The organism is Kitasatospora sp. NPDC004614, from assembly GCF_042873675.1.
Classification (GTDB): Bacteria; Actinomycetota; Actinomycetes; order Streptomycetales; family Streptomycetaceae; genus Kitasatospora.
Genome location: NZ_JBIALR010000021.1, coordinates 56,326 through 101,811, shown reverse-complemented (window position 1 = coordinate 101,811; position 45,486 = coordinate 56,326). Strand labels below are relative to the sequence as shown.

At 72.9% G+C, this 45,486-nt stretch carries 47 protein-coding genes (1 of these 47 only partly in view); 22 read left to right on the top strand and 25 right to left on the bottom strand.

The features are described 5' to 3' along the window. The first annotated feature begins 298 nt into the window (after nucleotides 1–298). Complete coding sequence (locus ACFYST_RS31210; protein WP_387644751.1) at nucleotides 299–1,444, top strand: adenosine deaminase; 1,146 nt, start codon at nucleotides 299–301, stop codon at nucleotides 1,442–1,444. 189 nt (nucleotides 1,445–1,633) lie between these two features. After that, entirely contained in the window at nucleotides 1,634–2,119 is a 486-nt protein-coding gene (locus ACFYST_RS31205) for a hypothetical protein (protein WP_387867189.1), read from the top strand. A 76-nt stretch (nucleotides 2,120–2,195) separates the two neighbouring features. On the opposite strand, the gene ACFYST_RS31200 is transcribed toward ACFYST_RS31205, so the two are convergent. After that, nucleotides 2,196–2,378, bottom strand: a complete 183-nt coding sequence (locus ACFYST_RS31200) for a PspC domain-containing protein (RefSeq protein WP_387644756.1) — start codon at nucleotides 2,376–2,378, stop codon at nucleotides 2,196–2,198. A gap of 282 nt (nucleotides 2,379–2,660) precedes the next feature. Here ACFYST_RS31200 and ACFYST_RS31195 point away from each other — a divergent pair, with 282 nt between their 5' ends. After that, on the top strand, nucleotides 2,661–3,449 hold the full coding sequence (locus ACFYST_RS31195) for a hypothetical protein (RefSeq protein ID WP_387867186.1): 789 nt from the start codon (nucleotides 2,661–2,663) through the stop codon (nucleotides 3,447–3,449). 56 nt (nucleotides 3,450–3,505) lie between these two features. Here the strand turns inward: ACFYST_RS31195 and ACFYST_RS31190 are convergent, their stop codons facing one another. Genes ACFYST_RS31190 through ACFYST_RS31175 form a run of 4 tightly spaced genes read right to left on the bottom strand, consistent with a single transcriptional unit; the run spans nucleotide 3,506 to nucleotide 6,692 of the window. Beyond that, nucleotides 3,506–4,084, bottom strand: coding sequence for a VanZ family protein (locus ACFYST_RS31190; protein WP_387644760.1), 579 nt, complete (start codon nucleotides 4,082–4,084; stop codon nucleotides 3,506–3,508). Between the two features lie 49 nt (nucleotides 4,085–4,133). Further along, nucleotides 4,134–4,466 (bottom strand): hypothetical protein, encoded by a 333-nt coding sequence (locus ACFYST_RS31185; RefSeq protein WP_387867184.1) that lies wholly within the window; start codon nucleotides 4,464–4,466, stop codon nucleotides 4,134–4,136. Beyond that, on the bottom strand, nucleotides 4,463–5,986 hold the full coding sequence (locus ACFYST_RS31180) for an ATP-binding protein (protein WP_387867182.1): 1,524 nt from the start codon (nucleotides 5,984–5,986) through the stop codon (nucleotides 4,463–4,465). The genes ACFYST_RS31185 and ACFYST_RS31180 overlap by 4 nt, the downstream gene beginning before the upstream one ends. A gap of 28 nt (nucleotides 5,987–6,014) precedes the next feature. Next, nucleotides 6,015–6,692, bottom strand: a complete 678-nt coding sequence (locus ACFYST_RS31175) for a response regulator (protein ID WP_380487084.1) — start codon at nucleotides 6,690–6,692, stop codon at nucleotides 6,015–6,017. A gap of 284 nt (nucleotides 6,693–6,976) precedes the next feature. Between ACFYST_RS31175 and ACFYST_RS31170 the strand changes: the two genes are divergently transcribed. Together ACFYST_RS31170 and ACFYST_RS31165 are read left to right on the top strand one after the other, a co-directional pair. Next, entirely contained in the window at nucleotides 6,977–7,783 is an 807-nt protein-coding gene (locus ACFYST_RS31170) for a SigE family RNA polymerase sigma factor (protein WP_387645009.1), read from the top strand. Between the two features lie 184 nt (nucleotides 7,784–7,967). Next, nucleotides 7,968–8,441: a DUF6328 family protein gene (locus ACFYST_RS31165; protein ID WP_387867180.1), complete on the top strand. Its 474-nt coding sequence runs from the start codon at nucleotides 7,968–7,970 to the stop codon at nucleotides 8,439–8,441. 7 nt (nucleotides 8,442–8,448) lie between these two features. Here the strand turns inward: ACFYST_RS31165 and pth are convergent, their stop codons facing one another. From pth to deoC, 5 genes are all read right to left on the bottom strand, one after another. Continuing rightward, entirely contained in the window at nucleotides 8,449–9,024 is a 576-nt protein-coding gene (pth, locus tag ACFYST_RS31160) for an aminoacyl-tRNA hydrolase (protein ID WP_387644772.1), read from the bottom strand. 11 nt (nucleotides 9,025–9,035) lie between these two features. Continuing rightward, nucleotides 9,036–9,671, bottom strand: coding sequence for an ATP-binding protein (locus ACFYST_RS31155; RefSeq protein WP_387644774.1), 636 nt, complete (start codon nucleotides 9,669–9,671; stop codon nucleotides 9,036–9,038). A 192-nt stretch (nucleotides 9,672–9,863) separates the two neighbouring features. Then, nucleotides 9,864–10,766: an aldehyde dehydrogenase family protein gene (locus tag ACFYST_RS31150; RefSeq protein ID WP_387867177.1), complete on the bottom strand. Its 903-nt coding sequence runs from the start codon at nucleotides 10,764–10,766 to the stop codon at nucleotides 9,864–9,866. Beyond that, nucleotides 10,759–12,249, bottom strand: a complete 1,491-nt coding sequence (locus tag ACFYST_RS31145; RefSeq protein ID WP_387867174.1) for an aldehyde dehydrogenase family protein — start codon at nucleotides 12,247–12,249, stop codon at nucleotides 10,759–10,761. The genes ACFYST_RS31150 and ACFYST_RS31145 overlap by 8 nt, the downstream gene beginning before the upstream one ends. Nucleotides 12,250–12,251: 2 nt before the next feature. Further along, nucleotides 12,252–13,238 (bottom strand): deoxyribose-phosphate aldolase, encoded by a 987-nt coding sequence (gene deoC / locus ACFYST_RS31140; protein ID WP_387867212.1) that lies wholly within the window; start codon nucleotides 13,236–13,238, stop codon nucleotides 12,252–12,254. Between the two features lie 255 nt (nucleotides 13,239–13,493). Between deoC and ACFYST_RS31135 the strand changes: the two genes are divergently transcribed. Further along, entirely contained in the window at nucleotides 13,494–14,099 is a 606-nt protein-coding gene (locus ACFYST_RS31135) for a TetR family transcriptional regulator (RefSeq protein ID WP_387867171.1), read from the top strand. 7 nt (nucleotides 14,100–14,106) lie between these two features. Here the strand turns inward: ACFYST_RS31135 and metG are convergent, their stop codons facing one another. The 4 genes from metG to ACFYST_RS31115 form a co-directional block, all read right to left on the bottom strand. Next, nucleotides 14,107–15,816 carry a methionine--tRNA ligase gene (gene metG / locus ACFYST_RS31130; protein ID WP_387867169.1) on the bottom strand — a complete coding sequence of 570 codons (1,710 nt, stop codon included), beginning with the start codon at nucleotides 15,814–15,816 and terminating at the stop codon, nucleotides 14,107–14,109. A gap of 196 nt (nucleotides 15,817–16,012) precedes the next feature. After that, nucleotides 16,013–17,218, bottom strand: a complete 1,206-nt coding sequence (locus ACFYST_RS31125) for a mannosyltransferase family protein (protein ID WP_387867166.1) — start codon at nucleotides 17,216–17,218, stop codon at nucleotides 16,013–16,015. Between the two features lie 23 nt (nucleotides 17,219–17,241). Beyond that, nucleotides 17,242–17,613, bottom strand: a complete 372-nt coding sequence (locus ACFYST_RS31120) for a hypothetical protein (RefSeq protein ID WP_387867163.1) — start codon at nucleotides 17,611–17,613, stop codon at nucleotides 17,242–17,244. Further along, nucleotides 17,610–18,107, bottom strand: coding sequence for a SigE family RNA polymerase sigma factor (locus tag ACFYST_RS31115; protein WP_387644789.1), 498 nt, complete (start codon nucleotides 18,105–18,107; stop codon nucleotides 17,610–17,612). Before ACFYST_RS31115 ends, ACFYST_RS31120 begins: the two co-directional genes overlap by 4 nt. A 141-nt stretch (nucleotides 18,108–18,248) precedes the next feature. Between ACFYST_RS31115 and ACFYST_RS31110 the strand changes: the two genes are divergently transcribed. From ACFYST_RS31110 to ACFYST_RS31100, 3 genes are all read left to right on the top strand, one after another. Then, a complete protein-coding gene (locus tag ACFYST_RS31110) occupies nucleotides 18,249–18,998 on the top strand; it encodes an ABC transporter ATP-binding protein (protein WP_387867160.1) in 750 nt (249 codons plus the stop codon). Then, on the top strand, nucleotides 18,995–19,738 hold the full coding sequence (locus tag ACFYST_RS31105) for an ABC transporter permease (RefSeq protein WP_387867157.1): 744 nt from the start codon (nucleotides 18,995–18,997) through the stop codon (nucleotides 19,736–19,738). Before ACFYST_RS31110 ends, ACFYST_RS31105 begins: the two co-directional genes overlap by 4 nt. 106 nt (nucleotides 19,739–19,844) lie before the next feature. Continuing rightward, the gene (locus tag ACFYST_RS31100; RefSeq protein ID WP_387644796.1) at nucleotides 19,845–20,507 is read left to right on the top strand and encodes a PH domain-containing protein; all 663 of its coding nucleotides are present in this window, start codon (nucleotides 19,845–19,847) and stop codon (nucleotides 20,505–20,507) included. Between the two features lie 73 nt (nucleotides 20,508–20,580). Here the strand turns inward: ACFYST_RS31100 and ACFYST_RS31095 are convergent, their stop codons facing one another. From ACFYST_RS31095 to ACFYST_RS31085, 3 genes are all read right to left on the bottom strand, one after another. After that, on the bottom strand, nucleotides 20,581–22,278 hold the full coding sequence (locus tag ACFYST_RS31095) for a phospho-sugar mutase (RefSeq protein ID WP_387867155.1): 1,698 nt from the start codon (nucleotides 22,276–22,278) through the stop codon (nucleotides 20,581–20,583). Between the two features lie 154 nt (nucleotides 22,279–22,432). Beyond that, nucleotides 22,433–23,263 carry a purine-nucleoside phosphorylase gene (locus tag ACFYST_RS31090; protein WP_387867153.1) on the bottom strand — a complete coding sequence of 277 codons (831 nt, stop codon included), beginning with the start codon at nucleotides 23,261–23,263 and terminating at the stop codon, nucleotides 22,433–22,435. 196 nt (nucleotides 23,264–23,459) lie between these two features. Beyond that, nucleotides 23,460–23,897 carry a gamma-glutamylcyclotransferase gene (locus ACFYST_RS31085; RefSeq protein ID WP_387644804.1) on the bottom strand — a complete coding sequence of 146 codons (438 nt, stop codon included), beginning with the start codon at nucleotides 23,895–23,897 and terminating at the stop codon, nucleotides 23,460–23,462. Nucleotides 23,898–24,018: 121 nt separating this feature from the next. Between ACFYST_RS31085 and ACFYST_RS31080 the strand changes: the two genes are divergently transcribed. The 3 genes from ACFYST_RS31080 (at nucleotide 24,019) to ACFYST_RS31070 (ending at nucleotide 27,986) form a co-directional block, all read left to right on the top strand. After that, nucleotides 24,019–25,473: an NAD(P)H-quinone dehydrogenase gene (locus ACFYST_RS31080; RefSeq protein WP_387867151.1), complete on the top strand. Its 1,455-nt coding sequence runs from the start codon at nucleotides 24,019–24,021 to the stop codon at nucleotides 25,471–25,473. A 198-nt stretch (nucleotides 25,474–25,671) separates the two neighbouring features. Next, on the top strand, nucleotides 25,672–26,586 hold the full coding sequence (locus tag ACFYST_RS31075) for a DeoR/GlpR family DNA-binding transcription regulator (protein WP_387645014.1): 915 nt from the start codon (nucleotides 25,672–25,674) through the stop codon (nucleotides 26,584–26,586). A 47-nt stretch (nucleotides 26,587–26,633) separates the two neighbouring features. Beyond that, a complete protein-coding gene (locus ACFYST_RS31070) occupies nucleotides 26,634–27,986 on the top strand; it encodes a condensation domain-containing protein (protein WP_387867149.1) in 1,353 nt (450 codons plus the stop codon). A 50-nt stretch (nucleotides 27,987–28,036) separates the two neighbouring features. Here ACFYST_RS31070 and ACFYST_RS31065 read toward each other — a convergent pair whose 3' ends face one another. Together ACFYST_RS31065 and ACFYST_RS31060 are read right to left on the bottom strand one after the other, a co-directional pair. Continuing rightward, nucleotides 28,037–29,812, bottom strand: a complete 1,776-nt coding sequence (locus tag ACFYST_RS31065) for an acetyl/propionyl/methylcrotonyl-CoA carboxylase subunit alpha (RefSeq protein WP_387867147.1) — start codon at nucleotides 29,810–29,812, stop codon at nucleotides 28,037–28,039. Between the two features lie 216 nt (nucleotides 29,813–30,028). After that, the gene (locus ACFYST_RS31060) at nucleotides 30,029–30,781 is read right to left on the bottom strand and encodes a hypothetical protein (protein ID WP_387867145.1); all 753 of its coding nucleotides are present in this window, start codon (nucleotides 30,779–30,781) and stop codon (nucleotides 30,029–30,031) included. A 248-nt stretch (nucleotides 30,782–31,029) separates the two neighbouring features. Between ACFYST_RS31060 and ACFYST_RS31055 the strand changes: the two genes are divergently transcribed. Continuing rightward, nucleotides 31,030–31,782 carry an alpha/beta hydrolase family protein gene (locus ACFYST_RS31055; RefSeq protein WP_387867143.1) on the top strand — a complete coding sequence of 251 codons (753 nt, stop codon included), beginning with the start codon at nucleotides 31,030–31,032 and terminating at the stop codon, nucleotides 31,780–31,782. A gap of 10 nt (nucleotides 31,783–31,792) precedes the next feature. Here ACFYST_RS31055 and ACFYST_RS31050 read toward each other — a convergent pair whose 3' ends face one another. Together ACFYST_RS31050 and mmpB are read right to left on the bottom strand one after the other, a co-directional pair. Beyond that, nucleotides 31,793–32,404 carry a Maf family protein gene (locus ACFYST_RS31050; protein WP_387867140.1) on the bottom strand — a complete coding sequence of 204 codons (612 nt, stop codon included), beginning with the start codon at nucleotides 32,402–32,404 and terminating at the stop codon, nucleotides 31,793–31,795. Nucleotides 32,405–32,413: 9 nt separating this feature from the next. Then, a complete protein-coding gene (gene mmpB, locus ACFYST_RS31045; protein ID WP_387644821.1) occupies nucleotides 32,414–32,548 on the bottom strand; it encodes a morphogenic membrane protein MmpB in 135 nt (44 codons plus the stop codon). A 246-nt stretch (nucleotides 32,549–32,794) separates the two neighbouring features. Between mmpB and ACFYST_RS31040 the strand changes: the two genes are divergently transcribed. Continuing rightward, nucleotides 32,795–33,214, top strand: coding sequence for a DoxX family protein (locus ACFYST_RS31040; protein ID WP_387867138.1), 420 nt, complete (start codon nucleotides 32,795–32,797; stop codon nucleotides 33,212–33,214). A gap of 237 nt (nucleotides 33,215–33,451) precedes the next feature. On the opposite strand, the gene ACFYST_RS31035 is transcribed toward ACFYST_RS31040, so the two are convergent. The 3 genes from ACFYST_RS31035 to ACFYST_RS31025 form a co-directional block, all read right to left on the bottom strand. Further along, nucleotides 33,452–35,209 (bottom strand): diguanylate cyclase domain-containing protein, encoded by a 1,758-nt coding sequence (locus tag ACFYST_RS31035; protein ID WP_387867137.1) that lies wholly within the window; start codon nucleotides 35,207–35,209, stop codon nucleotides 33,452–33,454. A 203-nt stretch (nucleotides 35,210–35,412) separates the two neighbouring features. Beyond that, nucleotides 35,413–36,504, bottom strand: coding sequence for an adenylate/guanylate cyclase domain-containing protein (locus ACFYST_RS31030; protein WP_387644829.1), 1,092 nt, complete (start codon nucleotides 36,502–36,504; stop codon nucleotides 35,413–35,415). Nucleotides 36,505–36,699: 195 nt separating this feature from the next. Then, the gene (locus tag ACFYST_RS31025) at nucleotides 36,700–37,596 is read right to left on the bottom strand and encodes a biotin--[acetyl-CoA-carboxylase] ligase (protein WP_387867134.1); all 897 of its coding nucleotides are present in this window, start codon (nucleotides 37,594–37,596) and stop codon (nucleotides 36,700–36,702) included. 202 nt (nucleotides 37,597–37,798) lie between these two features. Here ACFYST_RS31025 and ACFYST_RS31020 point away from each other — a divergent pair, with 202 nt between their 5' ends. Both ACFYST_RS31020 and ACFYST_RS31015 read left to right on the top strand, forming a co-directional pair. Continuing rightward, on the top strand, nucleotides 37,799–39,388 hold the full coding sequence (locus tag ACFYST_RS31020; RefSeq protein ID WP_387644835.1) for an acyl-CoA carboxylase subunit beta: 1,590 nt from the start codon (nucleotides 37,799–37,801) through the stop codon (nucleotides 39,386–39,388). Between the two features lie 21 nt (nucleotides 39,389–39,409). Continuing rightward, nucleotides 39,410–39,610 carry an acyl-CoA carboxylase subunit epsilon gene (locus tag ACFYST_RS31015; RefSeq protein ID WP_387867132.1) on the top strand — a complete coding sequence of 67 codons (201 nt, stop codon included), beginning with the start codon at nucleotides 39,410–39,412 and terminating at the stop codon, nucleotides 39,608–39,610. A 5-nt stretch (nucleotides 39,611–39,615) separates the two neighbouring features. On the opposite strand, the gene fdhD is transcribed toward ACFYST_RS31015, so the two are convergent. Continuing rightward, a complete protein-coding gene (gene fdhD, locus ACFYST_RS31010; RefSeq protein WP_387867130.1) occupies nucleotides 39,616–40,446 on the bottom strand; it encodes a formate dehydrogenase accessory sulfurtransferase FdhD in 831 nt (276 codons plus the stop codon). Nucleotides 40,447–40,542: 96 nt separating this feature from the next. Between fdhD and hutH the strand changes: the two genes are divergently transcribed. From hutH to hutU, 6 genes are all read left to right on the top strand, one after another. Next, a complete protein-coding gene (gene hutH / locus ACFYST_RS31005) occupies nucleotides 40,543–42,105 on the top strand; it encodes a histidine ammonia-lyase (RefSeq protein WP_387645017.1) in 1,563 nt (520 codons plus the stop codon). Between the two features lie 153 nt (nucleotides 42,106–42,258). Further along, nucleotides 42,259–43,131 carry a MurR/RpiR family transcriptional regulator gene (locus tag ACFYST_RS31000; protein ID WP_387867127.1) on the top strand — a complete coding sequence of 291 codons (873 nt, stop codon included), beginning with the start codon at nucleotides 42,259–42,261 and terminating at the stop codon, nucleotides 43,129–43,131. Between the two features lie 136 nt (nucleotides 43,132–43,267). Then, nucleotides 43,268–43,600: a hypothetical protein gene (locus ACFYST_RS30995; protein WP_387644845.1), complete on the top strand. Its 333-nt coding sequence runs from the start codon at nucleotides 43,268–43,270 to the stop codon at nucleotides 43,598–43,600. A 54-nt stretch (nucleotides 43,601–43,654) separates the two neighbouring features. Continuing rightward, nucleotides 43,655–44,236, top strand: a complete 582-nt coding sequence (locus tag ACFYST_RS30990) for a hypothetical protein (protein ID WP_387867126.1) — start codon at nucleotides 43,655–43,657, stop codon at nucleotides 44,234–44,236. 164 nt (nucleotides 44,237–44,400) lie between these two features. Beyond that, nucleotides 44,401–44,745, top strand: a complete 345-nt coding sequence (locus tag ACFYST_RS30985) for an SHOCT domain-containing protein (protein WP_387867123.1) — start codon at nucleotides 44,401–44,403, stop codon at nucleotides 44,743–44,745. Between the two features lie 105 nt (nucleotides 44,746–44,850). Then, on the top strand, nucleotides 44,851–45,486 hold the start of the coding sequence (gene hutU, locus ACFYST_RS30980) for a urocanate hydratase (protein WP_387644854.1). It continues 1,032 nt past the right edge of the window; 636 of the gene's 1,668 nt are visible here — the first part of the coding sequence; its start codon is at nucleotides 44,851–44,853; its stop codon lies off the right edge, out of view.

Here is a 45,486-nt window from a genome sequence, read left to right as displayed (position 1 = left end):
CCTCCGGCGGTGGCGCTCCGGGACTTCGTGGTGCCGTGTCGGGGAGCGTCCTCGCGGCGGGTCCGCTTCGCGGGGGAAGGGCCGGGCGTCGTCGAGCTCGAAGTCGCCGCCCTGTGCACCCGCCGAGCCATCGGCCTCGCCTGGCACGCGACCCGCCCACTCACGCCGTCGGGTTGTGGCGCTCCGGGGCGCCTCGTGCTGTTGCCGCCGGGCCGGGGTGTCCTGCGGCTTGGCGGAGGCCCCGAGTGCGGCGTGGGTCGCGTAGGCGATCTACGCGCGTAGGGGCTATGCTCCGGCAATGGAGAAGCAGACCACTCTCGCGGGCACCACGGTCCCGCGTGTTCCCACGGCGGAGCAGATCGTCCGGGCGCCGAAGGTGCTGTTGCACGACCACCTGGACGGCGGGTTGCGGCCGGAGACGGTTGTCGAGTTGGCGGCCGATTGCGGGTACGAAGGGCTGCCGACCACGGACCCGGAGGCGCTGGGGGTGTGGTTCCGGGAGGCGGCGGATTCGGGGTCGCTGGAGCGGTACCTGGAGACGTTCGCGCACACCTGTGCGGTGATGCAGACCCGGGAGGCGTTGATCCGGGTGGCCGCCGACTGTGCGGAGGACCTGGCGGCGGACGGCGTGGTGTACGCCGAGGTGCGGTACGCGCCGGAGCAGCACCTGGAGGCGGGGCTGACGCTGGACGAGGTGGTGGAGGCCGTCAACGAGGGCTTCCGGTTGGGCGAGGCGAATGCCCGGGCGCGCGGGCACCGGATCCGGGTCGGGACGCTGTTGACCGCGATGCGGCACGCGGCCCGTTCGCTGGAGATCGCCGAGCTGGCGAACCGTCACCGGGACCGTGGCGTGGTCGGGTTCGACATCGCGGGTGCGGAGGCCGGTCACCCGCCGACCCGGCACCAGGCCGCGTTCGACTACCTCAAGGGCGAGAACAACCACTTCACGATCCACGCCGGCGAGGCTTTCGGGCTGCCGTCGATCTGGGAGGCGGTGCAGTGCTGCGGCGCGGACCGGCTCGGTCACGGTGTGCGGATCGTCGACGACATCACGGTCGGCGAGGACGGCCGGGTGGAGCTCGGACGGCTGGCGGCGTACGTGCGTGACCGGCGGGTGCCGCTGGAGATGTGCCCGACGTCGAACCTGCAGACCGGTGCGGCGGAGTCGTACGCCGAGCACCCGATCGGGCTGCTGGCGCGGCTGAAGTTCCGGGTCACCGTCAACACCGACAACCGGCTGATGAGCGGCACCAGCATGAGCCGCGAGTTCGAGCACCTGGTGGACGCGTTCGGTTACACGCTGGGCGACCTGGAGTGGTTCACCGTCAACGCGATGAAGTCGGCGTTCCTGCCGTTCGACGAGCGGCTGGCGATGATCGGTGACGTGATCAAGCCGGGGTACGCGGAGCTGAAGGCCGAGTGGCTGTTCGGTCCGCGGGACTGACGAGCCGGCACGTGGTCAACGTCCATGGAGATGGTCGGACTTATCACTCGGGGGAGTGGTCGGCTTTGAACCGGGCGCGTCGCTCTCACTACGGTGAGCCGGTCACTGCTGACTCGGCGTGACGGTCGCGCCCTGAATCCCCCGGGTCCGCGACCCCGCACCGACCCGACCAGGACTGAGGACGCACACATGAAGCAGGCCACTCTGAAGGCCGCCGGCACCGCCGTGCTCGGCGTTGTCGCCGCCGCCGTTGCCGCGGGCACCGCCTCGGCCGCGCCGGTCGCCCCCGGCGGCCTCGGACTGCCGACCGGCGCGCTCACCAACCCGGCCGTGACCGGCGCCGCCACCGGGGCCGTGAGCAAGCTGCCCGGCGCCGACCAGCTCGGCACCGTCACCGGCGCGCTCAACCCGGCCGCCGGTACCCCGGTCCAGGCCGCCGACCAGGCGACCGAGCAGACCGGGCAGGTCGCCGAGCAGGTCGGCCCGGCCGGCGCCGACGGCCAGCAGGCCGCCGCGCCCGAGGCCGCCCACCGGATCGGCGGCCTGGACTCCGTCCCCGGCGGCCAGGGCCTGGCCAAGACCCCGGTCGGTGGCGTCATCGGCACGCTGACCAGCCTCTCCCCGACCGGTGGCGGCGCCCCCGGCCTGCCGGCCCTGCCCGGCGTGGGTGGCTGACACACCGCCGGATCCGGACACGGCCGAGGGGCCGCCCCGCGGGGCGGCCCCTTCGTCATGGGCGGTGGCGGGCGGGTCACGGCTCCTGGGGGAGCAGCAGCCACAGCGCCAGGTAGATCAGGAACTGCGGGCCCGGCAGCAGGCAGGACGCCAGGAAGATGACCCGGACCGTCCACGCGGTGAGCCCGAAGCGCTGGGCGATGCCGGCGCAGACGCCGCCGAGGATGCGGTGCTGACGGGGACGGGCGAGGACGCTCATCTTCTCCTCCGGGGGAGTGCTCCCGGGTCGGGCGGTCCGACCGGGCTGACTCCATCGTCCCGCCGCGACCTGCGGTTTTCCGTCCGCCGAGATGCGGATTCGGACCCGGAGACGCTCCCCGTCCGGGGTGATCCCGGCCTCGGGGTCGACTCCGGGACGGACCCCGAGATCAAGGCGGGCCGCGCCCCGTCCGAACCTCCGGAAACGGTGGTGCCGGGCCCTGGGCGGCTGGAAGACTCGCGGCACCGGGATCACCGGGGAACGAAGCGAGGGGCGAGAGCGATGCGGGCGAAACAGTGGCCGACCACGGCGGTCCTGGTCGGGCTGGTCGTGCTGGGGCTGGCCGGGGTGGTCTCGGTGGCGGCCTGCGAACCGGACCGCGCCGGCGGGGACGACGCGGCGTCCGTGGCGGGGGCGGGCGGCGGCCTGGAGGACCTGACGCCCGAGCAGGTCCTGGAGAAGGCCCGGCAGGCGGGCGCGGAGCTGACCTCGCTGCGCGGGACGATCCGGCAGCAGCGGAAGGCCGGGACGCTCGAGTACTCGCTCTCCGTCACCCGGGACGGCGACTGCACCGGGACGGTGTCCGAGGACGGCGTCGAGGCGGAGGTGCGGCGGCACGGCGGAACGGTGTGGGTGAAACCTTCCGCCTCCATGTTCCAGGCCGCGCTGCCGGACGCCGGGCCCGCACTGGCCGACAAGTGGCTGACCGGCACCGGCGAGCTCGGCAAGTCCTACGCCGGGTACTGCGACCTGGTGTTCCGGCTGGCGACCGGCGACGGACCGCTGAAGGCCGTCGGGGAGTGGACCAAGACCGGCGTCCGGCCGGTGAGCGGCACCCGGGCGGTGTTCCTCGGCTTCCGCTCCGGCGAGGGCGGCCCGCACGGCTCGTCCGGCATGGTGGCGATCGCCGCCGAGGGCCAGCCGTACCTGCTGTCGGCGAACGAGACCGGCGACAGCGCCACCGCGATCCGGTTCGACGCTTTTGGCAAGCCGGTGGAGGTCACCCCGCCGTCCGCCGACGAGACCGCCGACGCGAGCGGCCACCGGATTGTCCTCGACGGAAACCGCTGAGCGGACCGCAGGCGCCGCCGGGCAGTGACACCGGCGCGTCCGGGGGTACGGCGCGCTCAGCGGCGCGGTGCCACCGGGGAGCCGAGGACCGGGAGGGCCGGGGCGGGTCGCGGATGCGGCTGGGTCCGGCCCTTCGGGCTTTCCTGGCGCGGTGCCACGGCGCGGGGCGCGGTCGGGCGGCGCAGGGCGCGGGCGCGGATCGGGGGAATCAGGAGCAGGTGGGCGGCGGCCGCGCCGAGGGTGCCGAGCAGGATGTTGTCGACGTTGAGGACGTGGCCGGGGGCCCAGCCCGCCAGGATCTCCAGGCCGGTGGCGAGGAGCGCGACGGCGCCGGTGGTGCGGAGGAATGAGAGCAGCCAGCCGCGCCGGGGGGTGCCGACGGCGAGCGGGAGGAGGACACCGACGGGGGCCAGCGGGAGGGTGCCGGAGGCGAGGGCGCCGAGGAAGGTGTGGGCGGCGAGCGCCTGGTGCACGGTGGCGAACGGGGTGAGGTTGGACGGGCCGGTCCAGGGTGCGGTGATCGGGCGGACGGCCAGCCAGCCGAGTGCCAGCAGGTGGAGGGTCAGTAGCAGCCGGGCTGCCGTCCGCTGCCGGTACGGCGCCGTCGTGTGATCGGTTCGCGCATTGGTGTGCACATTCCGGGGGACGCGCGCCGTACCGGAGGTGGTTCCGCCGGACGAGTGATCAGGGGCAGTGGCTCGCTGACGGCGCGCCGAACACCCCGGGCGCCGACACCGCCGGTGACGCCGGGGCCGACGCCGTGGCCGACGGCGTCGGCACGGTCTTGGCGGGCGGCTTCCCGGACGCGCCGGGCGCGGTCGGCAGGGCGGCCGGAGGCGTGGCGGTCGGGCTCGCCGCCGGGGCGACCGGCATCAGCACCGGCGTGGGGCAGGCGGTGCGGCTGGCGGGCGCGCCGGCGTCGACCGGCACCGCGGTGGGGCGGATGCCGCAGCCGGTGAGCAGGGCCGTCGAGCCGGCCAGCAGGGCGACGGCGCGGATGCGGCGGCGGGTGGTCATCGGGCCTCTTCCGGGCCGGGGGCGGGCGGTTGGGTGAGCGGCAGGGTGAGGGTGAACACGGCACCGCCCTCCGGGTGGTTGGCGGCGGTGATGGTGCCGCCGTGGATGCGGGCGTTGGCCTCGGCGATGGACAGGCCCAGGCCGCTGCCCTCGGAGCGGGCCCGGCCCTTGTCGGCCTTGTAGAAGCGGTCGAACACGTGCGGCAGCACGTCCTCGGGGATACCGGGGCCGCCGTCGGAGACCGACACCACCACCGTGTGGGTGTCGTCGTCCTGCCGGACCTTCACCTTCACCGGGGAGCCGCCGTGCTTGAGCGCGTTGCCGATCAGGTTGGCGAACACCACGTCCAGACGGCGCGGGTCGACCACCGCCAGGATGCCGCGCGGGGCGTCCAGTTCGACCGCGTCGTACCAGGCCCGGCCGTCGATGCAGGACATGATCAGGTCGGCCATGTCGACCTCGTCGGCGACCAGCTTGGCGGTGCCCGCGTCGAACCGGGTCACCTCCATCAGGTTCTCCACCAGGTCGGACAGCCGCCGGGTCTCGGAGACCACGAGCCGCACCGCGGGCTCGATCATCGGGTCGAGCGAGTCGGCCTCGTCCTCCAGGATGTCGGTGACGGCGGTCATCGCGGTCAGCGGGGTGCGCAGCTCGTGCGACATGTCGGCGACGAACCGCCGGGACTGCGCCTCGCGCGCGCTCAGCTCCGCGACCTGCTCCGACAGCGACTCCGCGGTGCGGTTGAACGTCCGCGCCAGATCGGCGAGTTCGTCGTTGCCGTCGACGTCGAGCCGGGTGTCCAACTTGCCCTCGCCGAGCTGCCGGGCGGCGTCGCCGAGCCGGCGCACCGGCCGCAGCACCGTCGCCGAGGCGCCCTGCGCGAGCAGCGCGGAGCCGACCAGCGCCAGCAGCGTGGCGAACGCCAGCGACCAGCCCAGAGTGTTCAGGTCGGCGCGCTCGTTCTGCAGCGACTTGAACATGTAGGCGGTCGGCCCGCCCGGCGCCACCTTCGTCCCGCCGACCACGTACGGCCCGGCCAGGTTCACCCGCTGCCAGTACAGGTGGTACTCGTACGGGTTGCCCGGGCCGATCTCGCGCGGCTTGTTGACGGCGGTGACCAGCGCCGCCGGCACCTGCTTGACGGTGAAGGCGATCGGGTCGGACGAGGCGGTGCAGTCCGGCTGCGAGTCGTCGACCACCACCACGTCGTACGCCAGGCCGGAACTCGCCACCTGCACCGCCAGCGAGGCCAGGTCCTGGCAGGTCGGGTGCAGCGGCAGGTCGGAGACGTTGCGGGTCAGCGAGCCCCGGAAGTCGTTCAGCGAGGCGTTCTGGGCACGCCGGAGCACCGCGTCGCGGTTCAGCCAGTAGGCGATGCCGGACGCGGACACCGCGGTGATCAGCGCGACCGCGGCGAACACCGCGATCAGCCGGACCCGCAGCGAACTGAGCCGGAGCGAACCGAACCACCGCCAGGACAGCGGACGGGCACGGCGCGGCGCGGACTGATCGTCGGTCAAGAAGAGCTCACCAGGCAGAAGGAAGAGGTCACGCGGGCGGGTCCAGACGGTAGCCGACCCCGCGGACGGTACGGATCAGCGTCGGCGCGGACGGCACGTCCTCGACCTTCGCCCGCAGCCGCTGCACGCACGCGTCCACCAGACGGGAGTCGCCCAGGTAGTCGTGCTCCCACACCAGCCGCAGCAGCTGCTGCCGGGACAGCGCCTGCCCCGGGCGGCGGCTCAGCTCCAGCAGCAGCCGCAGCTCGGTCGGGGTCAGCTGGAGGTCCTGGCCGTCCTTGGTGACGGTCATCGCCGACCGGTCGATCACCAGGCCGCCGTACGCCGCCGAGTCGGAGCTCTCCCGCTCACCGCGCCGCAGTACGGCGCGGATCCGGGCGTCCAGCACCCGCGGCTGCACCGGCTTCACCACGTAGTCGTCGGCGCCGGACTCCAGCCCGACCACCACGTCGATGTCGTCGGAGCGCGCCGTCAACAGGATGATCGGCAGCTGGTCGGTACGGCGGATCCGCCGGCACACCTCGAAACCGTCGATGCCCGGCAGCATCACGTCGAGCACGATCAGATCCGGACGCTGCTCCTTGAACAGGCGCAGACCGTCCTCGCCGGACGCGGCGGTCGCGACCCGGTGACCCTGGCGGGTGAGGGCGAGTTCGAGGCCGGTGCGAATGGCGTCGTCGTCCTCGATCAGAAGCAGGAAAGACACGGAGGTCATTGTGTCCCACCCTGACCCGGGAAACACCCACCCGGGTGATCCTCACGCACCCGGGAACCGGACCGGCCCGCTCCGGCGTCAGCCATCTCGGAGCCGGCGAATGCCTTGAACCGGCCGCCCTTGTGACAGCCCTGTGACAGTCGACAGACACCTCCATGACGAGCGACCGGCAGGATTTTCCTTGTCGCCGCAACAAACGCACCAGGCCCGGCCCGGTGCGGCGGCGAGCAAGGAACCGCTCGTACCGACCATGGGGGTGCCCGATGACCGCAACGCTGACGACCCGAAACGCCGGGCCGCGTGCAGCCGTGCTGGGCACCAACCGGCCGCGTCACGAGGAGGAGAAGTCCGGCGCCGTCCTCGTACGGGGATGCGCACACAGCGCCGGAACCCGCCGCCCGGTTGTGGGGACCAGGAGCGGGGACACCACCCACGGCCGGGCAGGGAACCCGGCCGCGGGACGGACGCTGCGGCTCGCGCCGCAGACCTTCCGTGGGGAGCAGGCCGACCAGGGAGGCGCGCAGGGGGAGCACCCGGCCGCCGCGAAGGACGAGGCACGCGACGTCGCCGAGTTCACCGCGTACGTGCGCGAGCGCCGCGCCTCCCTGTACGCCACCGCCTACCACCTCACCGGCGACCGCTACGAGGCCGAGGACCTGCTGCAGTCCGCGCTGTTCTCGACCTACCGGGCCTGGGGCCGGATCACCGACAAGGCCGCGGTCGGCGGCTACCTCCGCCGCACCATGACCAACCTGCACATCTCCGCCTGGCGCCGCCGCAAGGTCAACGAGTACCCGACCGAGGAACTCCCCGAGCACGCCGGCGACACCGACGCCATGGGCGGCACCGAACTGCGCACCGTGCTCTGGCAGGCGCTCGCCAAGCTGCCCGAGAACCAGCGCACCATGCTGGTGCTGCGCTACTACGAGGGCCGGACCGACCCGGAGATCGCCGACATCCTCAACATCAGCGTCGGCACCGTGAAGAGCTCCATCTGGCGCGCGCTGCGCCGGATGCGCGACGACGAGCAGCTCAACCGCTCGGGCGACACCGTGCACGCCTTCGGCGAGCTGGTCGCCTGACCACAGAAACTCCCGTGGGGGACGGGGTGGTGGGGGAAGGTGCCGGACGACGGCGGACCGCTCGGGGGAGCGGGCCGTCGGGGGCCGTCCGGCACCACAGACGAAGGCGGGCCCCGGTGCGGGGGAGAACGCACCGGGGCCCGCCTCCGTCGTCTCCCGGACCGGCTGCCGCCACAATGAGCGGATGGACGACCCTGTCGCGGAGAACCCGCAGGCCCGCGCCGACCGGCGGCTGGTCGAGATGCTCCAGGAACTGCGGGTGCTGCAGACCGGTGTGCAGATCGTCTTCGCGTTCCTGCTCGGTGTCGCCTTCACCCCGCGGTTCGCCGAACTCGACGACGTCCGGCAGGACCTGTACGTCGTCGTGCTGCTGCTGTCGGTGGTCGCCGCCGCCGTGCTCGCCACGCCCGTCGCCCTGCACCGCGGCCTGGCCCACCATCCCGACCGGCGGCGGATCGTCAAGGTCTCCGCCCGGATCGCCCAGGTCGGCCTGGTCCTGCTGGCGATGGCACTCAGCGGCGCCGTCCTGCTGGTCCTCGCCGTGGTCCTCGGCTTCCCGGCGGCCGTCCCGATCACCGCGGTGATCGCGCTGGTCTTCGCCGGCCTCTGGTTCTTCCTGCCCTGGCTGGTCCGCCGCGGCGTGCCCGACGAGGTCTGAGGCCCGGTCAGCGCGCGTCGGTGGTGTGCAGCACGTCCTGGGCGCGGTTCAGGCCGCGCAGCACGAACGCCGCCACGGCGTCCGCGCAGCGGTCCAGCAGCTCCGGCATGCGTTCCCGCTCGGCGTCGGAGAACCGCTGCACCACCCACTCGTCGACCCGGGTGCCCTTCGGCGGCCGGCCCACGCCCACCCGTAGCCGCGCGTAGTCGGCGGTGCCCAGCGCCCGGTGCACCGAGCGGGCGCCGTTGTGGCCGCCCGGGCCGCCGCCGCGCTTCAGCCGGGCCGTGCCGAACGGGAAGTCCAGGTCGTCCTGCACCACCAACAGCCGCTCCACCGGCACCTGGTGGCGACGCAGCAGCGCCGCGACCGGACGCCCCGACAGGTTGATCGACCACTGCGGCTCGGCCAACAGCACGGTGCGCCCGTCGAGTTCGAACGAGGCGGTGCGGGTGGTCAGCCCGCGCCAGCGGGCACCGTGGCGCCCGGCCAGCCGGTCGGCCACCAGGAAGCCCGCGTTGTGCCGCGTCCCCGCGTACCGGCGGGTCGGATTGCCCAGCCCCGCCACCAGCCAGCGCTCGCCCATGCCCGCGCGCCTCAGACCAGCTCGGCGGGCAACTGCCGCGCCACCGCCGCGATCCGGCGGCCCGCCTCGACGCCCGAGCAGGCGTAGGAGCCCAGTTCGACCTGGCGGGCGACGATGCCGCGCTCGGAGCGCATCAGCCGCAGGCCGCGGCGCAGCAGGTAGGGGATCGACTTGCGGCCCTCCCGGACGTCCCGGCGGAAGCGCCGCCAGGCCGTGGTGGCGGGCTTGTTGCGCAGGCACAGGGCGTCGCCGAGCAGGCCTTCCGCCTCGCAGCGGCGCACCAGTTCGGCCGCGAATATGCCCTCGGCGACGAACGCCGCGGCGCCGTCCAGTTCGAGTACGCGGTGGCCGGAGCGGCCGTTCGCCGGGATCGAGTACGTCGGCACGTCGGCCTGCCCCTCGAACGCCAGCCTGCGGATCGCGTCCAGCGCCTGCTCGCGGTGCCAGGAGTCCGGCGAGTCCCAGTCCGGCCCACCGCCGTCCGGCAGTTGCGGCAGCGTCGGGTCGTCGCCGTCCTTGTAGAAGTCGTCGAGCTGCAGCACCGGCAGCCCGCTGCGCTCCGCCAGGCAGGACTTCCCCGACCCCGAAGGGCCCGACAGCAGGATGACGCGGGATATCGGGCGGCGGTTCAGCGGGGAGTCACTCACGAGATACCAGTCTGGGGCATCCGAGGGGCTGGTCGTAACCCGCCGTTCGGCCCCGATTCGGGTGGGAGGGCATGAGGACGGGCCCGCACCAGGGGGGGGAGAAGTGCGGGCCCGTCGCGGCCGCCCGGGCCCCCGGGGGGGTAGGGGCGCAGAGGGCGGCCGGTCTGTGTGGAGTTGGCCGGTCGGGCCGGGCTAGATGCCCATCGGGTGCCAGACCGTCTTCGTCTCCAGGAAGGAGAGCAGTCGCCCGGTGCCGGGGTTGACCGTCCAGTCCACGGCGGACGGGTCGGCGGCCGGTCGGACCACTCGCTTCAATGTATCGGCCGCCGACGCCTCCAGGGCGGCCGCCGCGCCGGGGCCGTCCTGGTCGATCGCGCCGGCCAGGTCGAGGGCGTTGACGTCCTGGTGGGAGGCCAGCGTCGGGGCGATGTCCGCGGTTCGGCCGGAGATCAGGTTGACCACGCCGCCCGGCACGTCGGAGGTGGCGAGCACCTCGCCCAGCGACAGCGCGGGCAGCGGGGCCTGCTCGGCGGCCGCCACCACCACGGTGTTGCCGGTGGCGATCGCCGGGGCGATCACCGACACCAGGCCGAGCAGCGAGAAGCCGTGACCGGTGCGCGGGGCGACCACGCCGACCACGCCGGTCGGCTCCGGGGTGGACAGGTTGAAGAACGGCCCGGCCACCGGGTTGGCGTTGCCCGCGATCTGCGCGACCTTGTCGGTCCAGCCCGCGTACCAGACCCAGCGGTCGATCGCCGCGTCCACCAGCGCCGCCGCCTTCTTGGTGCCCAGCCCCTCGGCGGCGGCCACCTCGGCGGTGAACTGCTCGCGGCGGCCCTGCAGCATCTCGGCGACCCGGTACAGCACCTGGCCGCGGTTGTACGCGGTGGTGCCCGACCAGCCCTTCACGGCCGCGCGGGCGGCCAGCACGGCGTCCCGGGTGTCCTTGCGGGTGCCCAGCGGGGCGTTGGCCAGCCACTGGTCCTTTGCGTCAGTCACTTCGTACACCCGGCCGCTCTCCGAGCGCGGGAACTTCCCGCCGACGTACAGCTTGTAGGTCTTGAAGACGTCAATTCGCGCTGTGGTCTCAGACATCGAGGTAGGCCTCCAGACCGTGCCGGCCACCCTCGCGGCCGTAACCGGACTCCTTGTACCCGCCGAACGGCGAGGTCGGGTCGAACTTGTTGAAGGTGTTCGCCCACACCACGCCCGCCCGGAGCCGGTTCGCCATCCACAGGATGCGCGAGCCCTTCTCCGTCCAGATGCCTGCGGACAGCCCGTACGGGGTGTTGTTGGCCTTCTCCACCGCCTCGGCGGGAGTGCGGAAGGTCAGCACCGACAGCACCGGGCCGAAGATCTCCTCGCGGGCGATCCGGTGGGCCTGCGAGACGCCGGTGAACAGGGTGGGGCGGAACCAGTAGCCCGCGCCCGGGAGTTCGCACTCCGGTGCCCAGCGCTCGGCGCCCTCCTGCTCGCCGGCGGCGGCCAGCTCGGTGATCCGGGCCAGCTGCGCGGCCGAGTTGATCGCGCCGATGTCGGTGTTCTTGTCCAGCGGGTCGCCGACCCGCAGGGTGCCCATCCGGCGCTTCAGCGCGTCCAGCAGCTCGTCCTGGATCGATTCCTGCACCAGCAGGCGGCTGCCCGCGCAGCACACGTGGCCCTGGTTGAAGAAGATGCCGTTGACGATGCCCTCGACGGCCTGGTCCAGCGGCGCGTCGTCGAACACGATGTTCGCGGCCTTGCCGCCGAGCTCCAGCGAGAGCTTCTTGCGGGTGCCGGCGATCTGCTTGGCGATCGCCCGGCCGACCGGGGTGGAGCCGGTGAAGGCGACCTTGTCGACGTCCGGGTGCGCGGTCAGCGCGGCGCCGGTGCGGCCGTCACCGGTGACGATGTTCACCACACCGTCCGGCAGGCCCGCCTGGCGGCAGATCTCGGCGAACCGCAGAGCGGTCAGCGGGGTGGTCTCGGCGGGCTTCAGCACCACGGTGTTGCCGGTGGCCAGAGCCGGGGCGACCTTCCACGCCAGCATCAGCAGCGGGAAGTTCCACGGGATCACCTGGCCGGCGACACCCAGCGGACGCGGGTTCTGGCCGAAGCCGGCGAAGTCCAGCTTGTCGGCCCAGCCCGCGTAGTAGAAGAAGTGCGCGGCGACCAGCGGGAGGTCGACGTCGCGGGTCTCGCGGATCGGCTTGCCGTTGTCGATCGACTCCAGGACGGCCAGCTCACGGCTGCGCTCCTGGATGATCCGGGCGATCCGGAACAGGTACTTGGCGCGCTCGCTGCCCGGCAGCGACGACCAGTCGGTGAACGCCTTGCGGGCGGCGGCCACCGCGCGGTCCACGTCCTCCTCGGTGCCCTGCGCGAACTCCGCCAGCACCTGCTCGGTCGCCGGGTTGACGGTCTTCAGCGCCTCCGAGCCGGAGGAGTCGACGAACCGGCCGCCGATGAAGTGGCCGTAGGACGTCGCGATCTCGCCCGCGGCGGCGGGGGATTCGGGCGCGGGTGCGTATTCGAACAGGCCGGAGGGCTTCGCGGGCTGTGCGGTCTTCTCCGCGGTCTTCTTGTCGGTCTTCGCCATGGTCAGTCCACCGTCACGTAGTCGGGACCGGAGTACCGGCCGGTGCGCAGCTTCTGGCGCTGCATCAGCAGGTCGTTCAGCAGGCTGGACGCGCCGAACCGGAACCAGTGCGGGCTCAGCCAGTCGTCGCCCAGCGTCTCGTTCACCATCACCAGGTACTTCATCGCGTCCTTGGTGGTGCGGATGCCGCCGGCCGGCTTCACACCGACCTGGGTGCCGGTGGCCGCGCGGAAGTCCCGCACCGCCTCCAGCATCAGCAGCGTCACCGGGGGAGTCGCGTTGACCGCGACCTTGCCGGTGGACGTCTTGATGAAGTCCGCACCCGCGATCATCGCCAGCCAGGACGCGCGGCGGACGTTGTCGTACGTCTGCAGCTCGCCGGTCTCGAAGATCACCTTCAGGTGGGCGGAGCTGCCGTCGGGACGCTTGCACGCCTCCTTGACGGCGCGGATCTCCTCGAAGACCTCCAGGTAACGGCCGGAGAGGAAGGCACCCCGGTCGATCACCATGTCGATCTCGTCGGCGCCCGCGGCGACCGCCTCCGCGGTGTCCGCCAGCTTCACCGGCATCCCCGCCCGGCCGGACGGGAACGCGGTGGCCACCGACGCCACCTGGATGCCGCTGCCGCGCAGCGCGGACTTCGCGGTTTCGACCATGTCCGGATACACGCAGATCGCCGCGACCTGCGGGGTGCTGCGATCGGTCGGGTCCGGGCTCAGGCCCTTCGCGCACAGCGAGCGGACCTTGCCGACCGTGTCCGCGCCCTCCAGCGTGGTCAGGTCGATCATCGAGATGGCGAGATCGATGGCGAAGGCCTTGGCGGTGGTCTTGATCGACCGGGTGCCGAGAGTCGCTGCGCGCGCCTCCAGGCCCACCTGGTCGACCCCGGGCAGGCCGTGCAGGAAACGGCGCAAGGTGGCCTCGGACGCCGCGACGTCCGCGAGGCCGCCGCCCGTGGCGCCGGGGGCGTTGGCTGCAAGAGTGGACATAGTCACCAGAGCAGCATATCTACGCGCGTAGGGCGTTGGTAGGTCGGGGAGGAAATCAGGGGCTCGGGGAACTGCGAGGGCGAGTCTGCGGATGGTCGGGGACAGCGGGGGGTCGTGTTGCTGGCGGTGAAAGACGGGAACCGGAAACGGCGGAACGCCTTGCGCCCTGTTGATCATCCGCAGACATGCCCTCGCCGTTCCCCGAGCCCCTGTCGGGGCTCCCGCCGTTCCCCGAGCCCCTGTCGGGGCCCCCTGGTGGTGCACCATTTGGGGGTGAGCGAAGCGAAGGCAAGGGGCCGACGGCCCGGGGGTGAGGACACTCGGGGGGTCGTGCTGGTGGCGGCGCGGGCCGAATTCGCGGCGCGGGGGTACCAGAAGGCGAGCATGCGGGCGATCGCGCGGGCGGCGGGGGTGGATGCGGCGTTGCTGCACCACTATTTCGGGAGCAAGGACCGGCTGTTCATGGCCGCGCTGGAGTTCCCGTTCGAACCGCAGGTGGTGGTCGCGGAGGTGTTCGGGGGGGACCCGGCGACGGTGGGGGAGCGGGTGGCGGGGTTCGTGCTGGGGTTGTGGGAGCAGCCTGCGGTGCGGGACCGGTTGCTCGCGCTGGTGCGGACGGCGGCGGCCAGTGAGGAGGTGGCGGCGCTGATGCGGTCCTTCATGGTGACCGAGCTGGTCGACCGGGTGGCGGCCCAGTTGGACGTCGAGCAGCCGGAGTTGCGGGTGGAGCTGGTGATGTCGCAGATCGTCGGGCTGGCGGTGGCCCGGTACGTGATCGGGGTGGAGCCGCTGGCCTCGGCACCCCCGGAGGTGCTGGCCCCGTTGCTGGGCCGCACCGTCCAGGGGTACCTGACGGGCTGAGGGGAGGTCAGGCCTCGCCGCCGCCGAAGCGCTCGGTCCAGGTGGCCAGGTCCTCGTCGGTGATCTTGGCGAACAGGACCGGCGGGACGGTGAAGCCGGTGCCGGCCGGGACCAGCGAGAGCGAGCGGGCCTCGTCGGCGCTGATCCAGGTGCGGGTGTCGCCGTCCAGCGCGAAGGACTCGCGGATCGTCTTGGCCGCCGTCGGGATGAACGGCTCGGAGACCACCGAGTAGAGGTGGATCAGGTTGATCGCGGTGCGCAGGGTGCGGGCCGCGGCCTCCGGGTCGGTCTTGATCTGCGTCCAGGGGGCCGTCACGTCGAGGTAGGCGTTGCCGGCCGACCAGAGCGCGCGCAGCGCCTGCGCGGCCTTGCGGAAGTTGAGCGCGTCGAGCTGGGTCTCGTACTCGGCGAGCAGGTCGGCGATCTGCGCGCCGAGGGCCGTCTCGGTCTCGCTGTTCTCCGCGCCGGCCGGGACCTCGTCGCCGAAGCGCTTGCGGCTGAAGGACAGCACGCGGTTGACGAAGTTGCCGAGGGTGTCGGCGAGGTCCTTGTTGACGGTGGCGGCGAACAGGTCCCAGGTGAAGCTGGAGTCGTCGGACTCCGGGGCGTTCGCCATCAGGTAGTAGCGCCAGTAGTCGGCGGGGAGCAGTTCGAGCGCGACGTCGGTGAAGATGCCGAGCTTCTGGCTGGTGGAGAACTTGCCGCCGTAGTAGGTCAGCCAGTTGAAGGCCTTGACGTAGTCGACCTTCTTCCACGGCTGGCGCGAGCCGAGGATGGTGGCGGGGAACATCACCGTGTGGAACGGGACATTGTCCTTGGCCATGAACTCGGTGTAGCGGACGGTGTCGTCGGCCTCGTACCACCAGGAGCGCCAGTCGCCGCCGGTCGCGTCGGCCCACTCCTTGGTGGCGCCGATGTACTCGATCGGGGCGTCGAACCAGACGTAGAAGACCTTGCCCTCGGCGGCCAGCTCCGGCCAGACGTCGGCGGGGACGGGGACGCCCCATTCGAGGTCACGGGTGATGGCGCGGTCCTGCAGGCCCTCGGTGAGCCACTTGCGGGCGATCGAGGAGGCGAGCACCGGCCAGCTGTCGCCGTGCTCGGCGATCCAGGCCTCGACCTCGTCGGTCAGCTTGGACTGGAGCAGGAACAGGTGCTTGGTCTCCCGGACCTCCAGCTCGGCGCTGCCGCTGATCGCCGAACGGGGGTTCAGCAGGTCGGTCGGGTCGAGGACGCGGGTGCAGTTCTCGCACTGGTCGCCGCGGGCCTTGTCGTAGCCGCAGTGCGGGCAGGTGCCGACGATGTAGCGGTCGGGCAGGAAGCGGCCGTCGGCGATCGAGTAGACCTGGCGGATCGCCCGCTCCTCGATGAAACCGTTGGCGTGCAGCTCGCGGGCGATCTCCTGGGTGATCTCCCGGTTCTGCGGCGAGGACGAGCGGCCGAACCAGTCGAAGGACAGCTGGAAGCCGTCGTAGATGGCCTTCTGCTGGTCGTGCGCCCGGGCGCAGAACTCGGCGACCGGCAGCCCGGCCTCCTGGGCGGCCAGTTCGGCCGGGGTGCCGTGCTCGTCGGTGGCGCAGATGTACAGCACCTCGTGGCCGCGCTGGCGCAGGTAGCGGGAGTACACGTCCGCCGGGAGCATCGACCCGACCATGTTGCCCAGGTGCTTGATCCCGTTGATGTAGGGAAGCGCGCTGGTGATCAACTGCCGAGTCATCCTGAGGAACTCCGATGCTCTCCGGCGGGCACGTGGCGGTGCCCGCGAGCGGGTGTCGAGGGCCGGTTCCGCGGCGCGTTCTCAGCAGCCGCCCGGCCGCCGCAATCGTACCGAACCGGCCCGCTGCTGCCGTACCGCTTATCGGCGGGCTGTCAAGCCCCGCGGCGGGATCCGTCTGACGGGGTGTCAGTGGCGGTCAGATGGCGTACGGCCAGGCGGTGACCATGTAGGCGCCGTACCAGCAGCCGAACAGCGCGGCGCCGCCCAGGACGGCCACCCGGGTGGAGCGGCGGGCCCGGGCGAGGGCGCCGGCGACGGGCAGCAGGAAGATCAGCGCGGGGGCCAGCAGGCGCGGCTTGCAGTGGTAGTAGTTGCTCTGCGCCAGCGTCAGCACCACCACCGTCGCGCCGTAGACCAGCAGCGGCGGCCAGGTGGTGCGGCGGACGGTCAGGGCGGTGGCCAGCAGGTGGGCGATCACCAGGACGGCTATCGAGACCGGGACCCAGCCCTCGCCGGTCTGCAGGGTGCGGACCAGGAACTCCCACAGCGAGGAACCCCAGTCCCACTGGGTGTTCCAGCCGGCCCGCTGGACGGTGAACCAGGCGTCGGCGCTGCCCAGCCGGTCGGCGACCCACCACAGGTACAGCGGGGTACTGGTGCAGGCCAGCGCGGTGGCGGCCAGCGGGCGGCCGAGCACCCGGCGCTCGCGGTACATCTCCAGCAGGACGGCGACGCCGAGCGCGGCGATCACGGCGATACCGGCCGGGCGGGTCAGCCCGGCGAGGAAGGCGAACGCGCCGGCGGTGAGCCAGGCCCGGCGGTGCGCGGCGAGCAGCGTGGCGGCGGCGGTGGCCAGCAGCAGCGACTCGCTGTACGACATGAAGAACACCAGGGACATCGGCTGCGCCGCCGCCAGCAGCACCAGCACGACGGTGGCGGTGCGCCGGGTGTACAGCCGGCTGATCAGCTGGTGGATCAGCACCAGGGCGGCGAGCAGCGCCAGCTGGGCGGCGACGATGCCGGAGACGGCCCAGCTCAGGCCGGTCACCGCGTGCACGATGCGGACCAGCATCGGGAACAGCGGGAAGAACGCCAGGTTGTTGCCGGTCAGCTCGCCCTTGGGGGTGTACGTGTAGCTGTCCGGGTAGCCGTCGGTGGCTATCTCCAGGAAGTGCCGCCCGTCCCAGGAGGTCAGCCGGTCGGTCAGCGTGGTGCCGGGCCGGGTGATCATCAGGGCCAGCAGCGTCAGGTGCAGCGTCAGCGCGCCGGCGTACACCGCGACGGCCGGGCCGGCGGTGTGCCACAGCCGGGCCAGCGGGTCCGGGCGGGGCGGGTCGTCCGCCCGGCGCGGGCCCGGCACGGCGGGTATCGGCGGGTGGTCGGTCAGCGGGGTGCTGGGCATCGGGGGTCCTGGTCGGTCGGGGTTCACGGCTGGGCCGGGGTGTTGCTCGGCACGGGCGGCGGGGGCGGCGTGGTCAGGGAGGCGGTCGGCCCCTGCGGGCCGGACGGGCCAAGTGTGGCGGAGGCGCTCGGGCCGGGGACGGCGGACGGGGTCGGCGTGGTGAGCGACGGGGCGTCGGCCGGGCCGACCGTGCGGGACGGGCGGCCGGGGGTGAGCGTGACGCCCACGGCGATCGCCAGGCAGGCGGTGACGGTGACGGTCGCGCCGACCCGGACCCGGCGGCGCCGGCGGCCGAGCGCGGCGATCCGCGGTGCGGGCGGGGCGGCGGTGCGGGCGGAGGCGGCGTCGGCGGCCGTCCGCAGCGCGCCGGCCAGGCGCGCGTCGATGGACGTCATCGGAGGTTCTCCTCGGCCTCGGAGGGGGTGTCGAGGTGCTGGGCGAGGGCGGCCCGGGCCCGGGACAGGTGGGCCTTGACGGTGCCCGGGGCCATGCCGGTCTCGGCGGCGATCTGGTCCAGCGGCAGGTCGCAGACGTAGTAGAGGGCGGCGCACAGGCGCTGGCGTTCGGACAGGCGGCGCAGCGCGGCGGTCAGATCGACGGAGGCCGGGTCCGGGCCGTCCACGTCGGCGGGTCGGCCGTGCCGCCGCCAGGCCCGGGCGGCGGTGCGGGTCCGCCGCCAGCGGCTGATCGCCAGGCGGCCCGCGACGGTGCGCACCCAGGCTTCGGGGGCGTGGTCGCGGTCAAGCGTACGGCGGTGGCCCCAGGCGCGGACGAAGGCCTCCTGGACCACGTCCTGCGCCTCGTGCAGGTCGCCGGTGACGACGTACAGCTGGCCGGTGAGCCGGCGGACCGAGTGGCTGTAGAACTCGGTGAACTCCTCCTCGGTCATCGGTCGGCTCCTCGGCAGATTTCGGTTGCTTACCTGTCGCTACGAACGGCGGGACGCTCCGGTTGACGTGGGTGACGCAGCTCACTGCGGCGGGTGTCCGCGGCCTTGACGGGTCCGGCGCGGCGGCGCAGAATTCATCGCATGATGAATTCTGCGGCGGGGCCGGCCGACGACCCCGCGATCCGGATCACCGGACTCGTCGTCCGGCGCGGCGGCACCACCGTGCTGCCCGGCCTCGACCTCGACGTCCCCCGCGGCACCGTCACCGGCCTGCTCGGACCCAGCGGCTGCGGCAAGACCACCCTGCTGCGCGCCGTCGTCGGCGTACAGCGCACCGACGCCGGCACCGTCACCGTGCTCGGCCGCCCCGCCGGCAGCGCCGCCCTGCGCGACCGGGTCGGCTACGTCACCCAGGCCCCGTCCGTCTACGGCGACCTGACCGTCGGCGAGAACCTCGACTACTTCGCCGCCATTCTGGGCGCCCCGCGCACCGACCCCGACCGGGTCATCGAACTGGTCGGCCTGGACGCCCACCGCCGCACCCCCGTCGCCCGGCTCTCCGGCGGCCAGCGCGCCCGCGTCTCGCTCGCCGCCGCACTGCTCGGCCACCCCGAACTGCTCGTCCTGGACGAACCCACCGTCGGCCTCGACCCCGTCCTGCGCCACGACCTCTGGCAACTGTTCGCCACCCTCGCCCGAGGCGGCGCCACCCTGCTGGTCTCCAGCCACGTGATGGACGAAGCCACCCGCTGCGACCGCCTGCTGCTGATGCGCGACGGCCGACTGCTCGCCCACGACACCCCCGCCGCGCTGCTCGCCGCCACCGGCGCGCCCGACGTGGAGAGCGCCTTCCTCACCCTCGTGCAGCAGCCGCAGGAGACCGTCCGATGAGCGCCGCCACCCGCCGCACCCTGGCCACCGCCCGCCGCGTCCTCGCCCAACTGCGCCACGACCCGCGCACCATCGCCATGCTGCTGGCCGTCCCCTGCCTGCTGCTGGTGCTGCTCAAGTACATGTACGACCGGCAGCCCGGCACCTTCGACCGGATCGGGCCCGAACTGCTCGGCGTCTTCCCGCTGATGGTGATGTTCCTGGTCACCTCGGTGGCCATGCTCCGCGAACGCACCACCGGCACCCTGGAACGCCTGCTCACCATGCCGCTCGGCAAGCTCGACCTGCTGCTCGGCTACGCCCTCGCCTTCGGCCTGGTCGCCCTGGTGCAGGCCGCCGTCGCCTCCGCCCTCACCATCGGCCTGCTCGGCCTGCACGTGGCCGGCCCGACCTGGCTGCTGTTCGCCGTCGCCCTCGCCGACGGACTGCTCGGCATGGCCCTCGGCCTGCTGGTCTCCGCGTTCGCCGCCACCGAGTTCCAGGCCGTCCAGTTCCTGCCCGCCGTCCTGCTGCCCCAACTGCTGCTCTGCGGACTGTTCGTCCCCCGCGACAACATGGCCCCCGCGCTGCGGGCGATCTCCGACGTCCTCCCGCTCTCCTACGCGGTCGACGCGATGGGCCGGATCACCACCCGCGGTGGCCTCGACGGCCCCGTGCTCGCCGACCTCGCGGTCGTGGCCGGCAGCGCACTGCTCGCACTCGCCCTCGGCGCGGCCACCCTGCGCCGCCGCACCGCCTGAACACCCCAGGTCTGAACGCCCCAGGTCACGGGACGGATCATTCGTAACCGTCCCGTGCCCCCGCCACCATTGGGGACGGCCGTGCCACTGGGGCAGAATCGACGCCATGACCGAATCCGACCGGACACCCGACCAGGGGTCCGCCGCCAACGGGCCCAAGTACGCCGACCGCGTCTACCGCTCCGTTCCCGGCGTCATCGCGGGCGTCATGCTGCTCGGAGTCGCCGCCTGGCTGATCGGCGACGCGATCGTCTCCGGCACCGGCGCCACCCCGTGGGTCGCACTCGCCGCCGCGCCCGTCTTCTGCTTCCCGGTGGCCGCCTACACCCTGCGGCCCATCGTGAAGGCGAACGACCAGCGACTGCTGGTCCGCAACCCGCTGCGCACCGTCGTCGCGCCGTGGGCCAGCGTGGAGGGCCTGAAGGCCGGCTACTCGGTCGAACTCTTCGCCGGCGGACGCAAGTTCCAGATCTGGGCGGTCCCCGTCTCGCTGCGCCAGCGCAAGAAGGCCAACCGCCGCGCCGCCAAGGCCGTGGCCGCGGGCGACCCGCACCTGCCCGCCACCGGCAAGAAGTCGCAGCGCCACGACCAGCTCGACCCCACCCGAGCCTGGTCCGACGCCGTCGTCACCTCCCTCCAGGAACAGGCCGACCGCCACGCCACCAACCCCGCCGCCACCGGCGAGGTCCAGGCCACCTGGTGCTGGTGGGTCATCGCCCCCACCCTCGCGGGCCTGGTCGCCCTGATCTCCGTCATCGCGGCGACCTGAGCCGCCCGGCAGACAGCAGCAGGGCCCCGGGGTTCTCCCCGGGGCCCTGCTGCTTTGCGAAGTCGACGGACGGTCAGACGAGGCCGGCCGCGAGCGCCAGGTCCTGCTTGATGGTGGTCAGCAGGGCGTGGGCCTGTTCGCGGGTGGCCGGGAGGACGTCGTGGGTGGCGACCGGGAGGACGACCTCCAGGTAGCACTTGAGCTTGGGCTCGGTGCCGGAGGGGCGGACCACGATGCGGGCCGAGGTGACGGTGGGGCCGCTGAGGTAGTAGCGGAGGCCGTCGGTCGGGGGGAGCTCGGGGGTGCCGGCGGTGAGGTCGTCGGCGTGGGTGACGGTGAGGCCGGCCAGTTCGACGGGGGGCTTGTCGCGGAGGGTGCGCATGGCGTCGGCGATGACGGTGAGGTCGTCGACGCGGACCGAGAGCTGGTCGGTGGCGTGCAGGCCGTGGGCGAGGGCCAGGTCGTCGAGCAGGTCGGTGAGGGTGCGGCCGTCGCGCTTCAGGCCGGCGGCGAGTTCGGCGATCTGGAGGGCGGCGGTGATGCCGTCCTTGTCGCGGACGCCGTCGGGGTCGACGCAGTAGCCGAGGGCCTCCTCGTAGCCGTAGCGGATGCCGTCGGCGCGGGAGATCCACTTGAAGCCGGTGAGGGTCTCCGCGTAGCCGAGGCCGGCCGCGGCGGCGATCTTGCCGAGCAGGGTGGAGGAGACGATGGTGGTGGCGAAGACGCCGCTCGCGCCCTTGGCGGCGAGGGCCGCGCCGAGCAGGGCGCCGACCTCGTCGCCGCGCAGCATCCGCCAGTCGCCGTCGTGGGTGGGGACGGCGACGGCGCAGCGGTCGGCGTCCGGGTCGTTGGCGATGACCAGGTCGGGGCGGGCGGCGCGGGCGGTGGCGAAGGCCAGGTCCATCGCGCCGGGCTCTTCCGGGTTGGGGAAGGCGACGGTGGGGAAGTCCGGGTCGGGCTCGGCCTGTTCGGCGACCACGGTGGGTGCCGGGAAGCCGGCCCGCTCGAACGCGGCGAGCAGCACGTCGCGGCCGACGCCGTGCAGCGGGGTGTAGACGGTGGTGAGCGAGCGGGGTCCGTCGGTGTCCAGGACGGAGACGGCGCGGGTCAGGTAGGCATCCAGAACATCGGAGCCGAGGACCTCCCAGCCTTCGGTGGCGCGCGGCACGGAGGCGAGGGCGCCGAGCGCGTCGATCTCGGCGGCGATGTCGGCGTCGGCGGGCGGGACGATCTGCGAGCCGTCGCCCAGGTAGACCTTGTAGCCGTTGTCCTGCGGCGGGTTGTGGCTGGCGGTGACGACCACGCCGGCCGCCGCGCCCAGGTGCCGGATGGCGTACGCGAGGACGGGGGTGGGCAGCGGCCGGGGCAGCACGGCGGCGCGCAGGCCGGCGCCGACGACGACGGCGGCGGTGTCGAGGGCGAAGTCGTGCGACTTGTGGCGGGCGTCGTAGCCGATCACGATCAGGTCGCCGAGCGCGGGGTTGGCGCGGACGTACGCGGCGAGGCCGGCGGCGGCGCGGATGACCACGGCGCGGTTCATCCGCATCGGGCCGGCGCCGAGTTCGCCGCGCAGGCCGGCGGTGCCGAACTGGAGGCGCCCGTCGAACCGTTCGGCCAGCCGCGACCAGGCGATCCGCTCCCCGGACTCGGCGCCCGGGCCCTCGGCGGCGGCCAGCAGCGCGGCCAGCTCCTCACGGGTCTGCGGGTCGGGGTCCTCGGCCAGCCAGGCCCGGGCCCGGTCGAGGAGGTCGGTGGTGGGTGCCTTCGGCATGCGGCCCGCTCCCTGTACGTGGGTGGAAGGAGTGTCAGTGCTGCGGCGAACGGAGCGACGGCGGCCACCGAACCCGTCGGTGGCCGCCGTCGTCCTGCGCCGATTCTCGGTCAGAGGTGCTGCGCCGCCCGGGAGTCGCCTCCCGGGCGGGGTGTCAGATGCGCTCCAGGACCTTCGCCAGCAGGGCGCCCATCCGCTCGGCGGAGGCCTTGCCGGCCTCCAGCACCTCGGCGTGGTTGAGCGGCTCGCCGGTGATGCCCGCAGCCAGGTTGGTGACCAGCGAGATGCCGAGCACCTCGGCGCCGGCCTCGCGGGCGGCGATGGCCTCCAGGGTGGTGGACATGCCGACCAGTTCGCCGCCGAGCACCCGGGCCATGTTGACCTCGGCCGGGGTCTCGTAGTGCGGGCCGCGGAACTGCACGTACACGGCCTCGTCCAGCGACGGGTCGACCTCGAGGCACAGGGCGCGCAGGCGCTTGGAGTACAGGTCGGTGAGGTCGACGAAGTTGGCGCCGACGATCGGGGAGTCCGCGGTCAGGTTGATGTGGTCGCTGATCAGCACCGGCTGGCCGGGCGTCCAGCCGTGGCGCAGGCCGCCGCAGCCGTTGGTCAGCACGATGGTCTTGCAGCCCGCCGCGGCGGCGGTGCGCACGCCGTGCACCACGGTGGCCACGCCGTGGCCCTCGTAGTAGTGGTTGCGGCCGAGGAAGACCAGCGCGCGGCGGTCGCCCTCGCCGGGCATCCGGACCGAGCGGATGGTGCCCGCGTGGCCGGCCACCGCGGGGGCGGGGAAGCCGGGCAGCTCGGTGACCGGGAATTCGGAGAGCGTCTCACCGAGGGCGTCGGCGGCCGGCACCCAGCCGGAGCCCATCACCAGGGCGACGTCGTGGCGTTCGGCGCCGGTGAGTTCGCGCAGCCGGTCGGCGGCTTCCCGGGCGGCGGCGTAGGGGTCGGCGGAGACGACCGTCTGAGGAGATGCGTTCACAAGGTCGAGGATAGGTCAAATCTGCCTACGCGCGTAGACAGCTGGGCCGAGCCATGCCGGATCGTTACCCGGAATGTACGGAACGCCGCCATTCGTCCCCGCCGGCCCGGCCGGACTACGCCCGAACTCCCGTCCGGCGCAAGCGCGGAGACGGCGTCAGCAGCGCGGAGACGGCGTCAGCAGCGCGGAGACGTCTTCAGCAGGGGCGGCGGCGGAGGTCCAGCACGTAGTCGTCGGGGGCGCCGGCGCTCTCCGCGGCGTCCGCGATCAGGCCGAGGTAGCGGGCCGCGGGCAGGCCGCCCTCGTAGTCGTTCAGCACGTACGTCCACACCGCGACCTCACCGTCCAGGGTCTGCGCGCGCAGCTTCACCTTGCGGTAGATGCCGAGCTGCACGCCCTCCCAGCGGTCCAGGCCTTCTTCGTCCATCGGGGCGATGTCGTAGAGCGTGACGAAGACCTGCTCCTTCTCGTCCTCCACCACGGTGGCCAGCGAGCCCTCCCAGCCCAGCTGCTCGCCGCCGAAGGTCAGCCGCCAGCCGGGCAGCCAGCCGGAGCCGCGCAGCGGGGAGTGCGGCGCGCGCCGGCTCATCTGCCGGGCGTCGAGGTTGGTGGCGTAGGCGGCATAGAGCGACATGACCGCCAGCCTACGGGAGCGGCCCGCCCGCGCAGGTCCGTCCGCAGCCTCGGCCCCATCTTCGGGAGCAAGGGTCAACAGCAACGGCCCCGGCGTGGAATCCGTTCCGGCGTGCGGGACAATGGAGCACGTGACTCGGATCGTGATCATCGGTGGCGGACCAGGCGGATACGAGGCGGCCCTCGTGGCAGCCCAGCTCGGCGCGGAGGTGACCGTCGTCGATCGCGACGGTCTGGGCGGATCGGCGGTGCTGACGGACTGCGTGCCGTCCAAGACGCTGATCGCCACCGCAGAGGTGATGACTACCTTCGACAGCTCGTACGAGGAACTCGGCATCCTGGTCGCGGACGGCACGCCGGACGCCGCCGACCCGGCCCGGGTGGTCGGGGTGGACCTCGGCAAGGTGAACCGACGGGTGAAGCGGCTGGCGATCGCCCAGTCGCACGACATCACCCAGGCCGTCACCCGGGCCGGCGTCACCGTGCTGCGCGGCCGCGGCCGGCTCGGCAGCGGCGGGCAGGCCATCGACGGCTCCCGCGAGGTGCTGGTCGACCACGCCGACGGCAGCGTCGAGTCGCTGCGGGCCGACGCGGTGCTGATCGCCACCGGCGTGCGCCCGCGCGAACTCCCCGACGCCCAGCCGGACGGCGAGCGGATCCTGGCCTGGACGCAGGTGTACGACCTGGAGGAGCTGCCGCGCGAGCTGATCGTGGTCGGCTCCGGCGTCACCGGCGCCGAGTTCGCCGGTGCCTACCAGGCGCTCGGCTCCAACGTCACGCTGGTCTCCTCGCGCGACCGGGTGCTGCCCGGCGAGGACCCGGACGCCGCCGAGGTGCTGGAGGACGTCTTCCGCCGCCGCGGCATGAACGTGATGGGCCGTTCGCGTGCCGAGAGCGTCAAGCGGATCGGCGACCGGGTCGAGGTCACGCTGGCCGACGGCAAGGTGATCACCGGCACGCACTGTCTGATGGCGGTCGGCTCCATCCCCAACACCGCCGACCTGGGCCTGGAGGAGGCCGGCGTCGCGGTCAACGACTGGGGCCAGATCAAGGTGGACCGGGTCTCCCGCACCTCCGCCCCCGGCGTGTACGCGGCCGGCGACTGCACCGGCGTCTTCATGCTGGCCTCGGTGGCCGCCATGCAGGGCCGGATCGCCATGTACCACGCGCTCGGTGACGCGGTGCAGCCGCTGAACCTGAAGACCGTGGCGTCCAACGTGTTCACCGACCCGGAGATCGCCACCGTCGGCTACACCCACGCCGACGTGTCCTGCGGAAAGATGGACGCGGTCGAGATCAAGCTCCCGCTGCGCGGCAACCCGCGGGCCAAGATGCAGGGCATCCGGGACGGCTTCGTGAAGCTGTTCGCCCGCCCCGGCACCGGCATCGTGGTGGGCGGTGTGGTGGTCGCGCCGCGCGCCTCCGAGCTGATCCACTCCATCTCGCTGGCCGTGGACAACAACCTGACGGTCGAGCAGGTGGCCAACACGTTCACCGTCTACCCGTCGCTGTCCGGCTCCACCGCCGAGGCGGCGCGTCAGCTGCACATTCGCAAGCGCGAAGGCGCCGCTTCCTGACGTTCCACCGGCTCGTTCGGGCCGAGCCGGGCGCACGCCGCCCGGCTCACCCGCCCGGCGGAGCGCGCATTGTACGGTCGTGCGCCGCTCTCAGGTGAGCAAATCCAGTTACCAGGTGCAAACGCCTGAAAGCAGACGGTCACTCGGGTTACCGTCGGTTCTGTGTTTGCTGCAGAACGTCGCCAGTTGATCCTCGAGATGGTGCGCGCCAACGGAGCCGTGTCGCTCCGAGAGCTGGCCCGCGTCGTCCAGACCTCCGAAGTCACCGTCCGCCGGGACGTCCGGGCGCTGGAGGCCGAAGGGCTGCTCGACCGCCGCCACGGCGGCGCGGTGCTCCCCGGCGGCTTCAGCCGGGAGCCCGGCTATCCGCAGAAGACCCACCTCGCCGCCGCCGAGAAGAGCGCCATCGCCGATCTCGCCGCGGGCCTGGTCGAGGAGGGCGACGCCATCGTGGTCGGCGCCGGCACCACCACCCAGGAGCTGGCCCGCCGGCTCGCCCGGGTGCCGGGGCTGACGGTGGTCACCAACTCGCTGCTGGTCGCCCAGGCGCTGGCGCACGCCAACCGCGTCGAGGTGGTGATGACGGGCGGCACCCTGCGCGGATCCAACTACGCGCTGGTCGGCAGCGGCGCCGAACAGTCGCTGGCAGGGCTGCGGGTCACCAAGGCCTTCATCTCCGGCAGCGGACTGACCGCCGAACGCGGCCTGTCCACCGCCAACATGCTCTCCGCCAGCGTCGACCGGGCCCTGGTGCAGTCCGCCAACGAGGTGATCGTCCTCGCCGACCACACCAAGCTCGGCGCGGACAGCATGTTCCAGACCGTCGCCACCGATGGGATCACCCGGCTGGTCACCGACGAGCACACCGCCGCCGAGGACCCGACGGCCCGCGAACTCGACGCGCTCGCCGACTGCGGCGTGCAGATCTCGGTCGCCGCGCTCGGTCTGTCCGCCGAGACCTCGACGGTGCACCCGCAGCCGTCCTCGGCGGTGCCGCGCCGCCCCGTCCCGCCGGCCGGCCTGGCCCCCGGCACCCCGCTGCCCGGCCCGCGCCGTCCCGCCCCGCACGGCACGCTGCCGGTCGCCCCGCGGCTCGCCGAGCGGATCCGCTGACCGCACCCCGTTCCGTTCCACCCGCCCCGCTTGTAGCGTCTGGCCTCATGGACGCATCGAGTGAACGGCTCGACCGCACAACGGAGTTGACGGTCCGGGCGGCGCGGGGCGGGCGGGGCCCCGCGACCTGGGGCCAGCGGGCCATCCACACCGCGCTGGTCAAGCTGGGCCCCGACTCGCCGCGCTACAACCTGCGGCTGTCGGCGCCCGTCGAGCCCGGCCTGCCGCTGGAGACGGCGCTGCGCGCCTTCACCGAGCTGCTGCACCTGCACGACGCGCTGCGCACCCGGCTGGTCGAGCGGGACGGCGAGCTGGTGCAGGAGGTGGACGCGGACGGGGCGCTGCCGGTCGCCGTGCTGCACCGCTCCAGCGCCGAGCGGGCCGCCGGGGCGGCGGCGGAGCTGCTCGCCGAGTTCGCCGGCCGGCCGTTCGACCTGCCGCGCGAGTGGCCGGTGCGGCTCGGCCTGGTGCTGGTCGACGGGCTGGTCCGGCAGACCGTGCTGGTGCTGTCGCACACCGCCTCGGACGGCTGGGGGATGCGCCGCGCCGTCCGCGACCTGACGCTGCTGGCCGCCGGGCGGAGCGCCGACGAGCTGCGCGCCGAACGGGACTTCACACAGCCGCTGGAAGAGGCCGCCGAGCAGGACTCGCCGCGCGGCCGCCGCCGGGACGCCGCCGCCCGCCGGTACTGGCGGGACAAGCTGAGCTCCGGCCCGCGCGCCCAACTCCCGCGCCCGGACGGCGAACCGGACCCGGAGCGGCGGTTCCCGCTCGCGGTGCTGCGTTCCCCGGAGCTGGCCGCCGCGCTGCCGCGGGCCGCGGCCCGGCTGCGGACCAGCGACGCCACGGTGCTGCTGGCCGCCGCCGCGACCGAACTGGGGCGGCTGGGCGGGCAGCGCGAGGTGCTGTTCCAGGTGGTGGTCGGCAACCGGTTCACCGCGCAGTCCGCCGAGGCCGTCACCACGCTCGCCCAGGAGGGCCTGTTCCATCTTCCGGAGCTGGCCGGGGAGTTCGACGAGACGGTCCGCCGCTGTCAGGGCCCGGCGCTCAGCGCCTACCGCCACTCCGGGTACCACAAGCCGCAGTTGGACGCCGACCTGGACGAACTGCGGGCCGCCGAACAGGACTTGGCCGACCACTCGGTGATCTGGAACGACACCCGGGACCCACTGGCCGCCCTGATGCTCGACGGGGTCGGCGAAGTCCCGCTGGTGGAGCGGGAGTTGAGCTTCCCGGACACGTTCCCGGCCCGCCCCGGGGTGTCCGTCGCGGTGGACGTGGTCGCCGCGCCCGGCGCGATCGAGCTGCTGATGGTCGCCGACAGCGCGCTGCTGGAGCGCGCGCAGATGGCGCAGTTCCTGTGCGGCGTCGAGCAGTTGGTGCTGGAGGCGGCCGAATAGCCGGAAGGGCGGCGGGAGTTGGTGAACTCCCGCCGCCCTTCCTGGACGGATCAGACGTCCTTGATCTCGCAGAGCGCGGCGCCACTGGAGACCGACTGGCCGACCTCGGCCTTCAGGCCGACCACGGTGCCGGCCTTGTGGGCGTTCAGCGGCTGCTCCATCTTCATCGCCTCCAGGACCACGATCAGCTCGCCCTCGGCGACGACCTGGCCCTCCTCGACGGCGACCTTGACGATGGTGCCCTGCATCGGCGAGGCCAGGGTGTCGCCGGAGACCGCGGAGGCGGCCTTCTTGGCGCCCACCCGGCGCTTCGCCTTGCCTGCCGCGGCACCCGCGGCCGGGGCCGAGGCGACGCCCAGCGAGGACGGCAGCGACACCTCGATGCGCTTGCCGCCGACCTCGACCACCACGGTCTCGCGGCCCTCGGGCTCCTCGCCGTCGCCGCCGGCGCCCGCGAACGCCGGGATGGTGTTGTCGAACTCGGTCTCGATCCAGCGGGTGAAGACCGTGAACGGGCCCTCGGAGCCGTGCACTTCGGGGGCGAAGGCGGGGTCGGTGACCACGGCCTGGTGGAACGGGATGGCGGTGGCCATGCCCTCCACCTTGAACTCCTCCAGGGCGCGCTTGGCGCGCTGCAGGGCCTGCTTGCGGTCGGTGCCGGTGACGATCAGCTTGGCCAGCAGCGAGTCCCAGGCGGGGCCGATGACCGAGCCGGACTCGACGCCGGCGTCCAGCCGCACGCCCGGGCCGGACGGCGGGGCGAACAGCGTGACGGTGCCGGGCGCGGGCAGGAAGCCCCGGCCCGGGTCCTCGCCGTTGATCCGGAACTCGAAGGAGTGACCGCGGACCTCCGGGTCGTCGTAGCCGAGCTCCTCGCCGTCGGCGATCCGGAACATCTCGCGGACCAGGTCCAGGCCGGTGACCTCCTCGGACACCGGGTGCTCGACCTGGAGGCGGGTGTTGACCTCCAGGAAGGAGATCAGACCGTCCTGGGAGACCAGGAACTCGCAGGTACCGGCGCCGACGTAGCCCGCCTCGCGCAGGATCGCCTTGGACGCCCGGTACAGCTCGGCATTCTGCTCCGCCGTCAGGAACGGCGCGGGCGCCTCCTCGACCAGCTTCTGGTGGCGACGCTGCAACGAGCAGTCACGCGTGGAGACCACCACCACGTTGCCGTGCTGATCGGCCAGACACTGGGTCTCGACGTGCCGCGGCTTGTCCAGGTACTGCTCGACGAAGCACTCACCGCGGCCGAACGCGGCCACCGCCTCGCGCACCGCCGACTCGTACAGCTCCGGAATCTCCTCCAGCGTACGGGCGACCTTCAGACCACGACCACCGCCACCGAACGCCGCCTTGATGGCGACCGGCAGACCATGCTCCGACGCGAACGCGACAACCTCGTCCGCACCCGACACCGGGTCGGCAGTACCGGCCACCAACGGGGCACCGGCGCGCTGCGCCACGTGCCGGGCGGTGACCTTGTCGCCGAGGTCGCGGATGGCCTGCGGCGGCGGGCCGATCCAGGTCAGGCCGGCGTCCAGGACGGCCTGGGCGAAGTCGGCGTTCTCCGAGAGGAAGCCGTAGCCGGGGTGGATCGCGTCCGCGCCCGAATCGGCGGCCGCCTTCAGGACCTTCGCGATGTCCAGGTAACTGCTCGCGGGGGTGTCGCCGCCCAGCGCGTACGCCTCGTCGGCCGCCCGCACGTGCAGCGCGTCCCGGTCCGGCTCGGCATACACGGCGACACTCGCGATACCGGCATCCCGGCACGCCCGGGCGACGCGGACAGCGATTTCGCCGCGATTGGCGATGAGCACCTTGCGCACTGTGGCTCCCTTCTCGAACCTCGTCGAGTCTATGGATTGAAGGGCGCTACCGGCGAGTAGTCCCTGGTGGTGAGCGTGCTCACACGCTCGGGTTTCCCGACTTCCTTGCGGACGACGGCGATTGGCGACGCACCGCAGGTCGCGGGGCGCGCAGGGCGCGCGGGTCGCGTGGGAAACACGGTGGACCGGGTGGCCTCAGCCACGCCGGAGCATGGTTCAAGCGGCCGCCGGCTGCGGCGGGGCGGTCGCCTCGGCGGTCACGTCCGCCTCGAACTCGACCACGTCCGGGCCGTACGCCCGGGCGTTGACCACCCGCAGCACCACCGCGAACGCCCCGTCCGGGCCGTGCCGGCGGGCCAGCGAGCGGTGGTGGGCGGCCAGGTAGCGCACCGCCGCGTGGTTGGAGACCGCGGTCTGACCGGCGATCAGGAACACCGGCCGGCTGCCCGGCCGCAGGTGTATCCGGGCCAGCAGCACGTACGCCGTCCCGCCCGGCTGCTCGGCGGGCGTCCGGAAGGCGAACTCCCGCTCCCCGACCAGCAGCGTGCGGACCGGATGCCCGGCACCGTCCGGCGGGGCGACGAACACCGCGCCGGGCAGCCAGGACGCCAGGTGCGCACCGGTCCGCACGTTGCTCTCCGGACCGCCCACGCAGAACTCGGTCTTGTCGCCCAGCCCCTGACGCACCTCGTCGTGCGAGGTCAGCACGGACCGGGCCCCGCACTCGCGGACCAGCGCGGCCACTTCCATCAGCGCGTACACGTCGTCACGGGCCACGCTGTGCGGATTGGACGAGGAGGCCTGCCGATTGGCGACCAGCAGCGCCTCGCCGCCGGACTGCAGCCCGAAGAACGCGCGCTCCCGCTCCAGCCGGCGGCGCCGGCGCACCGTCTGCGCCAGCCAGCCCAGGCCGGCGCTGATCGCCGAAGCGACCAGTCCCAGCACGACGTTGAGCACCCCATCGGTCATGTTCCGCTCCTCAACGCCCCTTTCCGGTCCGGCTCGCCAGCCTAACGGCGGCCCACCGGCCCCGGGGGTGGAACTGTGCAACAGATGTACGCCCCCGGTTCTGTCCGATTCCGCACCTTGCGAACCGGAATCCGGTCACTCTCTTCGCGGGCCGACATAACGGAATGGTTCAGACCATTGACCGGGTTCGGTGGCCGTCCCTAGCGTCGCAGCCACCATCACATATCCGAATAATTCACGGGGGAATCGTGAAGCGCTCCATGCTGCCCGTCGCACTCGCCGCGACCGCCCTGGCGCTCACCGCCTGTTCCAGCAGCGGCAGTTCGACCAAGGCCGCGGCCACCCCGGAACCCACCGCCGCGACCTACGGGTGCCTGACGAAGTCGCAGGCGGCAAAGGGTTCCTTCGCCCTCGACGCGGGCACCGCGGGCGGCACCGAGCTGGACGCCTACTACCAGGACTCGGACGCCGGCGGGGCGAAGACCGCGCTGATCCTCTCCCACCAGCTGAGCGGCTCGCTGTGCGAATGGGCGCCGGTGTTCGGCGAGTTCACCAAGGCCGGGTATGCCGTGATGGCCTTCACCAGCGAGGGCGACGTCACCGAGGGCATCAAGGCCGCCGCCAACCGCCTCAAGGAGAAGGGCGTCACCAGCATCGCCCTGATCGGCGCCTCCAAGGGCGCCGCCGCCTCCCTGGTCGCCGCCAAACTGGACAGCCCGCTGCCGATCAAGGCCGTGGTCTCGCTCAGCTCGCCCGACGTGTACAGCCAGTTCAACGCGGCGCTCGCGGTCAAGTCGGTGAAGATCCCGACCTACTTCGCCGCCGAGGAACTGGACGCCCCCTTCAACGCCAACGCCAAGGCGCTGTACGAGGCCTCGGTGGCCGAGGACAAGCAGCTGAAGCTCTACCCCGGCGGCAACCACGGCGCCCCGCTGCTCAAGGACGGCGCACTGCCCGACGTCCAGGCCTACCTGGCCAAGCACGCGCCCGCGGCTGGCTGAGCGGTTATGTTCAGACCCAGAGGTCGGTGATCCGGACGTCCAGCTCGGCGAGCAGGCGGCGCAGCAGCGGCAGCGACAGGCCGATCACATTGCCGGGGTCGCCGTCGATCCCCTCCACGAACGGTGCGGAGCGGCCGTCCAGGGTGAACGCCCCGGCCACGTGCAGCGGTTCGCCGGAGGCGACGTAGGCGGCGACCTCGGCGTCGTCCGGGGTGCCGAACCGGACGGTGGTGGACGCCGTCGCCTGCGCCTGCCGGCCGGTGGCGGTGTCGATCACGCAGTGGCCGGTGCGCAGCACGCCCGCGCGGCCGCGCATCGAGCGCCAGCGCTCGATCGCCTCGGCGGCGTCGGCGGGCTTGCCGAGCGCCTGGCCGTCCAGCTCCAGCACCGAGTCGCAGCCGATCACGATCGGCGGCTCGCCCGGCTCGGCGGCCAGCTCACCGGCGATCTTCCCGGCCTTCGCCACCGCCAGCACCAGCGCGAGCTCGCCGGGTGTCGGCGCGGACAGCGCGTCCTCGTCCACCCCGCTCACCCGCACGTGCGGATCCAGGCCCGCCTGCCGCAGCAGGCCCAGCCGGGCGGGGGAGGCGGACGCGAGAACGAGCGGGCGGCGAGCGGTCATGCCTTCAGCCTAACCGTGCCGGGCCAGCACCAGCGCCGCCGCGATCACGGCCAGCGCCGCCAGCACCACCGCCGTGCGGCGCAGCCTGCGCTGCACCTCGCGGGCCTCGGGCGACGGCTCGTCGCGGGGGTCTTTCCAGAGCATTCGATCAGCCTGCAACGTGCGTGCGGCGCGGCGCCTGAGTATCCGTACTCAGTCCTGGGACGGGTGATGGTTCGGACGCATGCTTGACGCGGAGCTCCGCGACCCCTGCAATGGAGCAGCTGACTTGTCCGGTTCATGATCGGCGCCGTGCGGGGCGCCGAACTCCCCCCACGAACCGGCAGCAGGTCGGCTCCAGGTCAGGGCACGCACAGCAGACCACCCCACTGGTTCAGGCTGAGGAGTCCCATGTCCGACCTCGTCACCACCGCAAGAGCCGCCACCGACGCGGCCCGCCCGCACTTCGTCGCGCTCTACCGGGTCGTCACCGCCCTGCTGTTCGCCTGCCACGGCGCCGCCTCACTGTTCGGCGTCCTCGGCGGGGCGCACGGCGGCGGCACCATCCCCGCCGGCACCTGGCCCGGCTGGTACGCCGCCGTCATCCAGCTCGCCTGCGGCGCGCTCGTCCTGTTCGGCATCGGCACCCGGGCCGCCGCGCTCATTGCCTCCGGGTCGATGGCGTACGCGTACTTCACCGTGCACCAGGAGAACGCGCTGTTCCCGCTGCAGAACGGCGGCGAGCCGGCTGTGCTGTTCTGCTGGGCGTTCCTGCTCATTGCTGCCGTGGGCCCGGGCAGCTTCGCGTTGGGACGCAGGTTCGCGCGCTAGGGAGAGCACCATCAGGGGCGCTGGGGGTACCCCCAGGCGAAGCCGAGGGGGCGGAACTGCGCGACAAGCGCAAAGCACGTCCGCAAGGTCGCGATCAAGTGCAGGTCATTGTCCTGCGTCGCGATCTTGCGGTTGGGTGCCTTCCGCTTCGCGCAGTTCCCCGCGCCCCCGGTTGTGCTCTCCCTGGTTTCGCACCCGCTCGCGCCCCGGTTGTGCTCTCCCTGGTTCCGCACCCGGTCAGGACGGCGGTGGGGAGCACGGCCCCGAGAGGGCCACCGCCACCAGCGCGCGGAGGGCCGGGGCGACCTGGCCGAGTGGGAGCGTGCTCTCGTCGGCGAACAGTTCGAGCAGCCAGCCGCCCGCAGGGTTCGCGCCGCCCGCGGCGACCATCGCGCGGTAGCCGGAGACCACCATCACGGCCTCCTCGGAGGGGTCGTTGCCCGGTGCGCCGACCCGCAGGGCGAACGATCCGCCGGTGACCGCGCGGCCGGTCAGCGGGTAGTGCCGCAGGTCGAAGACCGCGTCCGGGGCCTCGATCTGGGCCCGCTGGGTGCGGGCCCGGGCCGATGCGGGGCCGCCCGTCATCCGGTACACGGCGTGCCGGGCGGTGCGCATCAGTGGTGAGCCCGGCGGTACGTACGACACCCACCAGCCGACGGCGTTGAGCAGTCGTGACGCCGTTTCCGCGACCACCGACAGACGCCCCAGCGTGTCGGCCGGATGCGTCACCGCGCCCTGTACGCCGCCCTGGTCCAGCGCCGCCAGTGCTGCCGCCAGGAGCTGTCCCGGGTCCGCGCTGTGTGCCGAGCCGCGGAACCGTCGCCGTTCGCCGTTGGGCCGTCCGGTCGGCGCGCGGCGGCTGTCCGCGAGCTGCACCACCGGGTCCGGGGTGAACCCCGGCCCCTGGGACCGGCCGGCCACCACCGGGTGCGCCGCCCGGGCGGCCTTCGCCCGGTACTGGGCGGCGTCGGCCAGCCGGAACAGGCGGTCCGCCGTGGTCACCGGGCCGATCGAGTCCCCGGTCGAGGCGATCCCGCAGGCGACGCCCTCGCCGTCCGTCAACTCCAGTGCGCGGGTGCACAGTTCCTCCGCGACCGCGACCACCTCGTCCGCGGACTGGCCCTCCGTGAGCAGGCAGAACTCGTCCCCGCCGAGTCGCGCCGCGAGGCTGTTCGGCAGTTTCGCCGCCGACAGCGACAGCTGGTGCGCGAACCGCTCCAGCAGCCGGTCGCCCATCTCGTGGCCCAGCTGGTCGTTGACCCGCTTCAGCCCGTTCACGTCGCACACCACCAGCGACACCACCGCGCCGTCCCGGGTGTGCGCCTTCAACGCCTCCTCCAGCCGGGCATCCACCGCGCGACGGTTGGCCAGGCCGGTCAGCGCGTCCGTGAACGCCAGCCGGCGCAGGTCGGCGACCCGTTCGGTCTGCGCGAGGCCCGCCGCGATCTGCGCGGCCAGCAGGGTCGCGTACTCGGCGTCGGCATCGGTGAACACCGGCATCCCGATCCCGCGCGCCAGGTACAGCTCGCCCCACGCCTGGCCGTGCAGCACGATCGGCGCGACCAGGCAGCTGCCCCGGCCCCGCCGTCGCAGGCCTGCGGCGCGCGAGCGGCAGAACGCGCCGGAGGCCGGGAGCGGGTGCCCGGCGTGCGGACCGAGATCCTCCGCCGTCTGCACCCAGGCGCGGGGGAGTCGGCCGGTGGTCCAGTGCTCCTCCAGGTACGTCACGATCTCCGGGAAGTCAGCGACCGGATACGACTCGTCCTCGGGCAGCTCCTCCTCTCCCGGCGCGAGCTCCCCGTGGTTGACCAGCACCCGCAACCGGCCCGACTCGCGGTCCCACACCGAGACCGCCGCCATCGTCGCCCCCAACGCGGACGTCGCCCGGGCCGCCGCCGCGCTCACCGCTTCCAGCGGCGTCATCGCCCCCGCCATCGCCTGCGCGAGCTCCACCACCGCCTGCAACCGCGAGTCCGGCGCAACCTGATCGCTCATCGCCGCCACATTCCCTCCCACGGGCCGTTTCGTCCAGCCTATGGCGGTATGGGTGGATTTCTGGGCAGGTGAGAGCGAAACCGGGGGCGCTGGGGGTACCCCCAGCGAAGCGAGGGGGCGGAACTGCGCGAGGCGGAAGGCGAACGTCGGAAAGATCGCGGGACGGGCAATGACCTGACGTTCGTGGCGACCCGATCAGAACATCAAGATCCGGAGGCGGGCGTGCGGGTCAGCAGCCAGGGCTCGACCAGGCCGAGGCCGCGGACCGGGCGGCGCCACATGGGCTGGAGGTGGAAGCGGTGGCCGGGGGCAGGGGTGCCCTCCGGGAGTGTCGCGGAGCCGTTGTGTTCCAGCGCCGTGGCGAGTTCGCCGTCGACCAGGACGGCGTCCTTGGGGGCGATGGAGGTGAGGCGGGAGGCCAGGTTGACGGTGGTGCCGAAGACGTCGCCCATGCGGGAGGTGACGGTGCCGAAGGCCATGCCGACGCGGAGGGCGGGCATGTTGTCCTCCTTGGCGAGGGTCTCGACCAGGGAGAGGGCGATCTCGGCGACGGTGGCGGGGTCCTCGGAGACGAAGAGGATCTCGTCGCCGAGGGTCTTGACGACGCGTCCGCCCTGGCCGGCGATCAGGTCGGAGCAGGTGTTCTCGAAGCCTTCGACGAGTTCGCCGAGTTCCTCTTCCTCCAGGCGGCGGGAGAGCCGGGTGAAGCCGACCAGGTCGGCGAAGGCGACGGCGAGGCGGCCGGAGGTGGTCTCGGTGTCCTCGGCGGCCTGGACGACGCGGCCGGTGACGGCGGCGAGTTGGCGGCGCCAGACGTACACCAGGAACTGTTCCAGCTCGGGGAGGAGCAGTTCGACCAGGGGGTAGGCGACGTCGGAGCGGGTGAGGCCGGGTTCGACGGGCTGGGTGAGGTTGTCGAGGAAGGTGTCCATCTGCCAGCCGGCGAGTCGCGCGGTGGTCTGGCCGGTGGAGCGGGCGACCTGGATCGCCATCGGTTCGCTGAGCAGCCCGGACTCGATCAGGCCGGCCAGGCGGCGCAGCGCGATCACGTCGTTGTCGTTGAGGGCGCGGGACTGGCCGATGTCGGGGAAGCCCATGGCGCGCCAGAAGCGGGTGGCGAGGTCCATCGGGACTTCGGCGGCGCGCGCGGCCTGGTACGGGGTGTACTTGCGCGGCGCGTCGAGGATCAGCCGCTCGAGGTCGGTCGCGACGGTGGTCTCGTCCGTCCCGTCGTACGCGTCGGCGGGAGTGCCGCCGTTGCCGGAGCCCGTGGTGGCGCCGCCGTTGTCTGTCACCGGTCCGTCCCCGTGCGTTCGCGCACTTGTGTCTTGCCGTCCTCGGGGTTCGGCTACGCGACCACCGCAGGGGGTAGTGGCGAGCCTCACACCGCTGCCAGGTGGAATGTTCGCACGGAATCGCGTAATCCGGGGCATCCGCCCGGCAGCGGACCCGAGGGTCCCGCTGGGTGAGACCGGGCCGGTGGGGGCCGGTCAGTTCTGCGGGCGGACGTGCACCACGTCGCCCGCGGCGACGGCGTGCCGGGTGCCGTCGGCGGTGCGGACCACCAGTCGGCCGTCGCCGTCGACGGCCACCGCGTCGCCCAGCAGCTCGCGCTCGCCGGGGAGTTGGACCTTCACCGGCCGGTTGAGAGTGGTGCAGCGGGCGGTGTACGCGGGCAGCAGTCCGCTGGCGTGCGGGTCGCCGGCGGCGGCCGTCCACTCGCCGTACAGTTCGGCGAACTCGCGCAGCAGGGCGCGCAGCAGGGTCGCCCGGTCGGTGGTCTCGGCGCCCGCGAGGGCGAGCGAGGTGGCGGTGGGGACGGGCAGTTCGGCCTGCCGCAGCGTGACGTTGAGGCCGAGGCCGGCGACGACGGCGCCGCCGGAGAGTTCGGTGAGGATGCCGCCGAGCTTGCGTTCCTGGCCGTCGACCTCGGCCTGCAGGTCGTTGGGCCACTTCAGGCCGGTGCGGACGCCGGCGATCCGGTCGAGGGTGGCGGAGACGGCGGTGCCGATCAGGATCGGCAGCCAGCCGTAGCGTTCCATCGGCACGCCCTGCGGGCGCAGCAGCACCGACAGGAACAGCCCGGAGCGGGGCGGCGCCGTCCAGCGGCGGTCGAGCCGGCCGCGGGCGGCGCTCTGCGATTCGGCGACCAGGACCGCGCCCTCGGGCGCGCCGTCCTTGGCGCGGGCGGCCAGGTCGGAGTTGGTGGAGCCGGTCTCGCTCACCACATCGAGTGAGGTCCACAGCGCGCCGGGGCGCAGCAGGTCGAGCCGCAGCGCCGCCTCGTCGAGCGGGGGACGGTCCAGGTCGGTCCACGGGGACGGGCCGCCGTGGCCGAAGCCGCGCAGTCCGGAACGACGGGGACGGGGGCTCTCGGGAGTGCTCACCCCAGCCACCCTAGAGGTGTCGCCAACAGCCGCACGCCGCATCATCGTCCCGCAAACCGGGCAGTGGCACGATGTGTCGATGGCCATAGCCGCGGACGCCCCCGCGCTGGCTACGCTACGCAACGGTAGACCGCAGCGCCGCCCTGCCCGTAACCCTCCACGCCCCGGGCCGGCGGCCGAGGACGCAGGGAGAGCCACCGCAATGGCCGAGGCACCGCACGACCCGCACACCACCGCCGGAAAGCTCGCCGACCTGCGCCGGCGGATCGACGAGGCGGTGCACTCCGGTTCCGCCGCGGCGGTCGAGAAGCAGCACGCCAAGGGCAAGCTGACGGCCCGCGAGCGGATCCTGGAACTGCTGGACGAGGACTCGTTCGTGGAGTTCGACGAGTTCGCCCGGCACCGCTCGACCAACTTCGGCCAGGAGAAGAACCGGCCGTACGGCGACGGCGTGGTCACCGGCTACGGCACCGTGGACGGCCGCCAGATCGCGGTGTTCGCCCAGGACTTCACGGTGTTCGGGGGCTCGCTGGGCGAGGTGTTCGGCGAGAAGATCGTCAAGGTGATGGACTTCGCGCTGAAGACCGGCTGCCCGATGATCGGCATCAACGACTCCGGCGGCGCCCGGATCCAGGAGGGCGTGGTCTCGCTCGGCCTGTACGGCGAGATCTTCCGCCGCAACGTGCACGCCTCGGGTGTGATCCCGCAGATCTCGCTGATCATGGGCCCGTGCGCGGGCGGCGCGGTGTACTCGCCCGCGGTCACCGACTTCGTGGTGATGGCCGACAAGACCTCGCACATGTTCATCACCGGCCCCGACGTGATCAAGACCGTCACCGGCGAGACCGTGGACATGGAGGAGCTGGGCGGCGCCCGCACCCACAACACCAAGTCCGGCAACGCGCACTACCTGGCCGCCGACGAGAAGGAGGCCATCGAGTACGTCAAGAGCCTCCTGTCGTACCTGCCGTCCAACAACCTGAGCGACCCGCCGGCCTACCCCGAGCAGGCCGACCTCACGATCACCGAGCAGGACCTCGAACTCGACACCATCGTCCCGGACTCGGCGAACCAGCCGTACGACATCCGCCACGTGATCGAGCGGGTGCTGGACGACGGGGACTTCCTGGAGGTCCAGCCGCTGTACGCGGGCAACATCGTGGTCGGCTTCGGCCGGGTCGAGGGCCACCCGGTGGGCGTGGTCGGCAACCAGCCGATGGACCTGGCCGGCTGCCTGGACATCGCCGCCAGCGAGAAGGCCGCCCGCTTCGTGCGCACCTGCGACGCGTTCAACATCCCGGTGCTGACCTTCGTCGACGTGCCCGGCTTCCTGCCCGGCACCGGCCAGGAGTGGGACGGCATCATCCGCCGCGGCGCGAAGCTGATCTTCGCCTACGCGGAGGCCACCGTCCCGCTGATCACCGTGATCACCCGCAAGGCCTTCGGCGGCGCGTACGACGTGATGGGCTCCAAGCACCTGGGCGCCGACCTCAACCTGGCCTGGCCGACCGCGCAGATCGCCGTGATGGGCGCGCAGGGCGCGGTCAACATCCTGCACCGCCGGGAGATCGCCGCCGCCGAGGCGGAGGGCCGGGGCGAGGAGCGCCGGGCCGAGCTGCTCGCCTCGTACGAGGACACCCTGCTCAACCCGTACCTGGCCGCCGAGCGCGGCTACGTCGACGCGGTCATCGCGCCCAGCGAGACCCGCAAGCACATCGTCCGCGGGCTGCGGGCGCTGCGCGGCAAGCGGGAGGCGCTGCCGCCGAAGAAGCACGGCAACATCCCGCTGTAGCAGAAGGGTTCACCCCGCGACATGACTCCCATTCAGGTACTGCACGGGCAGCCGACCCCCGAGGAGCTGGCCACCGTCCTGGCGGTGGTCCAAGCCCGGGCCGCCGCCGGGGCCGCGTCGGCCTCCGCGAGCGGCCCGGCCAGCGCGTGGATCAACCGCACTCCCCGTCCCGTCCCCGCGCACGGGCCGCACGCCTGGCGCACCAGCTTCTGGCCGCGCTGAGGAATTCACCCGTGCGGGTCGGCGACGATCCGGTCCGCGCGGGTGTAGACGTTCGCGGTGCGGCCGCGCAGGAAGCCGACCAGGGTGAGGCCGAGCTCCTCGGCCAGGTCGACGGCGAGCGAGGACGGCGCGGAGACCGCCGCCAGCAGCGGCAGGCCGGCCAGCGCGGCCTTCTGGGTCAGTTCGAAGGAGGCCCGGCCGGAGACCAGTAGGACGTGCCCGCGCAGCGGGAGCAGGCCCTCGCGCAGCGCCCAGCCGACCACCTTGTCCACCGCGTTGTGCCGGCCGACGTCCTCGCGCGCGCACAGCAGGGTGCCGTCGGCGGCGAACAGCGCGGCGGCGTGCAGGCCGCCGGTGGAGTCGAAGGTGCGCTGGGCGGCGCGCAGCCGCTCCGGCAGGGCGTACAGCACCTCCGGGTCGAGCGTCAGCGGGTCGGCGGAGACGTCCCAGCGGCTGCGGGTGCGCACGGCGTCCACGGTGTCGCGTCCGCACAGGCCGCAGGCGCTGGTGGTGAGCAGGTTGCGGTGCGCGGACAGTGCGGGGCGGGCGCCGCGGACGGTCGCGTCGACCACGTTGTAGGTGTTGGCGCCGTCCTCGTCGGTGCCCGCGCAGTAGCGCAGCGCGGCGAGCTCCTCGGTGGCGCCGACCAGGCCCTCGCCGACCAGGAAGCCCGCCACCAGGTCGAAGTCGTGCCCCGGGGTGCGCATGGTGACGGTCAGCGCCTCGCCGCCGATCCGGATCTCCAGCGGCTCCTCCGCCGCCAGACTGTCGGGTCGCGCCCCGCGCTCCCCGCCGTCCAGCCGCACCACTCGCCGCCGTACCGTTGCCCGCGCCATCCGTGTCGCACCTCCGCGGGCCAGTCAACCATCCGGGGACGCGGCGCCGGTTGCTTGTCATATCCGCATTCACCTGATGAGAATGTGCATATGGATATGCACAGTGTCGTCGTCCAGGTCGGCAAGGCCGACGTCAGCGCCCAGGATGTCCTCGCCGTCGCCCGGGGCGGGGCCAGGGTGGAGATCGGGCCGGACGCGCTCGCCGAGATGGCCGCCGCGCGGGCCCGGATCGACGCCCTCGCCGCCGAACCCCGCCCGGTGTACGGGGTCTCCACCGGCTTCGGCGCACTGGCGGTGCGCCACATCAGCCCCGAACTGCGGGCCCAGCTCCAGCGCTCGCTGGTGCGCTCGCACGCCGCCGGCATGGGCCCGCTGGTGGAGACCGAGGTGGTCCGGGCGCTGATGTTCCTGCGGATGAAGACGCTGGCCTCCGGCCGCACCGGCGTCCGCCCGCTGGTCGCCCAGACCATGGCCGCCCTGCTGAACGCCGGAATCACCCCCGCGGTACGGGAGTTCGGCTCGCTCGGCTGCTCCGGCGACCTCGCCCCGCTCTCGCACTGCGCGCTCGTCCTGATGGGCGAGGGCACCGCGTTCGGCCCCGACGGCGTCGAGAAGGACGCCGCCGAACTGCTCGCCGCCGCCGGCATCGAACCCGTCGAACTGCTGGAGAAGGAGGGCCTGGCCCTCATCAACGGCACCGACGGCATGCTCGGCATGCTGGTGATGGCCCTCGCCGACCTCCAGCGCCTGTACACCACCGCCGACATCACCGCCGCGATGACGCTGGAGGCGCTGCTCGGCACCGACAAGGTGCTCGCCCCCGAACTGCACGCCCCGATCCGTCCGCACCCCGGCCAGGCCGCCGCCGCCGCCAACATGCTTGCCGTGCTGCGTGGTTCCGGCCTCACCGGCCACCACCAGGACGACGCGCCGCGGGTCCAGGACGCCTACTCGATCCGCTGCGCCCCGCAGGTGGCCGGCGCCGGCCGCGACACCCTGGCGCACGCCGCGCTGGTCGCCGACCGCGAACTCGCCGCGTCCGTCGACAACCCGGTGGTGCTGCCCGACGGCCGGGTCGAGTCCAACGGCAACTTCCACGGCGCGCCCGTCGCCTATGTGCTGGACTTCCTGGCGATCGCCGCCGCCGACCTCGCCTCGATCTCCGAGCGCCGCACCGACCGGCTGCTCGACAAGGCCCGCTCGCACGGCCTGCCCGCGTTCCTCGCCGACGACCCGGGCGTGGACTCCGGTCTGATGATCGCCCAGTACACCCAGGCCGCGCTGGTCAGCGAGAACAAGCGGCTCGCGGTGCCCGCCTCGGTGGACTCCATCCCGTCCTCGGCGATGCAGGAGGACCACGTCTCGATGGGCTGGTCCGCGGCCCGCAAGCTGCGCCAGGCGGTGGCCAACCTCGGCCGCGTGCTGGCCGTCGAACTCGTCGCCTCCGCACGGGCGTTGGAGATACGGGAACAGGCCGCCGAGGAGACCGGGGTGCTCGCCCCGGCGACCGCCGCCGCGGTCGCCGCCGCCCGCGCGGCCGGCGTCGGCGGGCCCGGCCGGGACCGCTTCCTCTCCCCGGACCTGGAGGCCGCCGCCGAGCTGGTCGCCTCCGGCACACTGATCGGGGCCGTGGAGCAGGTGACCGGCCCGCTCGCCTAAGGGCACGACACAGGACGGGCGCGCCGGACTACTGTCCGAACGCGCCCGTCCCGCTTGGCGAAACGCCATTGCCCACCTGCCGGGACTGCGCCACAGTCGTCCCACCGCCGAAGCCACCGGCGAACGTCCAACCGAATGTGGAGGTACCCGAACATGCCCGCCCTTGACGAGACCGGAACGACCACCGGGCCCTCTGCCCGGCTGCTCCAGCTCTTCGAGGGCCACCGGCTGACCCCCACTCAGCGGCGGATCGCCCACTCACTGGTCCGGCACGCCACCGAGGCGCCGTTCCTGTCCAGCGTCGAGGTCGCCGAACTCGCCGGCGTCAGCCAGCCGTCCGTCACCCGGTTCGCCGTCGCGCTCGGCTACGACGGCTACCCGGCGCTGCGCAAGCAGCTGCGCGAACTCGGCGTCGGCGAGGCCGCCGCCCCCGAGAGCCACCACGACGTGGTCCGCAACGAGCACCAGCAGGCCGTGCTCGCCGAGATCGAACACCTGCGGAACCTGGCCGAGTTGCTCGCCGACCCCGCGCCGATCGTCCGCGCCGCCCGGATCCTGGCCGCCTCCCGCCCACTGCCGGTGCTCGGCCTGCGCGCCGCCTCCGCCCAGGCCGGCGGCTTCTCCTACTTCGCCGCCAAGGTCCACCCCGACATCCGGCTGATCGACGAGGGCGGCTCGATGCTCGCCGACCGCCTCGAACAGGCCGTCGCCGCCGGAGCCACCGCCCTGCTCTGCTTCGCGCTGCCCCGCTACCCGCGCGAACTGATGGACGCCCTCACCGTCGCCCGCGAGTGCGGACTGACCGTCCTGACCGTCGCCGACTCCGCGTTCGCCCCCGTCGCCAAACTCTCCGACGTGATGCTGCCCGCCGCCGTCGGCACCGGCCTGGTCTTCGACACCGCCTGCGCCCCGATGATGCTCGGCCGGGTCCTGCTCCAGGCGATGTGCGACGAGATCCCCGGCGCGGAGGCCCGACTGGAAGCCATCGAACAGTCGGCGACGACCCGTCAACTGTTCCTGGAATGACACCGCCTGTTCCCCCAATGACACCCCTGCACCGGGTTGACGACCGGCCGTGAACGGGCATCTTCCCGGTAGGGACTCGACAGGGACGAAGACAGCTTTGGACGGGGGAAGTCCAATGCCACCACCGATCCACCAGATGAGACTCACCGGACGGCTCGGCTCCGGCGCCGACGAATGGTCCTGCCCGCAGTGCGGCCGCCGCATCGCGCTGCGCCGCCCGCCGCACCCCGAACTCACCGTGCTCGACCCGGGCGACGAGGAAGCCATCCACATCGGCGTCCTCGAACCCGGTGACCCGGCCGCCGACGAGGCCGCCGCCCGCTACGGCGTCGGCCCGGTCCAGTACATCCCGCGCCCACCGTCCCGCCCCGGCGAACCGACGCCCCAGCCCGACGCCCAGCCGGACGCGGAGGACCGCCGCTGGCTCGCCGAGATCGGCATCGACTGGGGCGGCGACGAAGCGGCCTGACGACCGGTCAGGCGACCCGCCCGGCTAGGGTGACCTACCAGGGAGGGGAGACCGATGCGCAGTTGGTTGGGCGGGCTGTTCGCGGCCGGTGGTGTGCTGGCGGTGGCCGCCGCGTGGTGGGGCACCTGGGAGGGCCGGTCCGGCGGCCGGATGGCGGTGGCCGAGCTGCTCGGCCGGCCGGTCACGCTGTGCCTGACGGCCGTGGCGCTGTTCCTGGCGGCCGTGGCGGTGCTGGGCCGGAGCGGCGGCCGGTGGCCGGTGACGCTCCTGTGGGTCGGGATGCTGGGGGCGCTGGCCTGCGCCCCGGCGCTGTTTCACGGCGGCCCCGACCACCGCGTGACGAAGCGCGAGGCGGCGCCCGACGGCGCGGACCGGGCGCTGCGGGTGCTGCGTCTGGGCGAGCTGGGGATGGAGGCGGAGAGCCAGGGCTGGTTCGTCCAGGTGGAGAACGGCTCCGGCTGGTCGGCCCGGCGGTGGACGGTGTTCTCCGAGGTCGGGAAGTGGCAGGGCGAGGGCGTACTCGAAGCCGCGAGCTGGGACGGGCCCGACCGGATCGTGGTCACCACCGATGCCGACGTCCGGGTCTACGACATCTCCGGTGGCGCACCCGTGCTGCTCTCCACCACCCCGGCCTGACGGCCACCCCGGCCTGACGGCCACCCGACCTGATGCCCACCCCGGCCTGACGGCCACCCGACCTGATGCCCACCCCGGCCTGACGGCCGCCGGGCGCCGTCCCCGCCGGGTGAGGCGCAGACTGGAAGCGGCGCACCGTTCGGGTGCGGTGGCGGGTGATGGTCATGTATTGGCACCACGGGTACTACCACCACGGCGGTTGGTCGTGGGTGCTGCCCGGGATCACGTTCATGCTGTTCGGGCTGCTGGTGATCGTCGTGCTGGCCGCGCTGTGGCGGGCGTCCTCGACGCGGCGGACGGGCGGGCGGTCGGACGGGCGGTCGGACGGGCCGCAGTGGGGGAGCCCGCCGCAGAGCCAGGTCCCGGAGGCGGAGCGGCTGTTGGCCGAACGGCTGGCCAGGGGCGAGATCGAGGTGGAGGAGTACCGGCACCGGCTGGCGGCCCTGCGGGGCGAGAACAGCCCGCCGAGTGGGCCGGGGGATCAGCCGGGGGATCAGGGGAAGAGCTGAAACGGGTGCCGACGCGGGCGCTCGAAACTCTGGTCAGCCCGATGCTGTTTGGATATATTCACTCTGCTTGATTGTGAATGAATCCATCCGCAAGGAGGCTGGTCCATGGCAGAGCAGGCGAGCGGCCCGCGCGAGGTTCGCGCGGCGCGGGGCACCGGGCTGAGCACGCAGGGCTGGCAGCAGGAAGCCGCCCTGCGGATGCTGATGAACAACCTCGACCCGGAGGTCGCCGAGCACCCGTCCAAGCTGGTGGTCTACGGCGGCACCGGAAAGGCCGCCCGCGACTGGCGTTCCTTCGACGCCATGGTGAAGACCCTGCAGGGCCTCAAGCAGGACGAGACCATGCTGGTCCAGTCCGGTCGGCCGGTCGGCGTCATGCAGACCCACGAGTGGGCGCCCCGGGTGCTGATCGCCAACTCCAACCTGGTCGGCGACTGGGCGAACTGGGAGGAGTTCCGCCGCCTGGAGTCGCTCGGCCTCACCATGTACGGCCAGATGACCGCCGGTTCGTGGATCTACATCGGCACCCAGGGCATCCTCCAGGGCACCTACGAGACCTTCGCGGCCGTCGCCAACAAGCGCTTCGGCGGGACGCTGGAAGGCACGATCACCCTCACCGCCGGCCTCGGCGGCATGGGCGGCGCCCAGCCGCTCGCCGTCACCATGAACGGCGGCGTGGCGATCTGCATCGACTGTGACCCGTCCCGGATCTCCCGCCGGATCGAGCACCGCTACCTCGAC

Bases quoted from the DNA above. Each gene is read 5' to 3' on its own strand.
- ACFYST_RS31210 (WP_387644751.1), top strand. From the start codon at position 299: ATGGAGAAGCAGACCACTCTCGCGGGCACCACGGTCCCGCGTGTTCCC.
- ACFYST_RS31205 (WP_387867189.1), top strand. From the start codon at position 1,634: ATGAAGCAGGCCACTCTGAAGGCCGCCGGCACCGCCGTGCTCGGCGTT.
- ACFYST_RS31200 (WP_387644756.1), bottom strand. From the start codon at position 2,378: ATGAGCGTCCTCGCCCGTCCCCGTCAGCACCGCATCCTCGGCGGCGTC.
- ACFYST_RS31195 (WP_387867186.1), top strand. From the start codon at position 2,661: ATGCGGGCGAAACAGTGGCCGACCACGGCGGTCCTGGTCGGGCTGGTC.
- ACFYST_RS31185 (WP_387867184.1), bottom strand. From the start codon at position 4,466: ATGACCACCCGCCGCCGCATCCGCGCCGTCGCCCTGCTGGCCGGCTCG.
- ACFYST_RS31165 (WP_387867180.1), top strand. From the start codon at position 7,968: ATGGACGACCCTGTCGCGGAGAACCCGCAGGCCCGCGCCGACCGGCGG.
- pth (WP_387644772.1), bottom strand. From the start codon at position 9,024: ATGGGCGAGCGCTGGCTGGTGGCGGGGCTGGGCAATCCGACCCGCCGG.
- ACFYST_RS31150 (WP_387867177.1), bottom strand. From the start codon at position 10,766: ATGTCTGAGACCACAGCGCGAATTGACGTCTTCAAGACCTACAAGCTG.
- ACFYST_RS31145 (WP_387867174.1), bottom strand. From the start codon at position 12,249: ATGGCGAAGACCGACAAGAAGACCGCGGAGAAGACCGCACAGCCCGCG.
- deoC (WP_387867212.1), bottom strand. From the start codon at position 13,238: ATGTCCACTCTTGCAGCCAACGCCCCCGGCGCCACGGGCGGCGGCCTC.
- metG (WP_387867169.1), bottom strand. From the start codon at position 15,816: ATGACTCGGCAGTTGATCACCAGCGCGCTTCCCTACATCAACGGGATC.
- ACFYST_RS31125 (WP_387867166.1), bottom strand. From the start codon at position 17,218: ATGCCCAGCACCCCGCTGACCGACCACCCGCCGATACCCGCCGTGCCG.
- ACFYST_RS31120 (WP_387867163.1), bottom strand. From the start codon at position 17,613: ATGACGTCCATCGACGCGCGCCTGGCCGGCGCGCTGCGGACGGCCGCC.
- ACFYST_RS31115 (WP_387644789.1), bottom strand. From the start codon at position 18,107: ATGACCGAGGAGGAGTTCACCGAGTTCTACAGCCACTCGGTCCGCCGG.
- ACFYST_RS31110 (WP_387867160.1), top strand. From the start codon at position 18,249: ATGATGAATTCTGCGGCGGGGCCGGCCGACGACCCCGCGATCCGGATC.
- ACFYST_RS31105 (WP_387867157.1), top strand. From the start codon at position 18,995: ATGAGCGCCGCCACCCGCCGCACCCTGGCCACCGCCCGCCGCGTCCTC.
- ACFYST_RS31100 (WP_387644796.1), top strand. From the start codon at position 19,845: ATGACCGAATCCGACCGGACACCCGACCAGGGGTCCGCCGCCAACGGG.
- ACFYST_RS31095 (WP_387867155.1), bottom strand. From the start codon at position 22,278: ATGCCGAAGGCACCCACCACCGACCTCCTCGACCGGGCCCGGGCCTGG.
- ACFYST_RS31085 (WP_387644804.1), bottom strand. From the start codon at position 23,897: ATGTCGCTCTATGCCGCCTACGCCACCAACCTCGACGCCCGGCAGATG.
- ACFYST_RS31080 (WP_387867151.1), top strand. From the start codon at position 24,019: ATGGAGCACGTGACTCGGATCGTGATCATCGGTGGCGGACCAGGCGGA.
- ACFYST_RS31075 (WP_387645014.1), top strand. From the start codon at position 25,672: ATGGTGCGCGCCAACGGAGCCGTGTCGCTCCGAGAGCTGGCCCGCGTC.
- ACFYST_RS31070 (WP_387867149.1), top strand. From the start codon at position 26,634: ATGGACGCATCGAGTGAACGGCTCGACCGCACAACGGAGTTGACGGTC.
- ACFYST_RS31060 (WP_387867145.1), bottom strand. From the start codon at position 30,781: ATGACCGATGGGGTGCTCAACGTCGTGCTGGGACTGGTCGCTTCGGCG.
- ACFYST_RS31050 (WP_387867140.1), bottom strand. From the start codon at position 32,404: ATGACCGCTCGCCGCCCGCTCGTTCTCGCGTCCGCCTCCCCCGCCCGG.
- mmpB (WP_387644821.1), bottom strand. From the start codon at position 32,548: ATGCTCTGGAAAGACCCCCGCGACGAGCCGTCGCCCGAGGCCCGCGAG.
- ACFYST_RS31040 (WP_387867138.1), top strand. From the start codon at position 32,795: ATGTCCGACCTCGTCACCACCGCAAGAGCCGCCACCGACGCGGCCCGC.
- ACFYST_RS31035 (WP_387867137.1), bottom strand. From the start codon at position 35,209: ATGAGCGATCAGGTTGCGCCGGACTCGCGGTTGCAGGCGGTGGTGGAG.
- ACFYST_RS31020 (WP_387644835.1), top strand. From the start codon at position 37,799: ATGGCCGAGGCACCGCACGACCCGCACACCACCGCCGGAAAGCTCGCC.
- ACFYST_RS31015 (WP_387867132.1), top strand. From the start codon at position 39,410: ATGACTCCCATTCAGGTACTGCACGGGCAGCCGACCCCCGAGGAGCTG.
- fdhD (WP_387867130.1), bottom strand. From the start codon at position 40,446: ATGGCGCGGGCAACGGTACGGCGGCGAGTGGTGCGGCTGGACGGCGGG.
- hutH (WP_387645017.1), top strand. From the start codon at position 40,543: ATGCACAGTGTCGTCGTCCAGGTCGGCAAGGCCGACGTCAGCGCCCAG.
- ACFYST_RS31000 (WP_387867127.1), top strand. From the start codon at position 42,259: ATGCCCGCCCTTGACGAGACCGGAACGACCACCGGGCCCTCTGCCCGG.
- ACFYST_RS30995 (WP_387644845.1), top strand. From the start codon at position 43,268: ATGAGACTCACCGGACGGCTCGGCTCCGGCGCCGACGAATGGTCCTGC.
- ACFYST_RS30990 (WP_387867126.1), top strand. From the start codon at position 43,655: ATGCGCAGTTGGTTGGGCGGGCTGTTCGCGGCCGGTGGTGTGCTGGCG.
- ACFYST_RS30985 (WP_387867123.1), top strand. From the start codon at position 44,401: ATGTATTGGCACCACGGGTACTACCACCACGGCGGTTGGTCGTGGGTG.